This window comes from Micromonospora okii (genome assembly GCF_020884795.1).
GTDB lineage: Bacteria > Actinomycetota > Actinomycetes > Mycobacteriales > Micromonosporaceae > Micromonospora > Micromonospora okii.
On sequence record NZ_BBZF01000026.1, the window covers coordinates 1 to 57,509 of the forward strand.

The 57,509-nt window shown below is 73.6% G+C and carries 49 protein-coding genes and 1 tRNA gene; 16 read left to right on the forward strand and 34 right to left on the reverse strand.

Translation table 11 applies throughout. From position 1 onward, the window contains the following. Window positions 1–22: 22 nt before the first annotated feature. Window positions 23–979 (reverse strand): ArsR/SmtB family transcription factor, encoded by a 957-nt coding sequence (locus LPU43_RS24885; RefSeq protein ID WP_229402950.1) that lies wholly within the window; start codon window positions 977–979, stop codon window positions 23–25. Between the two features lie 58 nt (window positions 980–1,037). Here LPU43_RS24885 and LPU43_RS24890 point away from each other — a divergent pair, with 58 nt between their 5' ends. Continuing rightward, window positions 1,038–2,222 (forward strand): MFS transporter, encoded by a 1,185-nt coding sequence (locus tag LPU43_RS24890; protein ID WP_229402951.1) that lies wholly within the window; start codon window positions 1,038–1,040, stop codon window positions 2,220–2,222. Between the two features lie 15 nt (window positions 2,223–2,237). On the opposite strand, the gene LPU43_RS24895 is transcribed toward LPU43_RS24890, so the two are convergent. Next, window positions 2,238–3,086, reverse strand: a complete 849-nt coding sequence (locus LPU43_RS24895) for a 3-hydroxyacyl-CoA dehydrogenase family protein (protein WP_229402952.1) — start codon at window positions 3,084–3,086, stop codon at window positions 2,238–2,240. A gap of 75 nt (window positions 3,087–3,161) precedes the next feature. Next, window positions 3,162–4,574: a UDP-N-acetylglucosamine 1-carboxyvinyltransferase gene (gene murA, locus LPU43_RS24900; RefSeq protein ID WP_229402953.1), complete on the reverse strand. Its 1,413-nt coding sequence runs from the start codon at window positions 4,572–4,574 to the stop codon at window positions 3,162–3,164. Here murA and LPU43_RS24905 point away from each other — a divergent pair. Then, the gene (locus LPU43_RS24905; protein ID WP_229402954.1) at window positions 4,573–5,145 is read left to right on the forward strand and encodes a cob(I)yrinic acid a,c-diamide adenosyltransferase; all 573 of its coding nucleotides are present in this window, start codon (window positions 4,573–4,575) and stop codon (window positions 5,143–5,145) included. The two genes, murA and LPU43_RS24905, sit on opposite strands and share 2 nt — an antisense overlap. Further along, window positions 5,121–5,549: a VOC family protein gene (locus tag LPU43_RS24910; protein WP_229402955.1), complete on the forward strand. Its 429-nt coding sequence runs from the start codon at window positions 5,121–5,123 to the stop codon at window positions 5,547–5,549. Before LPU43_RS24905 ends, LPU43_RS24910 begins: the two co-directional genes overlap by 25 nt. 3 nt (window positions 5,550–5,552) lie before the next feature. Here the strand turns inward: LPU43_RS24910 and LPU43_RS24915 are convergent, their stop codons facing one another. The 12 genes from LPU43_RS24915 to LPU43_RS24970 all read right to left on the reverse strand — a co-directional run bounded on the left by LPU43_RS24915 (window position 5,553) and on the right by LPU43_RS24970 (window position 15,472). Beyond that, window positions 5,553–6,008 (reverse strand): DUF2550 domain-containing protein, encoded by a 456-nt coding sequence (locus LPU43_RS24915; protein WP_229402956.1) that lies wholly within the window; start codon window positions 6,006–6,008, stop codon window positions 5,553–5,555. Window positions 6,009–6,020: 12 nt separating this feature from the next. After that, window positions 6,021–6,305 (reverse strand): F0F1 ATP synthase subunit epsilon, encoded by a 285-nt coding sequence (locus LPU43_RS24920; protein WP_229402957.1) that lies wholly within the window; start codon window positions 6,303–6,305, stop codon window positions 6,021–6,023. Window positions 6,306–6,419: 114 nt separating this feature from the next. Continuing rightward, window positions 6,420–7,799 (reverse strand): LCP family protein, encoded by a 1,380-nt coding sequence (locus LPU43_RS24925; RefSeq protein WP_229402958.1) that lies wholly within the window; start codon window positions 7,797–7,799, stop codon window positions 6,420–6,422. A 212-nt stretch (window positions 7,800–8,011) separates the two neighbouring features. Beyond that, window positions 8,012–9,466, reverse strand: coding sequence for a F0F1 ATP synthase subunit beta (atpD, locus tag LPU43_RS24930; protein ID WP_229402959.1), 1,455 nt, complete (start codon window positions 9,464–9,466; stop codon window positions 8,012–8,014). Then, a complete protein-coding gene (locus LPU43_RS24935; protein ID WP_229402960.1) occupies window positions 9,466–10,386 on the reverse strand; it encodes a F0F1 ATP synthase subunit gamma in 921 nt (306 codons plus the stop codon). The genes atpD and LPU43_RS24935 overlap by 1 nt, the downstream gene beginning before the upstream one ends. Window positions 10,387–10,395: 9 nt before the next feature. Further along, on the reverse strand, window positions 10,396–12,036 hold the full coding sequence (gene atpA / locus LPU43_RS24940) for a F0F1 ATP synthase subunit alpha (RefSeq protein WP_229402961.1): 1,641 nt from the start codon (window positions 12,034–12,036) through the stop codon (window positions 10,396–10,398). Window positions 12,037–12,129: 93 nt separating this feature from the next. Then, window positions 12,130–12,951: a F0F1 ATP synthase subunit delta gene (locus LPU43_RS24945; protein ID WP_229402962.1), complete on the reverse strand. Its 822-nt coding sequence runs from the start codon at window positions 12,949–12,951 to the stop codon at window positions 12,130–12,132. After that, window positions 12,951–13,481 (reverse strand): F0F1 ATP synthase subunit B, encoded by a 531-nt coding sequence (locus LPU43_RS24950; RefSeq protein WP_229402963.1) that lies wholly within the window; start codon window positions 13,479–13,481, stop codon window positions 12,951–12,953. The genes LPU43_RS24945 and LPU43_RS24950 overlap by 1 nt, the downstream gene beginning before the upstream one ends. Window positions 13,482–13,513: 32 nt before the next feature. Next, window positions 13,514–13,741, reverse strand: coding sequence for an ATP synthase F0 subunit C (atpE, locus tag LPU43_RS24955; protein ID WP_229402964.1), 228 nt, complete (start codon window positions 13,739–13,741; stop codon window positions 13,514–13,516). A 93-nt stretch (window positions 13,742–13,834) separates the two neighbouring features. Continuing rightward, entirely contained in the window at window positions 13,835–14,656 is an 822-nt protein-coding gene (atpB, locus tag LPU43_RS24960; RefSeq protein WP_229402965.1) for a F0F1 ATP synthase subunit A, read from the reverse strand. After that, window positions 14,657–14,905, reverse strand: a complete 249-nt coding sequence (locus LPU43_RS24965) for a hypothetical protein (protein WP_229402966.1) — start codon at window positions 14,903–14,905, stop codon at window positions 14,657–14,659. It lies immediately after the preceding gene. Window positions 14,906–15,040: 135 nt separating this feature from the next. Beyond that, the gene (locus LPU43_RS24970) at window positions 15,041–15,472 is read right to left on the reverse strand and encodes a hypothetical protein (protein ID WP_229402967.1); all 432 of its coding nucleotides are present in this window, start codon (window positions 15,470–15,472) and stop codon (window positions 15,041–15,043) included. Between the two features lie 133 nt (window positions 15,473–15,605). Here LPU43_RS24970 and LPU43_RS24975 point away from each other — a divergent pair, with 133 nt between their 5' ends. Next, complete coding sequence (locus tag LPU43_RS24975; RefSeq protein WP_229402968.1) at window positions 15,606–17,069, forward strand: SDR family oxidoreductase; 1,464 nt, start codon at window positions 15,606–15,608, stop codon at window positions 17,067–17,069. Between the two features lie 24 nt (window positions 17,070–17,093). On the opposite strand, the gene LPU43_RS24980 is transcribed toward LPU43_RS24975, so the two are convergent. The 4 genes from LPU43_RS24980 to prmC all read right to left on the reverse strand — a co-directional run bounded on the left by LPU43_RS24980 (window position 17,094) and on the right by prmC (window position 21,832). Further along, window positions 17,094–19,214, reverse strand: coding sequence for a transglycosylase domain-containing protein (locus tag LPU43_RS24980; RefSeq protein WP_229402969.1), 2,121 nt, complete (start codon window positions 19,212–19,214; stop codon window positions 17,094–17,096). Between the two features lie 302 nt (window positions 19,215–19,516). Further along, window positions 19,517–20,128, reverse strand: coding sequence for an arsenate reductase/protein-tyrosine-phosphatase family protein (locus tag LPU43_RS24985; protein ID WP_229402970.1), 612 nt, complete (start codon window positions 20,126–20,128; stop codon window positions 19,517–19,519). A 1-nt stretch (window position 20,129) separates the two neighbouring features. Next, on the reverse strand, window positions 20,130–20,795 hold the full coding sequence (locus LPU43_RS24990) for an L-threonylcarbamoyladenylate synthase (RefSeq protein ID WP_373321814.1): 666 nt from the start codon (window positions 20,793–20,795) through the stop codon (window positions 20,130–20,132). Then, complete coding sequence (gene prmC / locus LPU43_RS24995) at window positions 20,774–21,832, reverse strand: peptide chain release factor N(5)-glutamine methyltransferase (RefSeq protein ID WP_229402971.1); 1,059 nt, start codon at window positions 21,830–21,832, stop codon at window positions 20,774–20,776. Before prmC ends, LPU43_RS24990 begins: the two co-directional genes overlap by 22 nt. Before the next feature lie 73 nt (window positions 21,833–21,905). On the opposite strand from prmC, the gene LPU43_RS25000 reads away from it, so the two are divergent. Further along, on the forward strand, window positions 21,906–23,462 hold the full coding sequence (locus tag LPU43_RS25000; protein WP_229402972.1) for a GGDEF domain-containing protein: 1,557 nt from the start codon (window positions 21,906–21,908) through the stop codon (window positions 23,460–23,462). A gap of 112 nt (window positions 23,463–23,574) precedes the next feature. On the opposite strand, the gene prfA is transcribed toward LPU43_RS25000, so the two are convergent. Then, entirely contained in the window at window positions 23,575–24,663 is a 1,089-nt protein-coding gene (gene prfA / locus LPU43_RS25005) for a peptide chain release factor 1 (RefSeq protein ID WP_229402973.1), read from the reverse strand. Window positions 24,664–24,784: 121 nt separating this feature from the next. Next, window positions 24,785–25,009, reverse strand: coding sequence for a 50S ribosomal protein L31 (gene rpmE / locus LPU43_RS25010; protein WP_229403080.1), 225 nt, complete (start codon window positions 25,007–25,009; stop codon window positions 24,785–24,787). A 395-nt stretch (window positions 25,010–25,404) separates the two neighbouring features. Here rpmE and LPU43_RS25015 point away from each other — a divergent pair, with 395 nt between their 5' ends. Both LPU43_RS25015 and LPU43_RS25020 read left to right on the forward strand, forming a co-directional pair. Continuing rightward, window positions 25,405–25,614, forward strand: coding sequence for a hypothetical protein (locus LPU43_RS25015; RefSeq protein WP_229402974.1), 210 nt, complete (start codon window positions 25,405–25,407; stop codon window positions 25,612–25,614). A gap of 258 nt (window positions 25,615–25,872) precedes the next feature. Then, window positions 25,873–26,658 (forward strand): AfsR/SARP family transcriptional regulator, encoded by a 786-nt coding sequence (locus LPU43_RS25020; protein WP_229402975.1) that lies wholly within the window; start codon window positions 25,873–25,875, stop codon window positions 26,656–26,658. On the opposite strand, the gene LPU43_RS25025 is transcribed toward LPU43_RS25020, so the two are convergent. From LPU43_RS25025 to LPU43_RS25040, 4 genes are all read right to left on the reverse strand, one after another. Then, window positions 26,604–28,421 carry an ABC transporter ATP-binding protein gene (locus LPU43_RS25025; RefSeq protein WP_229402976.1) on the reverse strand — a complete coding sequence of 606 codons (1,818 nt, stop codon included), beginning with the start codon at window positions 28,419–28,421 and terminating at the stop codon, window positions 26,604–26,606. The genes LPU43_RS25020 and LPU43_RS25025 overlap by 55 nt on opposite strands. 44 nt (window positions 28,422–28,465) lie before the next feature. Beyond that, on the reverse strand, window positions 28,466–29,011 hold the full coding sequence (locus LPU43_RS25030) for a TlpA family protein disulfide reductase (protein ID WP_229402977.1): 546 nt from the start codon (window positions 29,009–29,011) through the stop codon (window positions 28,466–28,468). 8 nt (window positions 29,012–29,019) lie between these two features. Further along, window positions 29,020–29,619 (reverse strand): MauE/DoxX family redox-associated membrane protein, encoded by a 600-nt coding sequence (locus LPU43_RS25035; protein WP_229402978.1) that lies wholly within the window; start codon window positions 29,617–29,619, stop codon window positions 29,020–29,022. Between the two features lie 61 nt (window positions 29,620–29,680). Continuing rightward, a complete protein-coding gene (locus LPU43_RS25040) occupies window positions 29,681–30,229 on the reverse strand; it encodes a S26 family signal peptidase (RefSeq protein ID WP_229402979.1) in 549 nt (182 codons plus the stop codon). A gap of 107 nt (window positions 30,230–30,336) precedes the next feature. On the opposite strand from LPU43_RS25040, the gene LPU43_RS25045 reads away from it, so the two are divergent. Beyond that, complete coding sequence (locus LPU43_RS25045) at window positions 30,337–30,927, forward strand: AAA family ATPase (RefSeq protein ID WP_229402980.1); 591 nt, start codon at window positions 30,337–30,339, stop codon at window positions 30,925–30,927. Between the two features lie 179 nt (window positions 30,928–31,106). On the opposite strand, the gene LPU43_RS25050 is transcribed toward LPU43_RS25045, so the two are convergent. The 3 genes from LPU43_RS25050 to thrB all read right to left on the reverse strand — a co-directional run bounded on the left by LPU43_RS25050 (window position 31,107) and on the right by thrB (window position 38,093). Further along, entirely contained in the window at window positions 31,107–34,598 is a 3,492-nt protein-coding gene (locus LPU43_RS25050; protein WP_229402981.1) for a phosphodiester glycosidase family protein, read from the reverse strand. A gap of 142 nt (window positions 34,599–34,740) precedes the next feature. Continuing rightward, window positions 34,741–36,852, reverse strand: coding sequence for a transcription termination factor Rho (gene rho, locus LPU43_RS25055; protein WP_229402982.1), 2,112 nt, complete (start codon window positions 36,850–36,852; stop codon window positions 34,741–34,743). Between the two features lie 296 nt (window positions 36,853–37,148). Beyond that, on the reverse strand, window positions 37,149–38,093 hold the full coding sequence (gene thrB, locus LPU43_RS25060; RefSeq protein WP_229402983.1) for a homoserine kinase: 945 nt from the start codon (window positions 38,091–38,093) through the stop codon (window positions 37,149–37,151). A 111-nt stretch (window positions 38,094–38,204) separates the two neighbouring features. On the opposite strand from thrB, the gene LPU43_RS25065 reads away from it, so the two are divergent. Next, the gene (locus LPU43_RS25065) at window positions 38,205–38,555 is read left to right on the forward strand and encodes a hypothetical protein (protein ID WP_229402984.1); all 351 of its coding nucleotides are present in this window, start codon (window positions 38,205–38,207) and stop codon (window positions 38,553–38,555) included. A 72-nt stretch (window positions 38,556–38,627) separates the two neighbouring features. Here the strand turns inward: LPU43_RS25065 and LPU43_RS25070 are convergent, their stop codons facing one another. The 6 genes from LPU43_RS25070 to argS form a co-directional block, all read right to left on the reverse strand. Beyond that, a complete protein-coding gene (locus tag LPU43_RS25070) occupies window positions 38,628–39,878 on the reverse strand; it encodes an MFS transporter (RefSeq protein ID WP_229402985.1) in 1,251 nt (416 codons plus the stop codon). A gap of 116 nt (window positions 39,879–39,994) precedes the next feature. Continuing rightward, complete coding sequence (locus LPU43_RS25075; RefSeq protein WP_229402986.1) at window positions 39,995–43,243, reverse strand: efflux RND transporter permease subunit; 3,249 nt, start codon at window positions 43,241–43,243, stop codon at window positions 39,995–39,997. A gap of 123 nt (window positions 43,244–43,366) precedes the next feature. Further along, window positions 43,367–44,416 carry a threonine synthase gene (thrC, locus tag LPU43_RS25080; protein WP_229402987.1) on the reverse strand — a complete coding sequence of 350 codons (1,050 nt, stop codon included), beginning with the start codon at window positions 44,414–44,416 and terminating at the stop codon, window positions 43,367–43,369. Window positions 44,417–44,531: 115 nt separating this feature from the next. After that, the gene (locus tag LPU43_RS25085) at window positions 44,532–45,845 is read right to left on the reverse strand and encodes a homoserine dehydrogenase (RefSeq protein ID WP_229403081.1); all 1,314 of its coding nucleotides are present in this window, start codon (window positions 45,843–45,845) and stop codon (window positions 44,532–44,534) included. Window positions 45,846–45,856: 11 nt separating this feature from the next. Beyond that, window positions 45,857–47,242, reverse strand: coding sequence for a diaminopimelate decarboxylase (gene lysA / locus LPU43_RS25090; protein ID WP_229402988.1), 1,386 nt, complete (start codon window positions 47,240–47,242; stop codon window positions 45,857–45,859). Between the two features lie 43 nt (window positions 47,243–47,285). Further along, entirely contained in the window at window positions 47,286–48,950 is a 1,665-nt protein-coding gene (gene argS / locus LPU43_RS25095) for an arginine--tRNA ligase (protein ID WP_229402989.1), read from the reverse strand. Window positions 48,951–49,050: 100 nt separating this feature from the next. Here argS and LPU43_RS25100 point away from each other — a divergent pair, with 100 nt between their 5' ends. The 7 genes from LPU43_RS25100 (at window position 49,051) to LPU43_RS25130 (ending at window position 57,507) form a co-directional block, all read left to right on the forward strand. Continuing rightward, a complete protein-coding gene (locus LPU43_RS25100) occupies window positions 49,051–49,866 on the forward strand; it encodes a thioredoxin-like domain-containing protein (protein WP_229402990.1) in 816 nt (271 codons plus the stop codon). A 36-nt stretch (window positions 49,867–49,902) separates the two neighbouring features. Beyond that, complete coding sequence (locus LPU43_RS25105) at window positions 49,903–50,571, forward strand: DUF305 domain-containing protein (RefSeq protein ID WP_229402991.1); 669 nt, start codon at window positions 49,903–49,905, stop codon at window positions 50,569–50,571. 317 nt (window positions 50,572–50,888) lie between these two features. After that, window positions 50,889–51,581 carry a winged helix-turn-helix domain-containing protein gene (locus tag LPU43_RS25110; protein ID WP_229402992.1) on the forward strand — a complete coding sequence of 231 codons (693 nt, stop codon included), beginning with the start codon at window positions 50,889–50,891 and terminating at the stop codon, window positions 51,579–51,581. Window positions 51,582–51,651: 70 nt separating this feature from the next. Next, a tRNA-Arg gene (locus LPU43_RS25115) sits at window positions 51,652–51,723 on the forward strand. Window positions 51,724–52,058: 335 nt separating this feature from the next. Beyond that, the gene (locus LPU43_RS25120) at window positions 52,059–54,107 is read left to right on the forward strand and encodes a RiPP maturation radical SAM C-methyltransferase (protein WP_229402993.1); all 2,049 of its coding nucleotides are present in this window, start codon (window positions 52,059–52,061) and stop codon (window positions 54,105–54,107) included. Then, complete coding sequence (locus tag LPU43_RS25125) at window positions 54,098–55,267, forward strand: hypothetical protein (protein WP_229402994.1); 1,170 nt, start codon at window positions 54,098–54,100, stop codon at window positions 55,265–55,267. The genes LPU43_RS25120 and LPU43_RS25125 overlap by 10 nt, the downstream gene beginning before the upstream one ends. Beyond that, window positions 55,264–57,507: a peptidylprolyl isomerase gene (locus LPU43_RS25130; RefSeq protein ID WP_229402995.1), complete on the forward strand. Its 2,244-nt coding sequence runs from the start codon at window positions 55,264–55,266 to the stop codon at window positions 57,505–57,507. Before LPU43_RS25125 ends, LPU43_RS25130 begins: the two co-directional genes overlap by 4 nt. The last annotated feature ends 2 nt before the right edge of the window (window positions 57,508–57,509 follow it).

Sequence of the window (57,509 nt, forward strand, 5' to 3'; positions counted from 1 at the left end):
GCGGTAGAGGAAGGGCCCCCGGCTAACGCGTGGACGTCGTGAGCGCGACGCCGAGCGGCGTACGCCAGTAGAGCACCTCGCGCCCGGACCGCCGCTTGCCGACGGCGCCCGCGTCCAGCAGCACCCGCAGGTGGTCGCTCACCGTCCCGAGGGAGAGCCCGGTCACCACCACGAGCTGCGAGGTGCTCATCGGTGTGTCCAGCCTGGCCAGGATGTTGGCCCGGTTCGCGCCGATCAGCCGGGCGAGCCCGTCGGGTGCCGGTGAGATCGGGTCGACCAGGATTCCGCGCGCCGGGTACACCATCCCGAACAGGGTCGGCCTGTCCCAGACCACCCAGCCGCGCCGGCAGTGCGCCGGGATGAAGAACAGCTGCTCGGCCTCGTCCAGCGACAGCGGCGGCTCCGGATAGTCGTTGACCTGGAGCCGGCCGTCGCCCAGCCAGCGCACGTTGCGGTTGAGGTCGGCGAACACCCCGGCCCAGCCGCCCGTGCTCAACGCGGCGGTGCGGGCCACGATGTCCGCCCTGAGCCGGCGTTCCCGCTCCGGCCACTCCGACTCGACAGTGTGCGTCCAGACCCAGTCGAGGAGCTCCACCACCTGCCCCGAGAGACCGTCCGCCAGCAGCTCGGCGGCGAGCGGTTCGGGGCGGGTGGCGCGCAGGTCGGCCCGGATCCGCTCGTCGGACAGCCGCCCGACGGCCGCCAGCTCCGCCGCGAAGGTCGGCCCCGGCGAGGCAGGCGCGACGGTGAGGAAGTCCGCGGTCCACCGGGGGTGGAACGACGCGGGCAGCAGCGCCCGGACCACCGGCCTACCGGCCAGCATCCGCCGGAACGCCTCGACGTGTGGCTCCCGCCAGGCCCGCTGCCACGGGGTATGCGGGTCGTTCAACGCGCGCAGCGCGGCGACCGTGTCGACCATCGGCGAGACCGTGAAGCGGCTGCGCGCGAGGAGATCCGACGGCACCTGCCAGACGGCCATGTTTCGCCTCCAGACGTAACTCTACGAGACCCATCCCGCGCCCCACACGATGATGCCCGTGAGAACGTACGCAGATCTGTTCGCGGTCGGGGAGTTCCGCAACCTGTTCCTGGCGAACTGCGCGGGGATCGCGGCGCACACGACGTCGGCGCTGGCGCTGGGCTCGCTGACCTACGCGTCGACCGGCTCGGCGCTGCTCACCGCGCTGAGCATGTTCGGCGCGCCGCTCGCCGGCGTGCTCGGCAGCCTGACGTTGCTGTCGGCTGCGGACAGCCTTCCGCCCCGACGGGCGCTGACCCTCGCCGCCGTGCTGGTCGCCGCCGGAACAGCACTCCAGGCCGTGCCCGGCCTGCCGCTGTGGGCCCGGTTCGCGATCATCTTCACCGGCGCGTACGTCGGCTCGATCACCGCCGGGGCCCGGTGGGCGCTGCTCACCGACATCCTGCCAGCCGACGCCTACGTGCTGGGCCGGTCCACCATGAACACGAGCGTCGGCGCGATGCAGATCGCCGGGTTCGGGCTGGGCGGCGTCCTGTTGGTCTGGTTGGACCCATACGAGGTGTTCCTTCTCGCGGCGGTGCTGCGGGTGGTGGCGGCGGCGGTCGGGTGGTTCGGGATCTCGGAGCGCCCGGCCCGGACCACCGGCCGGACGACGGTCGGGCGCACACTCCGGGTGAACCGGGAACTCTGGACGGATCCCGGCCGCCGCTCGCTCCTGCTCAACCTGTGGCTGCCGGGCGGCCTGGTCGTCGGTTGCGAGGCGCTCTTCGTGCCGTACGCCGATGACCGGGCCGGCTTCCTCTACGCCGCAGCGGCCCTCGGCATGCTGGCGGGCGACGTCGTGGTGGGGCGGCTCCTGCCCCCGGCCCGGCGGGACCGACTGGTCCCCGCCCTACGGCTGCTGCTCGTCCTGCCCTACCTGGCCCTCGCGCTGTCGCCGACGCTGCCGCTGGCCATGTTGGTCGCGGGCGTCGCCTCGGTGGGCTTCGCCTCCGGGCTGCCGTTGCAGGAGCGGCTGATCGTCCACTCGCCCGCGGAGGTCCGGGGTCAGGTGCTCGGCCTGCACCACAACGGGATGATGGCCTCGCAGGCGCTGTGTGCCGTGCTCGCCGGCACGGTCGCGGACCTGATCCCGGCGAACTGGGCCGCCGCGCTGCTCGCTGCGGCGGCGCTGGCGGCCACGCTCGTGCTCACCGCCGGGTTGCGGCGGACCGCCCCCGCGCCCGTGGAGGCGGTCCGCTGAGCGGCCGGCTGCCCGTCAGTACGTGTAGAAGCCCTGGCCGGTCTTGCGGCCCAGGTCGCCGGCGGTGGCCATGCGCTGGAGCAGCTCCGGCGGGAAGAACTTCTCGTCGGCGGTGTCGGTGTAGATGTTCTTCGCGGCGTTGAGCAGCACGTCCACGCCGGTCAGGTCGGTGGTCGCCAGCGGGCCCATCGCGTGACCGAAGCCGAGCTTGCACGCGGTGTCCAGGTCCTCCGCCGACACCACGCCGGACTCGACCAGCTTGACCGCCTCGACCACGAGGGCGGCGATCAGGCGGGTGGTGACGAAGCCGGCGATGTCCCGGTTCACCACGACGACGGTCTTGCCGATCTCCTCGGCGAACGCCTTGACGGTGGCCAGGGTCGCGTCGCTGGTCTTGTAGCCCCGCACCAGCTCGCAGAGCTTCATCATGGGCACCGGCGAGAAGAAGTGCGTGCCGACGACCGACTCGGGGCGCTCGGTGACGGCCGCGATCTGGGTGACCGGGATGGCCGAGGTGTTCGTGGCCAGCACCGCGTCGGACTTGCAGATCTTGTCCAGCGCGCGGAACACCTCGTGCTTGATCTCGATCTTCTCGAAGACCGCCTCGACGACGATGTCCGCGTCGGCCGCCGCCTCCAGCTCGGTGGTCGGGGTGATCCGAGCCAGGGTCGCCTCGACGTCCGACGCCTCGATCTTCCCCTTCTCGGCGAACTTCCGAAGCGACTTCCGGATGCCGTCGACGCCCCGCCCGGTGGCCGCGTCGTCCAGGTCGCGCAGCGTCACCTGCCAGCCCGCCTGCGCCGCCACCTGGGCGATGCCCGAGCCCATCAGCCCGGCACCGACGACCGCGAGTCGACCCGCCATCTGCTTCTCCCTCGCTGGAATGAGTGTCTGCGAGCACCCTAGTCCGCGAGGCTGAACGACCGCTAAGGGCGGCCCTCAGATGGTGAGGTCGGGCTCGTCGGGCGCGGTGCCGCGTTCGACCTCGACGCCCAGCGCCCGCAGGTCGGCGACGAGGTCCGGGTAGCCGCGGTCGACGTGGTGCACGTGGGAGACCTCGGTGACCCCGTCGGCGCAGAGGCCGGCGATGATCAGCCCCGCGCCGGCCCGGATGTCGGTGGCCCGCACGGGGGCGCCGGAGAGGCGGTCGCGCCCGCAGACCAGGGCGTGGTGGCCGTCGGTCCTGATGTCCGCGCCGAGCCGCATCATCTCGTTGGCGAACATGAACCGACCGTCGAAGATGTTCTCCGTGATCAGCGACGCGCCGTCGCTGACCGACGCCAGCCCGATCGCCATCGGCAGCAGGTCGGTGGCGAAGCCCGGGTACGGCAGGGTGACCACGTCGACGGAGCGGGGGCGGTCGTCCATCCGTACCCGGAAGGCGTCCGCCCGGGTCTCCACCAGGCCGCCCGCGCAGACCAGCTTGTCCAGCGCGACCTCCAGGAACCCCGGATCCATCCCGGTCACGGTGACGTCCCCCCGGGTCATCGCCGCACCGAACGCCCAGGTGCCGGCGACGATGCGGTCCCCCACCGTGGCGTGCCGCACCGGCCGCAGCTCGGGCACCCCCTCGATGCGCAGGGTCGAGGTGCCCTCCCCCTCGATGCGCGCGCCCATCCGGATCAGCATCGAGCAGAGGTCGACGATCTCCGGCTCCCGGGCCGCGTTGTCGATCACCGTGCCGCCCCGGGCCAGCACGGCGGCCATCACCAGGTTCTCGGTGGCGCCGACGCTCGGGAAGTCCAGCACGATGTCCGCGCCGTGCAGGCCGTCCGGGGCGGCGGCGACGACGAAGCCGTGCTCGCCGGAGATGTCCGCGCCCATCCGGGTCAGCCCGGCGACGTGCATGTCCAGCCCCCGGGAGCCGATGGCGTCCCCGCCGGGGTGGGCCACCCGCACGTGCCTGCGGCGGGCCAGCAGCGGGCCCAGCACGCAGATCGACGCGCGCAGCCGGCGGACCAGGTCGTAGTCGGCCTCCGCGCCGGGCCGCTCCGGCACGTCGATGGTGACCGACCGGGACCGGGCGATCCCGCCCCGGGCCACCATCGGGTCGACGGGGTCGTCCGCGTCGAACCGCACGCCGCACCCCAGCCGGCGCAGCACCTCCCCCATGATGGCGATGTCGGTGATCCGGGGGACGTTCGTGATCGTGGTGCGCCCGGGGGCGAGCAGCGCGGCGGCCATCAGCTTGAGGGCCGAGTTCTTCGCACCGACCACGTGCACCGTGCCGTCGAGGCGGGCGCCCCCGGCGACCCGGATGACGTCGACGTCGTCGACGGCCGGGTCCCCGGGGCCGAGCGCGGCCGGCCGAGCCGGGATGGTCAGGTCCGGTATCCGTAGGCTGTGCGTCATGGCCGTCCACCTCACGCGCATCTACACCAAGGCCGGCGACGCCGGCATGACCAGGCTGAGCAACAACGAGCAGGTGCCGAAGACCGACCCCCGGATCGCCGCGTACGCCGACACGGACGAGTGCAACGCCGCGATCGGCGTCGCCCTCGCCCTCGGGCAGCCCGACGACGAGCTGCGGGCGGTGCTGGCGTCGATCCAGAACGACCTGTTCGACGTGGGGGCCGACCTGTCGACCCCGGTCGAGCCGGACCCCAAGTACCCGCCGCTGCGGGTGACCGAGGAGTACGTGGAGCGCCTCGAGGGGTGGTGCGACGAGTACAACGCACGCCTGAGCAAGCTCGACTCCTTCATCCTCCCCGGCGGCACCGCTTCAGCGGCGCTGCTGCACGTGGCACGGACGATCGCCCGGCGGGCCGAGCGCGCGGCGTGGGCGCTGGTGGCCCACGACCCGGACCGGACCAGCACCCTCCCGGCAAAGTATCTCAACCGGCTCTCCGATCTGCTCTTTATCCTGTCAAGAACGGCGAATCCGGCAGGTGACGTGCTGTGGGTGCCGGGCGGCAGTCGCTGAGCGTCCCCGTCGGGGCCCTGCACCACGTCGAGGTCTGGGTGCCGGACCTGGCCGGGGCGGTCCGCGCCTGGGGCTGGCTGCTGGGCGAGCTGGGCTGGGAGCCGTTCCAGGACTGGCCCGCCGGCCGGTCCTGGCGGCTCGGCCCGACCTACCTGGTGCTGGAGGAGTCCCCGGCCCTGTCCGGGCGAAACCACGACCGGCTCGCCCCGGGTCTGAACCACCTGGCGTTCCACGCCGGCCCGCCGGCCGCCGTGGAGCGGCTGGTCGCGGCGGCCCCGGCCCACGGCTGGGCGCTGCTCTTCCCCGACCGTCACCCGCACGCCGGCGGCCCGGCCTGCTACGCGGCCTACCTCACCGACAACCAGGGGTACGAGGTCGAGCTGGTCGCCTCGCCGGCCCCGTAGACCTCAGGCGGCGGGCCAGTCCTGGGCGGCCAAACGCGGCGAGGCCGCCCCGGGCGGGGCGGCCTCGAGCCAGGAGCTGAACCCGGTGACGGTGGACTGCGCCATCGCGATCTCCACCGGGGCGTGCGGACTGGTACAGCGGAGGATCACCCAGTCGGCGGGCATGGAGAGCCGCTCCTGCCCCTCGGGCAGCCGGCGACGCTCGACGACGAGGGTCTTGCGGGAGAGGACCCGCTTGGGGCGCAGGGCGAGGCTGAACATCCGGTACCAGCGCAGCTCGTCGCCGCAGAATCGGCCGAAGCCGGGCGACCAGCCCCGGCCGTCGAGCATCGTGGAGACCCGGACGCTGAGCCGGATGATCCCGCCGGTGCGGGTGACCAGCGCCCGCCGGGCGAAAAGGATGAAGAGCGCCACGAGCACCGCGGCTACGCCGATTCCGATCCCCTCCACGATCTCCATCGGCGGGTCGGCTCAGCGGCTCTGCGCGGCGGAGACCGGGGTGGCGCTCTCGGCGAGCACGGTGACGCCCTCGCTGCTCACCGACAGGAAGCCGCCGGCGACCTCGTACGAGACCTGCTCGCCGCCGGGCAGCTTGATGCGGACCTGGCCGGGCTCGGCGAGCTGGCCGAGCAGGGGCGCGTGCCCCGGCAGCACACCGAGCTCACCCTCGGTCGTCCGGGCGACGACCATCTCGGCCTCGCCGGACCAGACCCTCTCCTCGACGGCTACGAGCTCGACGTGAAGCTGCTGTGCCACGCTGTCTCCTTGCTGCGGCGGCGGATTTCGGAAAGTCTAGTCGGGCCCCCCGCGCACTCCCAAGGCGGGTGGCGTAAGCTGCGCCACCCCGCGCGGAACCGCCCGATGCCGACGTTACTTCGTCGTGTTGCGGAAATCGGGATGCTCCAGGAGGAACCCGTCGATCTGTTCCTTCTTCAGGGCGGTGAAGAAGCCCTCGGCCTCGGGCGTCAGCCGCTCGCCCCGGTATCCCGCCCCGACGCCGATGCTCTCCCCCGGCAGCTTGATCATTTCCACGCTGTCGGCGCGGATGCCCTTGAGGGCGAGCGCGAAGTCGACCACGCTGCTGCCCCGGCCGTTGAAGACCAGCGACTGGCCGGCGGCCCGGACCACCCGGTCCAGCTTGATCGGGTTGGTCACCACGTCGGCGCTGGAGGCCTGGTCGACCATCGCCTTGATGAACTGCTGCTGGTGGCGCTGCCGGCCGTAGTCGCCGTCGGGAACGCCGTTCTTGGGGTACCGCTGCCGCACGTAGTCGAGCGCCTGCCAGCCGCTGAGGTGCTGGGTGCCCTTCTTGTAGACCGCCTGCGGGCCGATGTAACCGTCGCCGTACGGGTTGCCCTTGCGGTGCACGCCGCTCGGCTCGCGGTGCTCGGAACGCACCTCGCGCTCGATGTACATCTCGACGCCGCCCATCGCGTCGACGATCTTCTGGAAGCCGGTGAAGTTGATGATCGCGCCCGCGTCGAAGCGCTCGATCCCCGTCACCTGCTGCACGGTCATGGCCAGCAGCTCGAACCCCCGGGCGGCGTCCGGGTTCTGCCCCGACACCCGGCTGCCGTACGACATGGCGGCGTTGAGCTTGTCGGTGCCGCCGCCGAACTCGGCCTTGGTGAACTTCGGGATCTCGACCCGCAGGTCCCGGGGCAGCGAGAAGAGGTACGCCCGGTCCAGCTCGGTCGGCACGTGCAGCACCATGATCGAGTCGGCCAGCGGCGGGGTCGTCGGGTCGCGCGGGTCGATCCCCACCAGCAGGATGTTCAGGGGGCCCTTGATGTCGCTCTTGCGCTCCTGGGCCCCGGCGGCCTGGTCGCCGAACAGGTCGCCCTTGCCCACCGCGCCCTCGTACCGCGACAGCAGCGCCTCGTAGCCCACCAGGACGCCCCCGCTGAGCAGCATGAGCACGGCGCCCAAGACGGTGCAGACCCGCGCCCAGCGCGGCACCCGCGACCAGGTGGACGACTTCTTCCCGCCGCCCGCACCGGCCGCACCGCCGCCCCCGCCGGTCTTGCCGGCCCCGGCGGTCTTGCCGGCCCCGGCGGCGCCGACCCTGGCCGCCTCGCCGGCCCTGACGGGCCTGCCGCCGCCACCGGCCCTGCTGCCGCCACCGGGCTTGCCACCCCTGCCGGCCTCGCCGGGCCTGGCGGCCCTGCCACCCCTGCCGGCCCTGGCCGCCTCGCCACTCCTGCCGGCCCTACCGGCCTCGCCGTCCCTGCCGGCCTTACCCACGAGCATCTCCGTTCGTCACGCCCACGGACACGAGACGGGCGCACGCAGCCGAAAAGTTGCCGCCACCACCACGCGTACGGGCTGCGGCGTGGATCGACGGTACCTCGCGTCCGACCCGATCGCCGCCCGCCAACCGGACAGCGGAGATCATAGGGCCACCCGGAGACGAACGAGGACCGCCCCGTAACCGGGACGGTCCTCGTTGGCGGAACGGATGTCTAGCCCTTCATCAGCTCCGCGGCCTTGCGCTCCAGGTCCTCCAGGCCGCCGCACATGAAGAAGGCCTGCTCGGGGAAGTGGTCGTACTCACCCTCGCTGATCTTCTTGAACGCCTCGATGGTCTCGGCGATCGGCACCGTCGAGCCCGGCACGCCGGTGAACTGCTCGGCGGCGTAGGTGTTCTGCGACAGGAAGCGCTCGATCCGGCGGGCCCGGCCCACCGTGATCTTGTCTTCCTCGGAGAGCTCCTCGATGCCGAGGATGGCGATGATGTCCTGCAGGTCCTTGTACTTCTGCAGGATCCGCTTCACCTCGGTGGCGACCGCGAAGTGCTCGGCGCCGACGAACTCCGGGGCGAGGATGCGGGACGAGGACGCCAGCGGGTCCACGGCCGGGTAGATGCCCTTGTCGGAGATCGACCGCTCCAGGTTGGTGGTCGCGTCGAGGTGGGCGAACGTGGTGGCCGGGGCGGGGTCGGTGTAGTCGTCCGCCGGCACGTAGATCGCCTGCATCGAGGTGATGGCCTGGCCCCGGACGGAGGTGATCCGCTCCTGGAGCTCGCCCATCTCGTCGGCCAGGGTCGGCTGGTAGCCCACGGCGCTCGGCATACGACCGAGCAGGGTGGACACCTCGGAACCGGCCTGGGTGAAGCGGAAGATGTTGTCGATGAAGAGCAGCACCTCCTGCTTCTTCACGTCGCGGAAGTACTCCGCCATCGTCAGCGCGGAGAGGGCGACCCGCAGCCGGGTGCCCGGCGGCTCGTCCATCTGGCCGTAGACCAGCGCGGTCTTGTCGATGACGCCGGACTCGGTCATCTCGGCGATGAGGTCGTTGCCCTCACGGGTGCGCTCACCCACGCCGGCGAAGACCGACGTACCACCGAAGTTCCGGGCCACGCGGGTGATCATCTCCTGGATGAGCACCGTCTTGCCCACGCCCGCGCCGCCGAACAGGCCGATCTTGCCACCCTTGACGTACGGGGCGAGCAGGTCGATGACCTTGATGCCGGTCTCCAGCATCTCGGTCTTCGGCTCCAGGTCCGCGAAGGCCGGGGCCTTGCGGTGGATGCCCCACCGGTCGTCCGCCTGCAGCGTCTCGCCCTCGGTGAGGTTGAGGCACTCGCCGATCGCGTTGAACACGTGGCCCTTGACCGCGTCGCCCACCGGCACGGTGATCGGCGAGCCGGTGTCGCGCACCTCGGCGCCGCGGACCAGGCCGTCGGTCGGCTGCATCGAGATCGCGCGGACCAGGTTGTCACCCAGGTGCTGGGCGACCTCCAGGGTCAGCGTCTTCTCGCCGCCTGACAGGTTGACGTTGACGTGCAGGGCGTTGAACAGGGCCGGCATGACGTCGCGCGGGAACTCGGCGTCGACGACCGGGCCGATGACCCGGACCACGCGACCGGTGGCCGTCTTGGTCTCTGCTGGTCCGCCAGCAACTGCGGATACAGTCATCACACTTCACTTCCCGACGCGGCCAGCGCGTTCGCGCCGCCGACGATCTCGCTGATCTCCTGGGTGATCCCGGCCTGGCGGGCCGAGTTCATCTCACGCGTGTACTTCTCGATCATCTCTTCGGCGTTGTCGGTGGCGCTCTTCATCGCCCGCCGACGGGCCGCCGACTCGCTCGCCGCCGACTCCAGCAACGCCGCGTAGATCCGCGTGTTGATGTACTTCGGCAGCAGCGCGTCGAGCAGCGCCTCCGCCTCCGGCTCGAACTCGTACGCCGGGAGCACGCCCTCCGACCGCGGCCGGTCCTCGACCTGCATCGGGCCGATGATCCTCGCGACCGGCGTCTGGGTCATCAGGGAGTGGAACTCGGTGTAGACGATGTGCAGCTCGTCGACCCCGGCCACCCCCGCGGCCTCGGTGTCGCCCTCCGTGCCGGCGGAGAACGCCTTGATGAGGGTGTCTCCCACCTCGCGGGCGTCGGCGAACGTCGGCTGCTCCGAGAAGCCCGTCCAGTTCGCCTCGATCGGCCGGTCACGGAACCGGAAGAACCCGACGCCCTTGCGGCCGATGACGTAGAGCACGGGCTCCTTGCCGTCGGCGCGCAGCCGGGCGATCAGCGACTCCGCGGTCTTGATCGCGTTGGAGCTGTAACCGCCGGCCAGGCCCCGGTCGGCGGTTACCAGCAGGACGCCCGCCCGCCGCACCCGCTCGCGCGGGGTGAGCAGCGGGTGGTCGATCCGGGCGTTGGACGCCAGCGCGGTGAGCACGCCGGTGATCGCCCGGGCGTACGGCAGGGACGCCTCCACCCGGGCCTGGGCCTTGGCGATCCGGCTCGTCGCCACGAGCTCCATCGCCTTGGTGATCTTCTTCATCCCCTTCGCCGAGCGGATCCGTTGACGAAGAACGCGTACCTGGGCCGCCATGAGTCAGCCCTACTGCTTCTCTGCGCCGTCGCGGTAGCGGGTGACCGTCTCGCGGTTCTCCTCGCCCTCCAGCGGCGCCGCCGGGGCCTCGTTGACCCGCCGCTCGTCCTCCTTGCCCAGGAACATCTGCTTGAAGCTCGTGATGGCCTGGTCGAGGGAGGAGATCACCTCGTCGTCCCACTTGTTGTCGGCGATCGCCGCGAGGACGCCCTCGTGCTTGTGCCGCAGGTACTGGAGGAACTCCGACTCGAAGCGGCGCACCTCGCCGACGGGGACGTCGTCGAGCTTGCCCTCGACGCCGGCCCAGACCGAGACGACCTGCTCCTGCACCGGGTACGGCGAGTAGTTCGGCTGCTTGAGCAGCTCGACCAGGCGCGACCCGCGCTCAAGCTGGGCGCGGGAGGCCTTGTCCAGGTCGGAGGCGAAGGCGGCGAACGCCTCCAGCTCGCGGAACTGGGCCAGGTTGAGCCGCAGCGAGCCGGAGACCTTCTTCATCGGCTTCACCTGGGCGGCGCCACCGACCCGGGAGACCGAGGTGCCGACGTTGATGGCCGGCCGGACGCCCTGGTTGAACAGGTCGGTCTCCAGGAAGATCTGGCCGTCGGTGATCGAGATGACGTTGGTCGGGATGAAGGCCGAGATGTCGTTGGCCTTCGTCTCGATGATCGGCAGGCCGGTCATCGAGCCGCCGCCCAGCTCGTCGGAGAGCTTCGCGCAGCGCTCCAGCAGGCGGGAGTGCAGGTAGAAGACGTCACCCGGGTACGCCTCGCGGCCCGGCGGGCGGCGCAGCAGCAGCGACACGGCGCGGTACGCCTCGGCCTGCTTGCTCAGGTCGTCGAAGACGATCAGGACGTGCTTGCCGCCGTACATCCAGTGCTGCCCGATGGACGAGCCGGTGTACGGGGCCAGGTACTTGAAGCCGGCCGGGTCGGACGCCGGGGAGGCGACGATGGTGGTGTACTCCATCGCGCCCGCCTCCTCCAGGATGCCCTTGATCGAGGCGATCGTGGAGGCCTTCTGGCCGATGGCGACGTAGATGCAGCGGACCTGCTTCTTCGGGTCGCCGGAGCGCCAGTTGTCCCGCTGGTTGAGGATGGTGTCCAGCGCGACCGTGGTCTTGCCGGTCTTCCGGTCGCCGATGATGAGCTGACGCTGACCCCGACCGATCGGGGTCATGGCGTCGACCGCCTTGATGCCGGTCTGGAGGGGCTCGTCGACGGACTGCCGGGACATCACGTTCGGGGCCTGGAGCTCCAGCTCGCGGTAGCCCTCGTTGGCGATGTCGCCGAGGCCGTCGATCGGCTGGCCGAGCGCGTCGACCACGCGGCCGAGGAAGGCGTCGCCGACCGGCACGGAGAGCACCCGGCCGGTGCGCTTGACCCGCTGGCCCTCTTCGAGCTTGGCGGCGTCACCGAGAACGACGACACCGATCTCCCGGACGTCGAGGTTCAGCGCCACACCCAGGGTGCCGTCCTCGAACTCCAGGAGCTCGTTGGTCATGGTCGAGGGGAGGCCCTCGACGTGGGCGATGCCGTCGCCGGTGTCGGCGACGGTGCCGACCTCCTCGCGGGAGAGTTCGGACGAGTAGGAGGAGACGTAGCGCTCCAGGGCGCCGCGAATCTCCTCCGTCGAGATGGTCAGCTCGGCCATCCTCTGCTTCCTTAAGTATCAGGGGCCCGGGATACCTAGTACCGACCGGTCCGAATGGCGTCTATGTCACAGGCGCGGGGCGGCGGCGCCGCCTCAGCGCTTCGCGAGCGCGTTGCGGCTCTCGTTGAGGCGGCGCAGGACGGTGCCGTCGTACAGGTCGGAGCCGACCCGCACGCTGACGCCACCGAGAACCGAGGGGTCCACCGACTGCTTGACGGAGACCTCCCGACCGTATATCGCGGAGAGGCTCGCGCCCAGCCGGCGCTCTTCCTCCTCACTCAACGGGGCCGCCGCGGTCACGTACGCCACCTGCCGGTCCCGCCGGTCGGCGGCGAGTTCGACCAGCCGGGAGAGCGCGCCGGTGAAGGAGCGACCCCCGAACCCGCTCAGCGCCACCTCGACGAGGCTGACGGTGACCGGGCGGGCCTTGCCGGCGAGCAACTCGCGGGCCAGCCCGGCCCGCTGCCCGACCGGGGCGTTCGCGTCGGTCAGCACGTTGGACAGCGCGGACTGACCGGCGACCACCTGACCGAAGCGGAACAGCTCGTCCTCGACCTCGCCGAGGTCACCGGCGGTGTCGGCGCTGGCCAGCAGCGCCTCGACGCCGAGCCGCTCGGTGCCGTCGAGCAGCTCCGACGGCGCCGACCAGCGGCCGGCGACCAGCACGGCGAGGATGTCCAGCGCCTCGGCGCCCACCTTGCCGCGCAGCAGCTCGCCGAGGAGTGCGGCGCGGTCGGTGCCCGAGCGGGCCGGGTCGGAGAGCGCCCGGCGCAGCCGCGGCTCGCGCCGCAGCAGGTCGGCGACGGAGAGGAGGTCGGCGGCAGTGGTCGCCACCGCCGACGCCTCCGCGCCGCGGACGTACGTGTCGAGACGCTCGGCCCCGATCCTGTACGACTCCCGGCTGGCGGCCTGCATCAGCGGGCCCCCGCGCTCTCGAGGCTGCTCAGGAACCGGTCGACGGTGCCCTTGCGACGCGCCTCGTCGGCGAGCGACTCACCGACGATCTTGCTGGCCAGCTCGACCGCGATGGTGCCGACCTCCGTGCGCAGTTCGCGCGCGATGGTGGCCCGCTCGGCGGCGAGCTGCTCCTTGCCGGCCGCGATGATCCGGTCGGACTCCTCGCGCGCCTTGGCGAGGATGTCCTGACGGATGCCCTCGGCGTCGGCCCGCGCGTCGTCGCGGATCCGGGCCGCCTCGTTGCGCACCTCGGCGAGCTGGGTCCGGTACTGCTCCAGCAGCTGGTTCGCCTCGGCCTGGGCGGCCTCGGCCCGCTTGAGGCCACCCTCGATCGCGTCGACCCGCGCCTGGTACATCGCCTCCATGCGGGGCAGGACGAACTTCAGCAGGACGAAGCAGAGCAGGGCGAAGGAGATCGTCCCGACGACGAGCTCCTGCCAGAGCGGCAGGATCGGGTTGTGCTCCACGCCTTCTGCGGCGATGAACATGTCAGACCTCCGGGTCGTGGAGAGGGCTCTCGTCAGCCGCCGACGGCGAAGGCGAGCACCAGGCCGAAGAGGGCGAGCGCCTCGACCAGGGCGAAGCCCAGGACCAGCCAGGTGCGGTTGTAGCCGGCGGACTCCGGCTGGCGGGCGCTCGACTGGATGTAGGCCGCGAAGACCAGCGCGACACCGATACCGGGGCCGATGGCGGCGAGGCCGTAGCCGATGGTGTTGACGCTGCCCTCGATGGCGGCAAGAACAGTCATTGCGGGTATTCCTCCTGTTCGACGCGTGAGGTCTCACGCGTACGCGGGTCGGTACCAGAAGCTTGGTCGGGCCGGGCGGCCCGCCGAGCCCGATCAGTGCTCGTCGGCGAGCGAACTTCCGATGTAGTTCGCGCTCAGCGTGACGAAGACGTATGCCTGCAGGACGGCGACCAGCACCTCGAAGAAGGTCATCACGATCGCCATCAGGAAGGAGAAGACCGAGGTCACCTGGACGAACAGGCTGTTCGAGTTGAGCATCACGAAGCCGCCGATCGTGAAGACCAGCAGGAGCAGGTGACCGGCGAACAGGTTGGCGAAGAGCCGCAGCGCCAGGGTGACCGGCCGGACGACGAACGTCTGGAGGAACTCGATCGGGATCAGCAGGATGTGCATCGGCCACGGCACGCCCGGGATGATCAGGCTCTGCTTGAGGTAGCGGCCGAGGCCGTGCTTGCGGGCGCCGATGTAGAGGTACATCACGTAGGAGATCGCGGCGAGCACGATCGGGAAGGCGATGTGCGAGTTCGGCGAGATCTGCAACCCGGGCACGATGGCGAAGAGGTTGGTCAGCACGATGAAGCTGAACAGCACCGTGAAGTAGGGCGCGAAGCGGATGCCCGCCGCGCCCATCTGCTCCTTGGCGATGTTGTCCCGCACCAGCCCGTAGAGGGACTCCGCGTAGAACTGGGTCTTGCCGGGTACCAGTGTGGGCTTCCGGTAGGCGACCAGGAAGAAGATGATCAGCAGCGCGACCGCGAGCCAGACCATGATGCCGAACTTCGTCACCCAGGGGCCGGCGACGTTCGGCGGGTAGAAGTCCCCGACGCTGGGGGGCCAGGGCAGCTCCTGGGCGACGACCAGCTGTCCGCTCACCGTGTCATCCTCCGCACTCGACAGACCCGCGCGTGCTGGCACTCAAGCACTGAGCCTCTTCATGATCAGGTAAATCGCTCCGGCCGCGCCGAAGATCATGCCAACGGCGACCCCGATGCCGGTTCGCAGATCGAAGAGCTGCTCCACCAACCAGCCGAGGAAGCCCCACACCACGATGCCGGCGAGTAGGTAGCCCAGAACGGCCCCCGCCACGCCGTCCGACGAATGCTCATCGGACTTTCGTGAGTGTGAGTCTTCTGCCATGACGAGGCGAACAATATCAGCAGGCACGCGCGGGAGTGTGCGGCACCCCCCACACTGCGGACAGCGTGCGGGCCGTGGTGCGGGCGCGTAAGTCGTTGGTCAGGTTACTCCCGTACGGCCCCGCACGGCAGCCTGAAATGCCGGAGCGCAACGGGCGCGTCGTCACTCCTCGCGACGCTGGAAGGTGGGCAGCGGCGAGCGCAGGGCCCAGGCCAGATGGGCGCCCGTCCAGACCACCACGGCTGTGATGATCGCCACTCCCATGTCCGGCAGGCCGGGCCAGCCGGTGGCCGCGACGGCGGCCATCGCCACCCCGAGCACCACGATCTTCGTGGCGTAGGTGACCAGCCCCACCGACATGATCAGCCGGGGGTTGACGGCGTCGGCCCAGGCCACCGAGACGCCGGAGACCAGGTAGCTGGCGACGACCAGTGCGATGCCGGCGGCCACGCCGGCCGCGCCGGTTCCCCCGCGCAGCACCGCCGCGGTCGGAACCGCGACCAGCGCGAGCACCGCGCAGGCCAGCAGCGGCGGGCGCAGGTGCGGCAGCCGGGACCGGATGGCGCCGGGCTCGCCCGCGCGCGGCTCGCTCATCGGGGGTACGCCGCTCGCGCCGCCCCGCCCGGCACCGGACCGGCGGCGCGGAGCTGCTCGAAGGCCGGCCCCGGGAAGGTGCTCGTCGCGTTCTCCACAACGAGGGAGTCTATGAGGCCGCACACTGGAGGCTGTGCGATGCCTCGTCACCGGCGCGACCGGGTACATCGGCGGCCGGCTGGCGCCCCGCCTGCTCGCCGAGGGACACACCGTGCGCTGCCTGGCCCGCGCCGCCGGCCGGCTGCGCGACGTGCCGTGGGCGGCGCGGGTCGAGATCGCCGAGGGCGACCTGCGAAGACCGGAGACCCTGCCGGCCGCGTTCGCCGGCGTGGACGTCGCGTACTACCTGGTGCACTCGCTCGGCCAGACCGGCTTCGAGGCCGCCGACCGGGAGGCGGCGGCCAACTTCGCCGAGGCGGCCATGGTCGCCGGCGTACACCGGATCGTCTACCTGGGCGGGCCGCAGCCGGCCGGCGGCGGGGCGACCTCGCCGCACCTGCGGTCCCGGGCCGAGGTGGGGCGGATCCTGCTGGACAGCGGGGTGCCCACGGCGGTGCTGCGGGCCGCGGTGATCATCGGGTCGGGCTCGGCGTCGTTCGAGATGCTGCGCCACCTCACCGAGCGGCTGCCCGCCATGGTCACCCCGCGCTGGGTGCGCAACCGGGTCCAGCCGATCGCCGTGCGGGACGTGCTGCGCTACCTCACCGGCTGCGCGACGCTGCCGGCCGAGGTCAACCGGGGCTTCGACATCGGCGGCCCGGACGTGCTCACCTTCGAGGACATGATGCGCCGGTACGCCCGGGTGGCCGGGCTGCGCCGGCGGGTCGTCGTGCCGGTCCGGGCGCTGACCCCGTCGCTCTCCTCGCACTGGGTCGGGCTGGTCACCCCCGTGCCGAACGCCATCGCCCGGCCCCTGGTGGAGAGCCTCGTCCACGAGGCGGTCGCCCGCGAGCACGACATCGCCGCCCACGTCCCCGACCCGCCGGGCGGGCTCACCGGCTTCGACCGGGCGGTCGAGCTGGCGTTGGCGAAGATCCGCGACGCCGAGGTGGAGACCCGCTGGTCCACCGCGAGCGGCCCGGACGCCCCGGCCGAGCCGCTGCCCAGCGACCCGAGGTGGTCCGGCGGCACGGTCTACACCGACGTACGGGAGCGGGCCGTCGACGCCCCGCCGGACGCGCTGTGGCGGGTCGTCGAGGGCATCGGCGGCGAACACGGCTGGTACTCGTTCCCGCTGGCCTGGGCGGTGCGCGGCTGGCTGGACCGGCTGATCGGCGGGGTGGGGCTGCGCCGGGGCCGGCGTGACCCGCACCACCTCCGCGTCGGCGAGGCGCTGGACTTCTGGCGGGTCGAGGAGGTCGTCCCGGGCAAGCTGCTGCGGCTGCGCGCCGAGATGCGGCTGCCCGGCCGGGCCTGGCTGGAGATGCGCGCCGAGCCGGCGGACGGCGGCGGAAGCCGGTACGTCCAGCGGGCGGTCTTCCTCCCCCGGGGCCTGGCCGGGCACGCCTACTGGGGTGCCGTCCTGCCCTTCCACGGGGTCGTCTTCGCCGGGATGGCCCGCAACATCGCCCGCCACGCCGAGCGCGCCCGCCCCTGACCGGCACGCAGCCGGCGAGCCGGCTCAGTTGCCGGTGCGCGGGCCCGTGACGAGGCGCGCGACGGACTCGCTGGGCGGGACGAAGTCGCGCACCGGCTGGTCCCGCAGGGCCTCGTAGAGGGTTCGGCCGACCACGTCCACCAGCCGGGCCTGGACCGTCTTGCCGACCGGCTCCCGGGGGTCGTCCGGGTTCGCCGCGATCGAGGCGACGGCGAGCTGCGGGGTGAAGGCGACCACCGTCTCCGCCCCGTTCCCCTCCGAGCTGCCGGTTTTGCCCGCCACCGGCCGGCCCAGCCGGGCGCGCAGCTCGGGGGCGGTGCCGCCGTCGCAGCGGCCGTACATCGACTGGTCGCCGACCGGGCAGCGGGCCACGTCGGCCGCGCCCCGGGCCACGTCCACGTCGAGCACCTGCCGGCAGTCGGGACGCCCGGCGGCGACCTCCCGCCCGTGCGCGTCGAGGATGCGCAGGACCGGCGTGGGCGCGCACCACATCCCCTCGGCCGCCACCGACGCGTACGCCCCGGCCAGGTCGAGCGGGGTGGTGGCGGCGACCCCCAGGGTGAACGGGCCCCACTCCCGCGCGCCGTGGCGGGCCATCCGGGCGTCGGAGTCGGCGCGCAGCCGGATGCCGAGCCGCTGCGCCATCTCCACCACCCGGTCCGCGCCGACGCGCTCGGTCAGCCAGGCGAAGTAGGTGTTCACCGACCGGCCGAACCCGTCCCACATCGTCCGGTAGCCGTCCATCCAGGCCGGGTCGGCGTTGGCCGGGCACCACCGGCCGCCGCAGTCGGCGGAGCCGCCGGTGACCGGGTAGCGGGTGAGGACGCGGGCGGGGGCGGCGAAGCCGGTGTCCAGCGGCAGCCCGGCCTCCAGCGCGGCGAGCACGGCGAAGATCTTGAACGTGGAGCCGGCCTGGTAGCCGTCGATCGTCCCGCCCCCGGCGACGAGCTGGTTGACGGTGTTCGGGCGGTTCCCCGCGCCCGGCGGGTTGGCGGCCACGCTGTAGTTGCGGTTCACGGCCAGGGCCAGGACCCGCCCGGTGCCGGGCTGGACGACCGCGGTCGGCGCCGCGCCGGCGTCGTCGACGCGGTAGACCTGGGCGACCTGCTCGGTGACGGTCCGCTGCACGGCCGGGTCCAACGTGGAGACGATCCGGAAGCCGCCCCGGCGCAGCGTGCGCTGTCGCTCTTCGGCGGAGGCGCCGAAGGCCGGCTGCTCGGACCACCAGCGGGTGAACCAGTCGCAGAAGAAGCCCCAGTCGTTGTGCTCCTCCGACACCGCCGTGCAGTCGTTGGGCGTGGCGTCGGGCCGCAGCGTGAGCGGCTCGGCCTTCGCCGCGGCGGCCGCGTCGGGCGCCACCCGGCCGGTCTCGACCAGCCGGTCCAGCACGTACGCCCGGCGGGTCAGCGCCGCGTCGGCGTCGCCGTTGATCGGGTCGTCGGTGTGCGGCGAGCGGACCAGCCCGGCGAGCAGGGCCGCCTCGGCGAGGGTGAGCTGCGCGGGCGACTTGGAGAAGTACCGCTTGCTGGCGGCCCCCACCCCGTACGCCCCGGCGCCGAAGTAGGCGATGTTGAGGTAGCCGGCGAGGATGTCGTCCTTGCTCATCTCCTGTTCCAGCGCCAGGGCGTACCGCATCTCCTTGATCTTGCGGGCGGCGGTGATCTCGGTGGCCTTGGCCCGCTGCTCCTCGGTCAGCGCCGGGTCGCTGGCGAGCACGTTGCGGACGTACTGCATGGTCAGCGTGGAGGCGCCCTGCCGGGGCCCATCGCCGCCGCTGTTGGCGGTGAACGCCCGGACCACGGCCCGCGCGTCGACGCCCCGGTGCTGGTAGAAGCGGTCGTCCTCGGCGGCGACGACGGCCTCGCGCATCATCGGCGCCACCCCGGACAGCGGCACGTCCACCCGGTCCTCGGTGTAGAACGAGGTGATCGGGGTGGTGCCGTCGTTGGCGTAGAGGGTGGAGCGCTGCGCCGTGGGTGGCCTGCGCAGCGACTCGGGCAGCCCCGACCAGGGCTCGGTGAGCCCCCGGACGCCGATCCCGAAGACCAGGGCGGCCGGCAGGGCGGCAACCGCGAGCGCCAGCCCGGCGAGCACGCCGGCTATCGCGACGGTCATCAGCTTGTGGAGACGACGGGCCCGGATCATCAGCTCTCCTCGCAGGAGCCGGTCAGTGCGGACCCGTTCAGAATGGCCCGGGGGCCGGTGGGCCCCGCCGGGTTTCCCCGAAGGGGGACGAATTTCGCGAGAAAGACACGCGACGCGCCGCCGGACACGCGGTGGCCGGAGCGCCCGAACCGGGCCCCGCCGTCGGAGCCGCCGGCTCACGGCGACCGGCGGCATCCGCCCGGAGCGGCCGGGTCACGGCGCCCGGCGGTATCCACCCCTCGGAGCCGCCGGGTCACGGCGGCCGGCGATCCTCGCCCGGCGCGACGTCGGCGGCGCTGGCGTCAGGGCAGCAGGGCGGCGGACAGCGGCTCGACGGTCTCCTCGATCTCGTCGGCGACCCGGCTGAAGCACTGGTCGCCGCGCCCCCACGGGTCGTCGAGGTCGTCGCCGGGCAGCGCGGACGCCCCCTGCCGGGCAGCGTGCGCGGCGGCCACCAGGGCCACCCCCCGCGCGTACACCGCGTCCGGGGCGGCCTCGGCCGGCGGCAGGCCGGCGGCGTCCACGGCGGCGAGGAGCCGGCCGAACTCGCCGAGCACGAACGTGCGGGCGGCGGCGTCGGGGCGCAGCGCCACCACGTACTCCTGCTGGTCGGCGGTGGCCGTGAGCACCAGGTCGGCGGCGTCGATGAGGTCGGAGCGCAGCTTCCGGGCGGCGAAGCCGTCGACGTCGCCGCCCCGGGACACCACCTGGCGGGCGGCCGGCGGGTTCATCTCCTCGCCCGCGTGCCAGCCGCCGGTGCCGGCGCTGTGGCTGTGCAGCAGCGCGTCCGCGCCGGCCGCGTCGACGCCGCGCCGCGCCAGCCGCTCGCGGACGGCCAGCGCCAGCAGCCGCTCCGCCATCGGCGAGCGGCAGATGTTGCCCATGCAGACGTGCAGGACGGTGAACGGCGGCACCTCAGCCCACCCGGCTCTCGACGATCTCCGGCACCACGTCCCGGAGCTTCTCCAACGGGATCGCGCCGCCGCGCAGCAGCTTCGGCACGTCACCGGTGAGGTCGACGATGGTGCTCGGCACCGGGTCGGGGCAGGGGCCCGCCTCCAGGTACGTCCGGACGGCGTACCCGAGCTGGTCCCGCGCCACCTCGGCGGTGACCGCCGCCGGCTGGCCGGCCTTCGCGGCCGACGCCACCGCCATCGGGCCGGTCTCCCGCAGCACCTCCAGGGCCACCGGGTGCAGCGGCATCCGCACGGCCACGGTGCCGCTGTCGTCGCCGAGATCCCACGACAGGCTCGGCGAGTGCTCCACGATGATGGTGAGCGCGCCCGGCCAGAACGCCTCGACCAGGTCGCGGGCCGCCTGGGGCAGCGTGAAGACGAGGCCGTCGAGGGTGTGCCGGGAGCCGATCAGCACCGGCGGGGCCTGCCGCGTGCCGCCCTTGGCGTCCGAGAGGGCCTTCACCGCGTACGGGGTGAAGGCGTCCGCGCCCACCCCGTAGACCGTGTCGGTCGGCAGGACGACCAGTTCGCCGTTCTTGATCGCCTCGATGGCAGCGGCGATGCCGCGGTCCCGGTCGGCGGGCGACCGGCAGTCGTAGAGCATCACGAGAAGCCAGTCTGCCACGCCCCGGCCCCGGCGTCGTGCCCGGCGTGACGCAGGCCGGCCGGCCCGGACGCGGTACGGCGTCGGGCGGTGGCGAACCGGGGCCGCCCGGCGAGGTCCCGGTTCTCCTCGACCGCCTCGTACCGACCGTCGGCGCGCAGCAGCGCGGGCACCGCCGCGCCGTGCGTGTCGTCGTGCTCGACGCCCAGCACGCCGCCGGGGCGCAGCAGCTCCGCGGCCCGCGCGAGCACCGGCCGGATCACGTCCAGCCCGTCCGCACCGCCGAAGACCGCCTCGTCCGGGTCGTGCGCCGCCACCTCCGGGGGGACGGCCACGGCGCGCGGCACGTACGGCGGGTTGCACAGCAGCACGTCCACCCGCCCGACCAGCTCGGGCAGCAGGCCCGGATCGGTGACGTCGGCGACCACCACCTCGACCGGCCGGTCCCCGGCGACGGCCCGGTCGGCGGCGTTGCGCCGCAGCCACGCCAACGCGGTCGGGGACCGCTCCACGGCCACCACCCGGGCACCGGGCACCTCCTGCGCGACCGCGAGCGCGATCGCCCCCGACCCGCTGCACAGGTCGACGACCAGCGGCCCGTCGACCCCGCCGCGCTCCCCCGCGTCCCCGTCGCGCTCCCCGCCAGCCCTGTCCCGTTCCCCGCCGGTCCCGCCCCGTTCCGCCGACCGGCGGGACCGGGCCCGGTCGACGCCCCAGCCGGCGAGCAGCTCGGTCTCCGGCCGGGGCACGAAGACCCCCGGGCCGACCGCCAGCTCCAGGTACCGGAAGCCGGCGCTGCCGGTGAGGTGCTGCAACGGTTCCCGGGCCGCGCGGCGGGCGACCAGGGCGTCGTACCGGTCGAGCTCTCCGGGGGCGAGGCCGTCGGCCAGCGCCAGCCGCCCCCGGGGTACGCCCAGCACGTGGGCGGCGAGCAGCTCCGCCTCGGCGCGGGGCGCCTCGATCCCCGCCTCGGCGAGCACCCGGACGGCCCGCGCGATCGCGACGGCGGGCCGAAGCCGTTCCGACCCTTCGGACGGGTGTTGCGAAAGGAAGGTCACGTCATAATCATGAAGCGTCGCGGGCCGCGCCACGAGCTGGTGCGTCGGTGCGCACACCGACAGGAGGTCTCGGGTGGGGTGGCTCGACCGGGTCAACGACCAGGTTGACGCCCTCACGCGGGCCCGCGTCTTGCAGGAGGTGAGTCGCTCCGCCGAGGCGACCGTGCTCCTCGACGGGGTGATCCGCACCACCACCGACCCGTACGCGAGGGTCGACGCGCTGGTCCAGCGCCTCTCCGCGTTGATCAATCTCGGTCGCACGGCCGAGTTCACCCGGGCGATCGAGGAGGCGTCGGCCGCCGTCCGTGACCTCGCGGAGCCGTACCCGCACGGGCACCTCAACGCGCTGGCCGCGCTCGCCGCCCACCACCAGGGCGCGCTCGACCGGTGCGTCACCCACCTGGTCAAGGCCGCCCGCGCGCTCGGCGCGGTGCACGACCCCGACCGGGACACCGCGTGGGGCTGGTACGACCTGGCGATGGCCTACTCCTACCTCAGCTTCCACGGCTACGCCCTCGGCGCGATCGAGCGCGCCCGCCAGCTCGGGGTGGCCGCCGGCATCCCCGAGGAGACCTTCGCCGCCCCCGGCATCCGGCTGCGCAACGCCGTGGCCCTCGACCACAACGGCGACAGCGACGGCTGCCTGCGGGTGCTGCGCGACGTCGCCACCGACCTGGACCGGTTCCTGCGCGGCGGGCAGACCACGGGGCTGCGGCCGAGCTGCCTGGTCGCGTACGGCTACGCCGCCGCCCGCCGCGCCATCCTCGGCGACCGGGTGGAGACCGGCACCGGCGCCGACGCGGACCCGGTCCGGCTGCTCGGCCACCCGGGGGACAGCGCGCGGGCCCGCGACATGCAGCAGCTCGGCCAGGTCTGCCTGGCCATCGCGGCCGGCAACCCGATCGAGGCCGTCACCCGGCTCGACGCCGCCCGGGTCTCCCACGAGACCCTCGGCGCGGCCGAGCCGGCCCGGCTGCGCAGCATCGCCTACGGCCAGGCCGGTGACCACGCGTCGGCGCACCGGGCCGACCGGCACGCGTTCCGGCTCGCCGCGCAGCGCAACGACCGGCTGCGCGACGTCTACATCGACGGCATCGCCGCCCGGATCGACCACGAGGAGGTGCGCCGCGAGGCGGCCCGGTTCGAGGGCGAGGCGCTCACCGACCCGCTGACCGGCCTGCCCAACCGCCGCCGGCTGGAACGCTACATCGCCGCCCTGGTGGCCGGCGGCGAGAAGGCGGTGATCGGCGTGTGCGACCTGGACGGCTTCAAGGCCGTGAACACCCGCCACGGCCACCACTCGGGCGACCTGGTCCTCCAGCGCATCGCCGGGGTGATCAACCGGGTGATGCGCCGGGGCGACTTCGTGGCCCGCTACGGCGGCGACGAGTTCGTGGTGGTGCTCCCCGATGCCGGGATGGACGAGGCCGCCGAGGTGTCCCGCCGGATCGAGGCGGCGATCCGCACCGAGGACTGGGAGGCCCTGGTGCCCGGCACCCCGGTCGGCGTGAGCATCGGCTTCGCCGAGGTCAACGGCGCTGGCCCGGGCCGGCGCGACGCGCTCGGCGCGGCGTTCGAGATCGCCGACCGGGAGATGCTCGCCAACAAGGCCCGCGCCCGCGCCTCCTGACGGGCCGGACCGGGGCTGTTCGGCCGGCGGGCTCCCCGCTCGGCGGACCTCCCCCGGCCCGGCGGGCGCGCCTGCCCGGCCCGACGGCCTTCCGGGCCGCGCCCTTCTCGGCTCAGCGGCGGGTCAGCTCGGTGTCGCCGGCCAGCCGGGCGGCGCGGTCGGCCTCGGCGAGGGCGTCCAGCACGCCGTCCAGCTCCCCGGCGAGGGCCAGGTCCAGGTTGTACGCGGTGTAGCCGATCCGGTGGTCGGTGATCCGGTTCTGCGGGAAGTTGTACGTGCGGATGCGCTCCGAGCGGTCCACCGTGCGCACCTGCGCCTTGCGGGCGTCCGAGGCGGCGGCGTCGGCCTGCTCCTGGGCGGCGGCCAGCAGCCGCGCCCGCAGGATGCGCATCGCCTGCTCCCGGTTCTGGAGCTGGGACTTCTCGTTCTGGCAGGAGACGACGATCCCCGTCGGCACGTGGGTGATCCGGACCGCCGAGTCGGTGGTGTTAACCGACTGCCCGCCCGGCCCCGACGAGCGGAACACGTCGATCCGCAGCTCGTTCGGGTCGATGGTGACGTCCACGTCCTCGGCCTCGGGCAGCACCAGCACCCCGGCGGCGCTGGTGTGGATGCGCCCCTGCGACTCGGTGACCGGGACGCGCTGCACCCGGTGCACCCCGCCCTCCCACTTCAGCCGCGACCACACGCCGTTGCCGCCCTCGGGGACGCCCTTGGTCTTGATCGCCAGCGAGACGTCCTTGACCCCGCCCAGGTCCGAGTCCTGCGCGTCGATGACCTCGGTGAGCCAGCCGCGCCGCTCGGCGTACCGGGTGTACATCCGCAGCAGGTCGCCGGCGAACAGGGCGGACTCCTCGCCGCCCTCGCCGGCCTTGATCTCGACGATCACGTCCTTGGCGTCGTGCGGGTCGCGCGGGATCAGCAGCTCCGCGAGGCGCTCCTCCAGCGCGGGCAGCCCCGCCGCGATCGACTCCGCCTCGGCGGCGAAGGACGCGTCCTCGGCGGCCAGCTCCCGCGCGGCGACCAGGTCGGCGCGGGCCTGCTCCAGCTCGCCGGCCGCCTTGTGCAGCGGCACCAGCTCGGCGTAGCGGCGACCGACCCGCCGGGCGGTGTTCTGGTCGGCGTGGATGGCCGGGTCGGCGAGGCGCTTCTCCAGCCCGGCGTACTCGTCGAGGAGGGCGGCCAGCCGTTCGCTGCTCATGCTCGGGTGCTCCTTCGACGACGGCGAGGACCGGCCGGGACGGGCGGCCGGGGGGTAAAGAGGGCGATACGGACAGCGCCCGCGCCCGGCACGAAGCCGGGCGCGGGCGCCGAACGTGGAACTACTTGGCCTTCTTGGCCTGAACCTTGGCGTACTTCTGCTGGAACTTGGCGACCCGGCCGGCCGTGTCGAGCACGCGCTGCTTGCCGGTGTAGAACGGGTGGCAGGCGCTGCAGGTCTCGACGCTGATGGAACCGCCCTTGGCGGTGCTGCGGGTCGTGAAGGTGTTGCCGCAGGAGCAGCGGACCTCGGTGGTCGTGTACTCCGGGTGGATGTTGGACTTCATGTCGCCTTCGGTCCTCTCGTGGGTGGTCGCCGGGTCGCCGTGCGGCACCGGCGCGGGATGCGCGCCGGGCTCGGGCGTGAACCGGAACCGGTGGCCGATTGACCAGTGTGCCATGGGCTTCCAGCGGCCCGTGAGGCAGGCCGCACGGCTGGTCCGGCTACGTCAACACACCGGCCCCCACCCGCATTCCCGCCCCGGCGGGCCGGACACCCACCCGGGCTCGCGGGACGGGTGTCCGGTCCGCCCTCACCGGGAACAGGGCGTACCGCAATGTCGCCGCGCGCTGCCGGCTCAACCGCACTGTGAATTTGTATTCGTCATGTACGCCTCCGTATATCGACCGTCGATAGTTTCTTCCTATCCGGATTCACCACCAACACGAAAGGCAGCGTCGAATGCGACTGTTCACCGAGCTCAGCGACCGGGCCATGCGCCTGCTCAGCCCCCGGATCACCGCGGACGCGGCGACGGCCTACGCCTGCCGCTACCTGGGGACGACCTGCGACCCGTGCGGGACCCTCTGGCTCGACGAGGTCGTCGAGCACTACAACTGCGAGGGCAGGTCCCAGACCATCAGGAAGGGCTGCAGCACCTGCGCCGGCTGATCCGACAGGCACGGCGGGGCCTCACCCCACGGGGGTGAGGCCCCGCCTCACGTCCGCCACCACTGTCCCGAACAGCCCCGGACTGTCCCGAACAGTCCGGGCCACCGCAGCTTCTTGCCCGGCCCGGCAGGTCCCACCCAGACTGGGGCCAGCGGCCACTGCGGCCTGACGGCCGATGGTCACCGGCACCGGAACGGGGGTTCTGCCGTGGCTTTCCATCTTCGATTACTCGGCCCTGTGCAACTGACGGGAAATGGTGTGGACGCCGTCGTGGGCGGGCCGAAGTCCCGCGCGTTCCTGGCGATGTTGGCGCTCAACGCCAATGAGGCCGTCTCGCTGCGGCGACTCACCGAGGCGTTGTGGGAGGGTTCGCCACCCCCATCCGCCACGGCGAATCTGCGCAATTATGCCGCGCGTCTCCGTACGGCGCTTCGGCTGATCGGCGCGGAGCACGCCGACCGCCTCGTCGCCGGGAACGGGCGCTACCAGCTCGCGGTGGGCGACCACGAGCTGGACGTACACCGCTTCGACACCCTGGCCGCCGAGGGGCGGGGCGCGGTACGCCGGCTGGACTGGGTGACGGGCGAGCGGCTCCTCCGCCGGGCCCGCACTCTGTGGCGGGGCGATGCCGCCGAGGACGTTCCCCGCTCGACCATGCTCGACTCGTACCTCGTGGCGTTGGACGAGCGCCGGTTGACGGTGGAGGAGGACCACCTGGAAGCGTTGGTCGCCCTCGGGGACCACGGCACCGCCATCGAGCGGCTACGCCGATTCCTGGGCGGTCAGCCCTACCGGGAGCGGGCCTGGCGACTGCTCATGCTGGCCCGCTACCGGGCCGGCGACGTCATCGGCGCGCTGGCGGCCTACGACGAGGTCCGCCGGGTCTTCGCGGACGGCTTCGGGATCGATCCGGACGTCAGCCTCGCCCGGCTCCGCCAGGTGATGCTCCGCCGCGATCCGTGGCTGGCGGGAAACGACGTGCTGCGCGCTCAACCCGGCCGGGACGACCCGTTCGGCGAAGAGGCGCTCGACGTCTCCCGATAGCCGCTCGCCTGGAGGGTGAACAGCCGCGCGTAGACGCCGCCGACCGCAAGCAGCGCGGTGTGGTCCCCCTCCTCGGTGATCCTCCCGTCGGCGAGCACGGCGATCCGGTCGGCGTCCCTCAGCGCACCCATCCGGTGCGAGATCAACAGGCTGGTACGACCGGCCCGGTGTTCCCGGAGTCGGACGTGGATCTCGTGTTCGGCCATCGCGTCGAGCCCCGAACTGGGTTCGTCGAGGATGAGCAGGTCACTGCGGTCCCGCAGCAGGGCCCGCGCCAGGGCGACCCGCTGCCACTGCCCACCGGACAGCAGCGCACCGTCCCGGTCGTCGCCGTCGAAGAACACCCGGCTGAGCACGGTGTCGTAGCCTCGGGGGAGCCCACGCAGGGCGTCGTGCGCGCCGGCCCGTTCGGCGGCTGCCTCCAGCCGCGGGCGATCGTCGACGGCGGACAGGTCGCCGACGGCGACGTTGTCGGCGGCACTCATGTCGTAACACATGAAGTCCTGGAAGACCGCGCCCAACCGCAGCCGCAGCTCGACCGGATCGAACTGCCGGATGTCGACGCCGTCCCAGAGCACCGTCCCGCGCTGGGGGTCGTAGAACCGGCAGAGCAACTTCACCAGGGTCGACTTGCCGGCACCGTTGACCCCCACGAGCGCGGTGGCGTGTCCGTACGGAATGGTCAGGTTCAGGCCGTGGAGGATCCACGGCTGCTCCTCGCTGTACCGGAACCACACGTCCCGGAACTCGATGCCGTGCCGCAACGCGGGCACGGTCCTCGCCTGATTCGGCAGGGACAGGTCGGGGGCCAGCCCCTCCACGAACTGGTAGTGACCGAACAGCAGGGCCGACTGGTGGATGCCGACCAGGCTGGCCACCAGGCCCCGCAGGGTGCCCTGGGTGCCCGCCACGGCCGCGACGAGCAGCGCGACGTCGCCGACGCTGAGCCGGCCCGATCCGGCCATCCCGGCCGCCCAGACCATCCCGACGCCGGCCACCGCTGCGGACAGCAGCGAGAGGCTGCCCTGGGTGCGCAGCACCCGCAGGTCGAGCCGCCGGCGGGCGCGGTTGCTGCCGCGCAACTCACCGAGCATCCTCTCCCGCAGGTACGCGCCGATGCCGAACAGCCGGATCTCCTTGGCGGCCTGGAGGTCGGTGAGCAGGTTCGCGTAGAAGAACTCCCGGCGTTCCGTCGGCCCGATCCGCCAGAGCACCGAGGCGCGTCGACGGCTCAGGGACAACTCGGCGGCGAGCACCGGGACTGCGGAGAGCACCACGACCGCGGCCATGACCGGGCTGAGGGCCAGCAGCGTGACGACGAACCCGGCCAGGGTGAGGCCGCTCTGCACCAGCCCGAACAGCCCGCGAAGGATCTGTCCCGGGCTGTCGCGGCCCGCCTGCTCGGCAAGCCTCAGCCGGTCGTGGAACTGCGGATCCTCGAACCGCCGCAATCCCGGTTGGCGCTCGACGGCCTCGTAGAGCCGCTGCTGGACGACGAATCGCACCCGGCGGTTCAGCTCCTCGCCGAGGTACGTACCCAGTTGGGGGAGCACGGCGGCGACCACCCCGACCACGAGCAGCACACCGGCGAACCGGACGGCGGAGCGCACCGCGCCCGGCCCTCCCGCCGCCAGGGCGTCGACCATGACCTTGGTGCACCACGCCACCGCGATCGGTGCGGCACCGGCCAGCCCGGCGACGAGGACCTGCACGGCGACGTGTCCGGGTGCCGCCCGCAGGCCGATCAGCACTGCGGCGGCCACGGATCCCGTACGGCCCGTACCGGCTTCGGGGGTGTCGCCGCGCATCATGCCGGTACCGGGGCTGGCAGACCGTCGACGGTGATGGCGCTGGCCGCGACGGCGCCCCCGGGCCCCAGGTACGCGAAGGCGGGAGTGCCCTTGACCTCGAAGGCCGTCGTGACCGGTCCCCGGGGCTCCTCCACCACGACCCGGGCCACCGCAACGAGCTGGTCCCGGTACTCGTCGGCTCCGGGAAGGTCACCGATCACCGCCAGTACGTGGTCCCGGCCGCCGGGCGTGACGGCCGCCCGCGCCACGAAGTGCGGCAGCTCCGACCTGCACGGCTTGCAGCCGGGGGTGAAGAAGCCGACCAGCGTCGGCTCCGGCAGCGTCCGGTTGGATATCGGCCCGTCCGCCTCGGTGACCGTGTGGAACTCCCCCGGCGGCGTACCGACGGCAACCATCCGGTCGAGCTGGACCGGTGCGGCCACAGCCAGGTCGGCGACCCGGGCCGACAGCTCGGCCACCCGGCGCATCAGCCCGGTGACCAGCACGAGTTGGAAGACGGAAAACACGGCCAGCACGATGACGGCGGCGACCAGGGTGGACATCTCGCTCCTCAGTTCCGGTTCTGGACGATCGACTCGGTGGTCTCCGGTGCGAACAACTCGACGATGTCGTCGACGTACACGAACGGGCAGGCGCAGACCGCCCCGGCCAGCACGGCGGTCAGGGCCTCCGGGGCCGGCAGCGCGGCAGGTGGGGCCAGCAGCGCGCACGCCGCAGCACCGCCGAGCGCCGCGCACAGCAACAGGAGGTTGCGGACGACGTGCCGGACCCCGAGCGGACGTGCGGCGCGCCCGAAGCACGGGCACGGTTTCCGGATCCCGCGCCGCAGCGCGATGACGATCGTCCCGGTGAAGCCGCCCAGCAGCGCCGCCCCGGTCAGGAGCCCGAGGGCTGCGGGAATCCGGGCGTCGAACCGCATCGGCAGGCCGAACGCGGCGAGACACGCCACCAGCAGGCCGGCGGCCACGGCCGCCTCGCCGACCGCAACGAGCGTGGCCACCGGACGCACCGCCCGGCGGGGCAGGATGCGTAGATCGGACAGCGCCCTGACGAACACGGCGAGCGCCTCCCGGCTGCGCAGCTTCGCCACCGCCGCGCACCCGAACACCACGCAGAGCAACGCCTCGACGGCGATCACCACGTCCCACATGCCACTTCTCCCGTCCGTTCCGGTTCGGGACGGACGTTAGGCGGCAGAGCTACACGGACCCCTAACGGCGAGATATACGCGGCGGTGGAACACTTGCAGAACCGGAACGTCGCACCACGATCCCGAGCAGGAACTCCTCGTTGTAGTAGCCGTGCTGGCGGGAGTCGATGCTGACCGCGGCGTTGTCACCGAGCAGCACGAGCCGGCCCGGCGGGACCGCCGTCCCGGCCACGTCCCGCAAACTCGTCACCTCGTCGCGGGGCACGGCATCTCCCGGTACGGCCCGGACCCGCTTGATCACCCAGGGCACGATCTCGTGTAGCTGCACGGGTTCCGTGGTCGGCTGCTCGGGCGTCGTCAGCGTCCGCAGGGATGCCGCGGCAGGCTGCCCGGCTCGGGGGTTGCGCAGCACCACGACGTCACCGGCCCGGATCTGCGCCAACGCGACCCGCCGCACGACGACCCGGTCCCCGGACCGGAACGCCGGCTCCATGCTGGCTCCCCGGACGCTGACCACGACGTAGCGACGGCGGATCAGGAATGCGGCCGCGCCAAGGACACCCAGGGCGAGCGCGAACGTCAGGCCCAGGCCCCAGCCGAGCGAATCCATGGCCCACGATATCAAGCGGGCTTCCCGGCACAGGTGCTCGGTGGAGGGGACGTTTCGGGCGGCAGCCGCCATGTGGCGGGCGGGGACGGCGGGCGTACCGTGGGCTGATGTCCGGTTCGCCCCAGGAACAGCGCGGGACGGGGACCCCGCCTCGACTGGTCGCCACCCGGGGGCTGCCCGCCTCGGGCAAGACCACCTTCGCCCGTACCCTCCAGCCCTCGGTCGTCCGGGTGAACCGGGACGACCTGCGCCGGATGCTGCACGGCGAGCGGTTGTTCACCCAGTGGGCGGAGGCCCAGGTCACCCGGGCGCAGCGGGCCCAGGTGGAGGCGCTGCTGCGGGGCCGGGTCAGCGTGTGCGTCGACGACACCAACCTGCGCGCCCGCACGCTGCGGGACTGGGCGCGGCTCGCCGCCGACTGCGGGGCGGAGTTCGAGGTGCACGACTTCACCGACGTACCCCTCGCCGAGTGCCTGCGCCGCGACGCCGCGCGACCGGCGGCGGACCGGGTGGGCGAGGAGGCGATCCGTCGGCTGCACGACCGGTTCCTGGCCAACCGCCCCCTCCCCCTGCCGGTCCCGGAGGTGGCGACCGGCGACCCGGCGCGGCGGCGGCCGGACCCGGCGGGGCCGCCCGAGATCGTCCTGGTCGACATCGACGGTACGGTGGCGCTGAACGTGGCGGAGGGCGACTTCTGAGGTGTGCACGTGCAAGGAAGGGCCCCTTGTTAACGCCTCCGGTAGAGAAGGGAACCCTTCTCACCGGCTGCCGCCCGCGAGCGGCGCCGGCCGCCGCCGCGAGGTCTCGCGGGCAGCGGGGCGTTAACAAGGGGCCCCTGCTATGCAAAAAGCGTTAACAAGGTGCCCTTCCTTACACCTCAGGCGGCGGGGGCGGCTGCCGCGCCGGTGAGGGCGATCGTCGCCTCGGCGCGGACGCCGTTCACCGTCACCGCGAGCACGATCGTCGCGCCCGCGCGGCGCGCCGTCAGCTCACCCGTGGCCGGGTCGAACCGGGCCACGTGCCAGGGCCGCAGCCCGGACGCCGGGCCGATGTGGACGCTCGGCGAGGCGGACCAGTCCGCGCTCACCGGGGCGGCCACCGGCACCGTACGGCCGCCCGGCTGGGTCAGCGTCGCGGTGACCCGGGCCGGGGCGCCCACCGTGACCTTCCCGGGCGCGGTCAGGTCGACGCGGTCGGTGTGGGCGTGGAACTCGGCGGTGACCCAGCGGGGGCCCTCGGCGAGCGGGTTGAGGCGGGCGAGCGCCGCCTCGGCCGGGGTGACCGGGTCGACGCCGAACTCCGTCCAGCCGGTGAAGCCGCCCTGCGCCGCCGGGGTGGACGGGTTCTTGCCCGAGTTGCCGTTGATCACGTACGGCACGCCGTCGACCCGGTCGGCGTGGAAGGTGCCGACGTGGCCGTTGACGACGAGCGCGCCCTTGCCGGTGCGGTGCTGGAAGTCGGCGAGCCACTGCTCGACCAGCGCCGCCTCCTTCCGGTCGCCGAGCTGGCTGGCCTTGGCCGGGCTCGGGTCGCGGGGCGGGTGGTGGAACAGCACGGCCACCGAGCCGACGCCCCGGTCGGCGGCGGCCCGGTCGAGGGCGTCGCGCAGCAGCTCGACCTGGTCGAAGCCGCCGCCGCGCAGCGAACCCGTGGCCGTGCTCAGCGTGACGAAGCGGGTGCCCGCGTGGTCGAAGACCCGCGAGGTGGGCCCGAACGCGGCGGTGAAGTTGGCGATCGGGGCACCCATGATCTCGTGGTTGCCGGGGACGTAGTAGTACGGCAGCTCGCCGCCCAGCTCCTCGTCGAGGAGCCGCTTGGCCAGCGCGAAGTCCGCCGGGTACGCGGTGTCCACGAAGTCGCCGTTGATCACCAGGAAGTCGGGCTTCGCGGCCCGGATCTCCCGCAGGGTGCGGCGGGCCTGGGCGACCAGGTCGCTGTCCGGTGCGGCGGCGACGAACTGCGCGTCGGACATCACGGCGAAGCGCCAGGGCGCGCCGTCGACGGTGCCGTCGCGCAGCACCACCCGGTCGGTGCGCGGCTCCTCGGCCGGCGCCTCGACCGGCGGCGGCACCTTCGCCACCAGGTCGTCGATGACGACCTCGCTGGTGTACTTGGCGGCGGCGTTGGTCTCCGCGACGTAGAACCGGCGTACCCGCACGGGGTACTGCACGCCGGCGGGGACGGCGAACTCGACGTACTTCCAGCCGGTCCAGGTGATCAGCGGGCCGCGCAGCACGTGCTGGGTGTCCTGGGCGTCGTGCAGGTGCAGGCTGGGCCACTCCCCGGTGCCGTTGCCCTTGATCCACATGCCGAACGCCTGCGGCTGACCGGGCACCTCGATCCAGGCGGGCGGGTCGGCGTACGCGGCGCGGGTGCCGGTGGACTGGCCGAAGTCGTACGACATCTTCAGGCCCGTGCCGGTGCGGCCCGGCGCGGGGGCGACGGAGCCGCTCGCCCGGGCCTGGCTGAACTTCCACGACGCGGCGTCGTCGAAGGTGGCCACCGGCACGTCGGTGAGCCCGACGGTGACGGGGAGCACGGTCGTGCGGTCGCCGACGCGGGCGGTGACGAGGGCGGAGCCGGTGCCGGCGACCGCCTTCACCGAGAGGTTGCCGTCGTCGGTGGGGGTGACGTCGAGCACGCTCCGGTCGTAGTCGAGCCGCAGGTCGGCGGGCTCGATCGGGGCGGTGTTGCCCTCGGCGTCGTAGCCGACCACGCCCACCACCGCGGCGTCGCCGGCCTGGTTGAGGCCGACCCGGTCCGTCGTGGCGTCGATGCGGGCCAGCGGGCCGAGCACGGTGAGGGCGAGCTTCCCGGCGGCCCGCCCGCGCGAGGCGGTGACGGTGGCGCTGCCGGGCAGCCCGGCGCGGAACACGCCGTCGGCGGTCACCCGGCCGTGCAGGGCCGGGTTCACCCGCCAGGTCGGGGCGCCGGCCGCCGGGCCGTACGTCTCGTCGTGGCCGGTGGCGGTGAGCCGGCGGGTCAGCCCGGGGAAGACCCGGTCGGGTCGCCCGCCCCGGACGGGGGCGACGCCGGGCGCGGCCGTGGGGTCGCTGGTGGTGCGCAGCCAGTAGCCGGTGAGCCGGCCGCTGCCCTTCGGCGCGTAGATGGCCAGCCCGTTGGGGACGGCGCGCTCGGTGCCGTCGGAGGGGCTGTTCTCCACCCGCACGCTCGCCTCGCCGGGGCGGCGGGCCAGCAGGGTCGAGGAGCCGCCGCCGTCGAGGTTGAGCGCGGTCCACGCGCCCAGCTCGGCCATCATGCGGCCCATCTCGGTCTGGGTGACGCCCCGGCTGTCGACCTGCCGGCCGTCCACGGTCAGCATGATCATGCGCTTGCCGTCGGCGGTGAAGCCGACCGCCGTGCGCGGCGCGAGGCTGGCGTCGGCGATGCTCTGCACCGCGCCGTCGCGGACCAGCACGTTGCCGCCGCCGACGGCCGCGCGCAGGGTGCCGCCGTCGGACGCCTTCGGCCGGTACGCCACGCTCACCGCGTCGCCCGGCCGCAGCCCGGCGAGGGCGTCCGCCCCGGCGTCGCGGCCGAGCAGAACGGTGGTGCCGGCGGGGATCGGGCCGGTGCCGGCCGCCGGGGCCACCGCCGCGACGCGGCCGTCGACCACGGTGACCTCGGCGACGCGGCGCGCCCCTGCCACCGCCCGTTCCCGGGGGTACGCCCCCCAGAGCGGGGTGAACAGGCCGACGCCGTCGGTCTGGACCATGTTGTTGAACTGGGTCAGCGCCACCGGGCCGGTGGGCAGGGTGGCGGTGCCGTCGAAGTTCACCTGGATCACCCGGCCGAGGCCGTCGGCGCTGATCGCGGCGGCGTTGGTGTGCCCGGCGACCGGGGACTGGACCAGCTCCCCGCTCCGCACGCCGACCCCCTGGGCCGCGCCGGAGTTGTTGATGTCGAAGAAGTCGCCGTTGACGGCGGCGACGGCGCGGGACCGGTCCGCCGCGGCGCGCAGCGGCTCGGCCTTCGCCACCTCCCCGGAGTTGACGTAGTCGACGGTGACCCCGCCGGTGAGGTCGGCGGTCAGCGCGTCGGCGCGCAGCCAGCCGTCGGCGTCGTACCGGTCGAAGGAGGTCAGGTCGAGGCCGGGGGCGACCGGCCGGACGGTCTTCGCGGTCTCCAGGCCGCCGGCCGGCTCGACGCCGGAGGCGGCGCGGGTGGCGGCGGCGGCCCCGGCCGGGTCGCGGGCGAGGGTGACCGCGCCGGCCGGGGCGGACGAGGCGCGCGGGGCGTCCTCGGCTGCGGTTCCGGCCGGCGGGGCGGTGGGTGGGACGGCTGTGGCCGGCGGCGCGCCGGCCACGGCGAGCAGCGGCGTCAGCAGCAGGACGCCGGCGGCGTGGGCGGATCGACTGCGGGTGCGCATGGGCGACAGTCAACCCGACGACGAACAGAAGTTTCAATACCCTGCGGCTGAACCGTAGGAAAACTTCATGCCTCGTGGCTGCCCGGACGCGGGAAGGGGCACGGCCGCGAACGGCCGTGCCCCTTCCCGTACGCCCTGCGGGTCACTCCCCCGGCGTGGACTTCGCGATCTGCATCAGGAACTCGATGTTGGTGCGGGACTGCTTGAGCCGGTCCAGCAGCAGGTCCAGCGCCGCCTGCGAGTCCAGCGAGTGCAGGACCTTGCGGAGCTTGTGCAGGATGGCCAGCTCCTCCGGCGCGAGCAGGACCTCTTCCTTACGGGTGCCGGACGGGTTGATGTCGATGGCCGGGAAGGTGCGCCGGTCGGCGATCTTCCGGTCCAGCTTCAGCTCCGCGTTGCCGGTGCCCTTGAACTCCTCGAAGATGACCGTGTCCGCCATGGAACCGGTCTCCACCAGGGCGGTGGCGAGGATGGTCAGCGAGCCGCCGTTCTCGATGTTGCGGGCCGCACCCAGGAACCGCTTCGGCGGGTAGAGCGCGGTGGAGTCGATACCGCCCGACATGATCCGGCCGGAGGCCGGCGCCGCCAGGTTGTACGACCGGCCGAGCCGCGTCACGGAGTCGAGCAGCACGACCACGTCGTGCCCCAGCTCGACCAGCCGCTTCGCCCGCTCGATCGCCAGCTCCGCCACCGTCGTGTGGTCCTGCGGCGGACGGTCGAACGTGGCCGCGACGACCTCGCCCTTCACCGACCGCTGCATGTCCGTGACCTCTTCGGGCCGCTCGTCCACCAGCACCACCATCAGGTGGCACTCGGGGTTGTTGTGCGTGATCGCGTTGGCGATGGCCTGGAGCACCATCGTCTTGCCCGCCTTCGGCGGGGACACGATCAGCGCCCGCTGCCCCTTGCCGATCGGCATGACCAGGTCGATCACCCGGGTGGTCAGGATGTGCGGCTCGGTCTCCAGCCGCAGCCGCTCCTGCGGGTACAGCGGGGTGAGCTTGTAGAACTCCGGTCGGCGGCGCGCCTCCTCGGGCTCCATCCCGTTGATGGTGTCCAGCCGCACCAGCGGGTTGTACTTGTCCCGCCGCTGCTCGCCGTCACGGGAGGCCCGCACGGCGCCGGTGATCGCGTCACCGCGACGCAGGCCGTACTTCTTGATCTGGGACATCGAGACGTACACGTCGTTCGGGCCGGCCAGGTAGCCGGTGGTCCGGACGAAGGCGTAGTTGTCGAGCACGTCGATGATGCCGGCGACCGGCACGAGGACGTCGTCCTCGCTCACCTGCGGCTCGCGGCCACCACCACCGCCGCCGCCACCACCGCCGCCGTCCTCGCCGCGCTCGCCCCGGCCCCGGCGACGGTCGCGGAAGCGGCTGCGCCGGCCCCGCCGGCCGCCGCCCTCGTCGTCGTCGCCGTCGTCGGCGCGGTCCCGCTCGGCGCGGTCCCGCTCGGCGCGCTGACCCCGGTCGTTGCGGTCGCCCCGGTCGTTGCGGTCACCCCGCTCGGCCCGGTCGCCCCGGTCGTTGCGCTCACCGCGCTCGGTACGGTCGGCCCGCTCGCCCCGGTCGTTGCGCTCACCGCGCTCCGTGCGGTCGGCCCGCTCGTTGCGCTCGGCCCGGTCGGTGCGGTCGGCCCGCTCCGCCCGGTCCGCGCGCTCGGTGCGGTCCGTACGGTCGGCCCGCTCCGTGCGGTCGGTCCGCTCGGTCTGGTCCCGGCCGCCCCGGCCCTCGCCACGCTCCCGGCGGCCCTCGGCCCGCTCGGCGGGCTCGACGACGGGGGCGCTCGGGGCCTCCTCGGCCCGGGTCTCGGCCGGCCGGGTCTCGGCCTCCGGTGCCCGGGTCTCGGTTGCCGCGGCGGCGGCCCGGGTGCGCCGGGTCCGGGGCCGGCCCTCGGTCGGCGCGGCAGCGGCCGGCTCCGCCGGGGCCCGCTTCTGGTCGGCACCCGTCGGGGCCGACGCGACCTCGGCGCGCACCTCCTCGCGGGTGGCCGCGGCGGCGACCTCGGCCCGCGGTCGAGGGGTCCCGGCGGCGGCCCCGCCCTGCCGCTCGGAGATGGCGCTGATCAGCTCGCCCTTGCGCATGCGAGCCGTGCCGGAGATGCCGAGCGACGCAGCCAGGCTCTGCAGCTCCGGCAGCAGCATCGCCGACAGGCCGGTGCCGCTACGCCGACGGCGGGTGGGGGCAGCGGCGGTGGTGGTGGCATCGCCAGCGACGTTGGAAACATCCGACGTCACGTCGGTGGTGTCGCTCAATGGATTCCTTCCCTCGATAGGCCGGGACTGCCCGGAGTCGACAAGCAGGTGGCCGGGCGGCCTCGGTGCACCCGCCTCGCATGACGCGTCGCGGGAGACTGTGACACAGCAGCCGGTCGGTATCCCGACTCACCAACATCGGTGAGCAGGTCTCGCCGTCTGCGGCGACCTGCGGAAACTGCGGTGCGGCGTGGGCCTTTGGCAGGGGTGACCGGCTGACCGCCGAGAGCTTCGGGGGTGCGCCGACCCGCAGGAGGATCGCATGCTTCGCGGCTGTGCTGAGGACTAGAGCGTAATCAACTCTTCCGACCTGCGGCAACAGGGTCCCGCTCGGCGTGTCCAAGTCTACCCCGGGCAACCCGCGCCCCGTGCACGTCTATACCCAACCGCCAGACGCCCCAACCTGTTCCCCCCGGGAAATCTCCCGGGGGCTCGGTCAGCGCCAGCACGGTCGGGCCCGCGCCGCTGACCACGGCCGCCACGCCGGCCGCCCGCAGCTCATCGACCAGGGCCGACGTCTCCGGCATCCCGGCGGCCCGGTAGCCCTGGTGTAGCCGGTCGACCGTGGCGGGCAGCAGCAGAGCGGGCTCGGCGGTGAGGGCGTGCACCAGCAGCGCGGCCCGCCCGGCGTTGAGCGCGGCGTCGGCGTGCGGGACCGTGGCGGGCAGCGCGGCCCGAGCGGTCGCGGTCAGGCCGCGCTCCTGCGGCACGAAGACGACCGGACTCACCCCGTCGGCGACGGCCAGCGACACCGCCCGCGCGCCGCCCGGCTCCGTCCAGGCGAGCGTGAACCCCCCCAGCAGGCACGGCGCGACGTTGTCGGGATGCCCCTCGATCTCGGCCGCCAGGCGCAGCGCGCCCGCGTCGTCGAGCCGGGCCTCGCCGTCGGTCACCAGCGCCCTGGCGAGCTGCACGCCGGCCACGATCGCGGCCGACGAGGAGCCCAGCCCCCGGGCCTGCGGGATGCGGTTGACGCACTCCACCGCGAGGCCCGGCGGCTGCCCGCCCAGCACGTCGAACGTCGCCCGCATGGCCCGGACGAGGAGGTGCCGGTCGTCGGTGGGCAGCTCGCCCGCGCCCTGCCCGGTCACCGTCACCCGGACGCCGTCGGGCACCACCTCGGCGGCCACGTCGTCGTACAGGCCGAGCGCCAGCCCGAGCGCGTCGAACCCAGGCCCGAGGTTGGCGCTGGTGGCGGGGACCCGGACCTTGACCGGCCCGGCCACGAAAGTCGTCGGCACGCCGCTCATGCTAGGCCGCGGGTCGGGTCGCGCGGGGTCCGCCCGCCCCCTGTGACGCGGCCGCCTCCGCTAGCGTGGCTCGCGACGGGGGCCGGGGGACGAGGAGGCGGCATGGAATTCCTGAACTACGCGGTGCTGCAGGCGGCGATGCAGATGCCCACCCTGCTGGTCCTGGTGACCGGCCTGGTGCTGGCCGCGGTCGCCCGCGACCGACTGCCCCGCCGCTCCCGGACCCTGCTGCTGGCCGGCGCGGTGGTCCTGCTGCTCGGCACCCTGCTCAGCCTGGCCTGGATGATCTCCCTGCCCCAGGTCTACTCCTCCGTGCACGGCTCCGCGCAGTCCATCGGTTACCTCAGCTCGGCGATCGGCCTGGTGCTCACCCTGCTCCACGCGACCGGGCTGGGCCTGGTGATCGCCGCAGCGCTGACCGGCCGCCGCCACTCCGCCACCCCGCCCGCCTGAGCCCACCGGCCGAATCGCGGCGGGGCGGGGCGGGACGGACCGAAGCGGGGCCGAGGCCGGGCCCGGGTGCGGTCAGCGGACCGGGGCCGGGTCCGGGTCGGGTCGGGCCGCCGGGTCGGCCAGCGACAGCCCCCGGGTGGCGATCCGCCAGCCGAGCGCGTAGACCAGGGTGACCAGGCCGCAGCCGGCCAGCACCACCCGCTCGTCGACCACGTCGACCACCGACGCCACCACGAGTTGGCTCACCGACACGGCGAGCGTCGCCAGCATCATGTCGGTGGCGAAGACCCGGCCGCGCAGCCGGTCGGGCACCTCCCCCTGGAGGGCGAAGTTCGATATCACCCAGTTGCTGCCGCCCGCGAAGTGCGCCACGAAGACCAGCGCCAGCACCAGCGGGAACCAGCCGGTCACCGAGATGCCCACGTAGCCCAGCCCGTACAGCGACATCGACAGGGCCAGGCCGGGCAGCAGCCAGGCCCGGTTGGTCAGCACCCGGCGCATCAGGATCGGGCCGACCAGCGCGCCCGCGCCGCGTACCGCGAAGAGCAGGCCGGTGCCCACCGCGCCCACCCCGTACACCCCGGCGAGCAGCGGGAAGACGGTGAGCACCCCGTTGCCGAGGCCGACCGCCGACTTCACCGTGACCAGGCCGAGCACCCGGGGGCGGTGCCCGATGTAGCCGAGCGCCTCCCGGACCGCCGCCCAGGTCCGCTGCGGCGGCGCGGTCGCGTCCCGGGGGGCCTGCAACGGGCGGCGGATCAGCGCGGCCAGGCCCGCCGCCAGGCTCAAAGCGACCACGGCGACCCAGAAGCAGACGTACGGCCCGAAGGCGGCGCTGAGCACGCCGCCGAGCGACGCCCCGACCACCGTCATGGTGCCCCAGGCCGAGCCGGCGACGGCGTTGCCGGCGGCCAGCTCCCCCGGTTCGAGCACGTTGGGCAGGGCGGCCTGGGCGGCCGGCGAGTAGAACGCCTTCGCCACCGCGACCACCGTGATCGCCACCATCGCCAGCCACGCCGTCCCGGGGCCCCGGACGCCGAGCAGCAGCAGCACGCCGAGCAGGGCGGCGACGTTCGCCGCCATCATGATCTTCCTGCGGTCGAGCCGGTCCGCGAGCGCCCCGGTGTACGGCAGCATCAGCGCCACCACGCCGGTGTCCAGGGCGAGCACCAGAGCCCCCCAGACCCCGCTGCCGGTCAGCTCCGGCAGCAGCACCAGCAGCGGCACCATGACGAACCAGTCGGCGCCGAAGACCACCAGTTCGGCCAGGAAGAGGTTGCGGAAGCTGGAGTTGCGGACCAGGACCGTCAGGGCGGGCGACACGTACCGGAACCCTACCCGCCGGCCCGGCGGGTGCGGGTCGGGTGGCCGACGGTACGGAATACGCCAACGCCCCCGCAGGAGGTGTCCCGGCGGGGGCGTTGGCGCGGTCGTGCCGACTACTCCGTCGGCGGCAGCGGCGACTGCCGGCTCTTCGGCAGCCGGAGCACCTCGAACTGGTCGGTGCCGTCCACCAGCGCCGGGGACGGCGCGGGCCGGTCGGTGGCCTCCGCGGCCGGCGCGCCCACCGGGACCAGTGCCTCGTCCGGCGTCGCGTCGCCGTCGGTCGGCTCCGCCGCCGGCGCGCCCCTGCGCCGCTCGCGGCGGGCCCGCAGCGACTCCTTGGTCTGCTCCACCATCGTGTAGAGGGTGGGCACCAGGACCAGGGTGAGCAGGGTCGAGCTGAGCAGGCCACCGATCACCACGATCGCCAGCGGCTTGGAGATGAAGCCGCCCTCCCCGGTCAGCCCGAACGCCATCGGCAGCAACGCGAAGATCGTCGCGACGGCGGTCATCAGGATCGGGCGCAGCCGACGCCGGCCGCCCTCGACCACCGCCTCGTTGACCCCCATGCCCTGTTCCCGGTACTGGTTGATCAGGTCCAGCAGCACGATCGCGTTCGTCACCACGATGCCGACCAGCATCAGCACGCCGATCAGCGCCGGCACGCCCAGCGCGGTGTCGGTGGCCAGCAGCAGGCCGATCGCCCCGGTCGCCGCGAACGGGACCGAGATCAGCAGGATCAGCGCCTGGGTGAGGCTGCGGAACGTCGCCACCATGATCAGGAAGACGATCGCGATGGCGGCCAGCACCGCCAGCCCCAGGTCGGCGAACGCCTCCTTCTGGTCGACGCTCACGCCGCCGATGCTGACCTTCGCGCCCGGCACGTCGATCGCGTCCAGCTTCTTCTGGAGCTGCTTGGTGGTCTCGCCGAGGTTGGCGCCGGTCGCCGTGCCGCTGACCGAGACGCTGCGCTCGCCGTCGATGCGGGTCACCTGCTGCGGCCCCTCGGCCGGGGTGATGTCGGCGATGTCGGCGAGCTTCACCCGGCCGAGCCGCAGCTCCCGCAGCTCCTCCACCGTCGTCGGCGGGGTCGCGCCGGAGCGCAGCACCACGTCCTGCTGGCCGCCGTCGACGGAGACCTGCCCCAGCGGGGTGCCCCGGTAGACCTGGGCCACGAACTGCCCGACGGCCGCCTCGCTGAACCCGGCCTTGGCCGCGGCCAGCCGGTCCACGACGACGTCCACCCGCGGCACCCGCTCGGCGAGGCTGGTCGAGACGTCCTCGACGTCGGCCGTCTCGGCCATCGCCGCCCGCGCCTGCTCGGCGGCCCGGGCCAACGCCTCGGTGTCGGCCGCCTGGACAACGACCTCGAGCTGGCTGGTCGACCCGCCGCCCTGGGCCGCGCCGAAGCTCAGCTCCCCGGCGGCCGGGCCGAGGCCGTCGAACTCGCGGCGCAGCGTCCGCTGCACCTCGGCCGCGTCCGCGTCGCCGTCGAGCGCGACGGAGAAGGTGGCGGCTTCGTTGCCCCCGCCGCCGCCGAAGAGCTGGCCGCCGCCGGCGCTGACCTGGTACGTCTCGACGCCCTCGGTGCGCTCCAGCACCGCCTCGACCTGGCGGGCCGCCGCGTCGGTGGCGACGAGGCCGCTGCCCGCCGGGAGCTGCTGGTTGATGGTCAGGGTGTCCTGGCCGGAGTCGTCCAGGAAGTTGGTCTTCAGCGCGCTGGACAGCCCGAACGTGCCCAGCAGCACCAGCAGGCCCACCCCCAGGGTGATCCAGCGGGTCCGCCGGGTGCGGGTGGCGAACCCGATCGCCGGCAGGTACGCCCGCTGCAACGGGCTGCGCAGCTCCTTCTCCTCGGCCGCCCGGCGGGCGGCGTCGTCCGCCCCGCCCCGGCTCGGCCGCAGGAACCAGTACGCCAGCACCGGGATCACCGTCAGCGACACCAGCAGCGAGGCGAGCAGGGCCACCGTCACCGTGATCGCGAACGGCGCGAAGAGCTGCCCGACGAAGCCGCCGACCAGCGCGATCGGGGCGAAGACGGCGACCGTGGTCAGCGTGGAGGCGGTCACCGCGCCGGCCACCTCCCGCACGGCGGTGAGGATCGCCTGGCGCTTCGGCTCGCCGTACTCCAGGTGGCGTTTGATGTTCTCCAGCACCACGATCGAGTCGTCCACCACCCGGCCCACCGCGATGGTCAGCGCGCCGAGGGTGAGCAGGTTGAGCGAGTAGTCGCTGATCCAGAGCACGATGAGCGCCACGAGCACCGACAGCGGGATGGAGACCGCGGTGACGATGGTGGAGCGCACCGACAGCAGGAAGACCAGGATGACCACGACCGCCATGACCAGGCCCAGCAGGCCCTCGGTGGTGAGGCTCTCGATGGACTTCTCCACGAACGGCGCCTGGTCGAACACGACGGTCAGCTCCGCGCCGGAGGCCGCCCGCAGGTCGTCGAGCCGGTCCCGGATCTCGTGGGAGATCTGCACGGCGTTGCCGTCCGGGGCCGCGGTGACCGCGATGCCGAGGCTGTCCCGGCCGTTCGTGCGGCTGAACGAGGTGGGCGGGGCGAGTTGCTGCTCCACGCGCGCCACGTCGCCGAGACGGACGGGGGCCGCCTTCGGCGCGGTCGGGGTCAGCACGATGCCCTTGAGGTCCTCGACGGAGGCGATCGGCGTGCCCACCTGGACGGTGAGCGCCCGCGAGCCGTCGCTGACCGCGCCGGCCGGCACGGCGACGCCGTTGGTCTTCAGCGCGCCGCCGATCGCGGTCGGCGCGAGCTTGGCCTTGGCCAGCTTCGCCGGGTCCGGGGTGACCGTGACGACCTGCTCGCGGGTGCCGGTCACCTCGACCGTGCGGATGCCGTCGATGCCCTCCAGCTCCGGCACGACGGTGTCGCGCAGCCGGGCGGCCAGGGCGCGCTCGTCGCCGCCGCCGGACGCGGCGAGCACCACGGCGGGGAGGTCGTCGGTGCTGCCGGTGAGGACCTGCGGGTCGACGCTCTCGGGGAGCTGGGCGTCGATCCGGCTCAGCGCGGTCTGCATCTTGTTGACCACGCCGTCCAGGTCCGTGCCGAAGGCGAACTGCACCTGGACGGTGGCGAAGCCCTCACGGGAGGTGGAGGTGACCTTCTCCAGCCCCTGGATGCCCTGGAGGCTCTCCTCGATCGGCTCGGTGACCTGCGACTCGACGATCTCGGGCGCGGCGCCGGGATAGGCCGCCATGATGAACGCGCCCGGGAACTCCAGCGACGGCAGGAGTTGCTGCTTCAACGACGGCACGGCGAACAGACCGAACATCGTCGTGACCACGGCGATGAGGGCGACCAGCCCCCGGTTGGCGAGGCTGAATCTGGCGAGCAGCGACATCGGCGTGGCTCACTCCTGAAGAAGGAAGGCGGGACAGCTCGAAACACTCAGAGTGTGCCGCACCGGATCTTCCCACCGGCACGCGGGCGTCACCCCAGGTCACCGGGGCCCCACCGGGGGCGGTCAGGCCAGGTCGAGGGCGCGGGCGGCGGCGAGCGGGTCGTTGCCGATGGTGACCGGCGAGGGGGCGGTGGAAATGGCCCACTCCGGGTCCTTGAGGCCGTGGCCGGTCACCGTGCAGACGACCGTGGAGCCGGCCGGGACGTTGCCGGCGGCGGCCTGCTGGAGCAGCCCGGCGACGCTGGCCGCGCTGCCCAGCTCGACGAAGACGCCCACCTCGCGGGCGAGCAGCCGGTACGCGGACAGGATCTCCCGGTCGCCGACGGCGTCGATCAGCCCGCCCGAGGCGTCCCGGGCGTCGAGGGCCTTCGTCCAGCTCGCCGGGTTGCCGATGCGGATGGCCGTGGCGATGGTGGACGGCTCGTGCACCACCTGGCCGGTGACGATGGGCGCGGCCCCGGCGGCCTGGAAGCCGTACATCTTCGGGGTCTTCGTGGCGTTGCCGGCGCGCAGGTCCTCCGAGTACCCCATCCAGTAGGCGGAGATGTTGCCCGCGTTGCCGACCGGCAGGCAGTGGATGTCGGGGGCGTCGCCGAGCGCCTCGACGATCTCGAAGGCGGCGGTCTTCTGCCCGTGCAGCCGGTCGGGGTTGACCGAGTTGACCAGCGCGACCGGGTAGTCCTGGGCGAGCTTGGCCGCCAGCGCGAGGCAGTCGTCGAAGTTGCCGCTGACCTGGAGCAGCCGCGCGCCGTGCACCAGCGCCTGGGCCAGCTTGCCCAGGGCGATCTTGCCCTGCGGCACCAGCACCGCGCAGGTGATCCCGGCGCGGGCCGCGTACGCCGCGGCGGAGGCGCTGGTGTTGCCGGTCGAGGCGCAGATGATCGCCTTGTCGCCGTGCTCGACGGCCTTGGAGACCGCGACCGTCATGCCCCGGTCCTTGAACGAGCCGGTCGGGTTGGCCCCCTCCACCTTCAGGTACACGTCGCAGCCGAGCCGGGCGGAGAGCACCGGCGCGGGCAGCAGCGGGGTGTTCCCCTCGTGGAGGGTGACGACGGGGGTGGCGTCGGTGACCGGCAGCCGGTCCCGGTACGTCTCGATCAGGCCCCGCCACATGTCGCTCTCCTCAGCCTCTACCGCCCCGCAGGCCCGGGGCACCTCCAGGGTGACCCAGCCCGCGGGAAGGGCCTGCGCCGCGCCCCACCGTAACCACCAGGCGGGACGCGAACGCTCACAGCCCGCCCTCGACCCGCAGCACGCTCGCCACCGACCGGACGATGTCCAGCCCGCGCAGCGCCTCGACGGTGGCGGCGAGCGCGGCGTCGGGCGCGACGTGGGTGACGACGACCAGCTCGGCGTCGTCGTCGGAGCCGGCCCGGCCGTCGGCCGCCGAGCCCTGCCGGACCGTGGCGATGGAGACGCCGTGCCGGGCGAACACCCCGGCCACCGACTCCAGCACGCCCGGCCGGTCGGCCACGTCGAGGCTGATGTGGTAGCGGGTGGGCGCCTCCCCCATCGGCCGCACCGCCAGGTCCGCGTACGCCGACTCGCTCGGCGCGCGCACCCCGGCGAGCCGGTTGCGGGCCACCGCCACCACGTCGCCGAGCACGGCGCTGGCGGTCGGCGCGCCGCCCGCGCCCCGACCGTAGAACATGAGCTGCCCGGCCGCCTCGGCCTCGACGAAGACCGCGTTGAACGCGTCGCCGACGCCGGCCAGCGGGTGGGTCAGCGGGATCATCGCGGGGTGCACCCGGACGCTGACGGTCTCGGCCCCGGCCGCGTCGCGGCCCCGGGCGGCGATGCAGAGCAGCTTGATGGTGCAGCCCATCGCCTTGGCGCTGGCCATGTCGGCGGCGGTGACCTCGGTGATGCCCTCGCGGTACACGTCGGCGGCGGTGACCCGGGTGTGGAACGCCAGCGAGGCGAGGATGGCCGCCTTGGCCGCCGCGTCGAAGCCCTCCACGTCGGCCGTCGGGTCGGCCTCCGCGTACCCCAGCTCGGTGGCCTCCTCCAGCGCCTCGGCGAAGCCGGCCCCGGTGGCGTCCATCGCGGAGAGGATGAAGTTGGTGGTGCCGTTGACGATGCCGGTGACCCGGTTGACCCGGTCGCCGTGCAGGGACTCGCGCAGCGGGCGCAGCAGCGGGATGGCCCCGGCCACGGCCGCCTCGTAGTAGAGGTCGGCCCTGCCCTCGGCGGCGGCGTCGTGCAGCGCCGCGCCGTCCTCGGCGAGCAGCGCCTTGTTGGCGGTGACCACGCTCTTGCCCGCGCGCAGCGCCTCGACCAGCCAGCCCCGGGCCGGCTCGATCCCGCCGACCACCTCGACGACCACGTCGACGTCGTCGCGCTTGACCAGGCCGAGCGCGTCGGTGGTGAACAGCGCCTCGTCGACCGGCAGGTCGCCCCGGTCCCGGCCAAGCCGGCGCACGGCGATCCCGACGATCTCCAGGGGGGCGCCGATGCGGGCCGCGAGGTCGGCGGACTGCTCGTGCAGCAGCCGCACCACCTCGCCGCCCACGGTTCCGCAGCCGAGCAGCGCCAAGCGCACAGGTGAGGTGGTCATCCGACATCCAATGCGAGCAGGTCCTCTTCCGTTTCCCGCCGGACGATCAGCCTGGCCCGGCCGTCCTCCACGGCGACCACCGGGGGGCGGGGCACGTGGTTGTAGTTGCTGGCCATGCTCCGGCAGTAGGCACCCGTGCCGGGCACCGCGACAAGATCTCCGGGCTGCACGTCCGCGGGCAGGAATTCATCCTTCACCACGATGTCCCCGGACTCACAATGCTTTCCCACCACGCGGGCGAGCACCGGCCCCTCGGCCGAGGCCCGGGAGGCCAGCGTCGCCGAGTACGACGCGTCGTAGAGGGCGGTGCGGACGTTGTCGCTCATCCCCCCGTCGACGCTGACGTACGTGCGGATGCCGTCGACGTCCTTGACGGTGCCGACCTCGTAGAGGGTGAAGACGGCGGGGCCGATGATCGCCCGGCCCGGCTCGACGGAGAGGTGCGGCACGGCCAGCCGCTCGCTGGCGCACTCGGCCTCGACGATCTTGCGGAGGCGCCCGGCCAGCTCCCTCGGGGTGGCCGGGTCGTCCTGGCTGGTGTACGCGATGCCGAAGCCGCCGCCCAGGTCCAGCTCGGGCAGCTCCACACCCCGGGCGTCGCGGATGCGCGCCTGGAGGCCGAGCACCCGCCGGGCGGACAGCTCGAAGCCGCCCGCGTCGAAGATCTGCGAACCGATGTGCGAGTGCAGGCCGCGCAGGTCCAGCACGCCCTCGTCGATGATCTTGAGCGTGGCCTCGGCGGCGGCCCCGCCGGCCAGCGAGAAGCCGAACTTCTGGTCCTCGTGGGCGGTGGCGATGAACTCGTGGGTGTGCGCCTCCACGCCCACGGTGACCCGCACCAGCACCCCGGGGCGCACCCCCCGCTCGCGGGCCAGCGCGGTGAGCCGGTCGATCTCGGCGAACGAGTCGACGATGATCCGGCCGACGCCCGCGTCCAACGCCCGGGTCAGCTCGGCCACGGACTTGTTGTTGCCGTGGAAGCCGATCCGCTCCGGGGGCATCCCGGCCGACAGGGCGGTGGCCAGCTCGCCCCCGGTGCAGACGTCGAGGAACAGGCCCTCCTCGGCGATCGTCCGCACCACGGCCCGGCAGAGGAACGCCTTGCCGGCGTAGTAGACGTCGGCGTCGGCGAAGGCGGCCCGGAAGTCCCGGCAGCGCGAACGCAGGTCGGCGACGTCCAGGACGTACGCGGGGGTGCCGAACTCGGCCGCGATCTCGCGGACGCCGAGCCCGCCGACGGCCAGCGCGCCGTCGGCGGCCCGGGTCACGCCGCGCGGCCAGAGCCCCGGCAGCAGGGCGTTGACGTCGGCCGGGGCGCGCAGCCAGGCCGGCCCCCGACTGCCGATGTCGCCGTGCAGGGCACCCGCCTCGTGGGCACGCATCACCGCTCTCCGTTCCGCGACAGGGACGCTCGCGCCCGCATGACTACATCCTCTCCGGGGCGGAGACGCCGAGCAGGCGCAGGCCGTTGGCGATCACCGTGCGGGTGGCGTCGTTGAGCCAGAGCCGGGCCCGGTGCAGGTCGGTGACCTCCTCGTCGCCGCGCGGCAGGACCCGGCAGTTGTCGTAGAAGCGGTGGTACGCCCCGGCCAGCTCCTCCAGGTACCGGGCCACCCGGTGCGGCTCGCGCAGCTCGGCGGCGGTGGCGACCACGGCCGGGAACTCGGCGAGCGCCTTGAGCAGCTCGTTCTCCTTGTCGTGGTCGAGCAGCTCGGGGCGGAACGCGTCCGCCTCACCCCGGGTCAGCCCCACCTCGGCGGCGTTGCGGCCCACGCTGGCCGTGCGGGCGGCCACGTACTGCACGTAGTAGACCGGGTTGTCCCGGGTCGCCCGGGTCCACAGCTCCACGTCGATGTCGATGGGCGAGTCGCTGGAGTAGCGCGCCAGGGCGTACCGGGCCGCGTCCACGCCGATCGCGTCGACCAGGTCCTCCAGGGTGACCACCGTGCCGGCCCGCTTGCTCATCCGCACCGGCGCCCCGTCGCGGAGCAGATTGACCATCTGGCCGATCAGGATCTCCAGGTTGACGGCCGGGTCGTCGCCGAAGCAGGCCGCCATCGCCCGCATCCGGCCGATGTAACCGTGGTGGTCGGCCCCCAACATGATCACCACGCGGTCGAAGCCGCGCTCGCGCTTGTCGAGGTAGTACGCGCAGTCGGCGGCGAAGTACGTCCACTCGCCGTTGGACTTGCGCAGCACCCGGTCCTTGTCGTCGCCGAAGTCCGTGGTGCGCAGCCAGGTGGCCCCGTCGGCCTCGAAGAGGTGGCCCTGCTCGCGCAGCCGGGTCAGGGCATGGTCCAGCTCGCCCCGGTCGTGCAGGTCCTTCTCGTTGAAGTAGGTGTCGAACTCCACCCCGAAGTCGCGCAACGACGACTTGATCTCGTCGAACATGAGCTGCACGCCCTCGACCCGGAAGACCTCCTCGGCGGCGGCGTCGTCCAGCGTCGCCACGTCGGGCCGGCGGGTGCGCACCTCGGCGGCGATCTCCGCGATGTACGCGCCGCCGTAGCCGTCCTCCGGCGCGGGCTCGCCCTTGGCGGCGGCGAGCAGGGACCGGGCGAACCGGTCGATCTGCGAGCCGGCGTCGTTGAAGTAGTACTCCGTGCCGACGTCGGCGCCGGTGGCCCGCAGCAGCCGGCTCAGGGCGTCGCCGACGGCCGCCCAGCGGACCCCGCCGATGTGCACCGGGCCGGTCGGGTTCGCCGAGACGAACTCCAGGTTGATCCGCTGGCCGGCGAGGGAGTCGCCCCCGCCGTACGCCGGGCCGGCCTCGACGATCGACCGCGCGAGCTGGCCGGCGGCGGCGGCGTCGAGCCGGATGTTGAGGAAGCCGGGCCCGGCGATCTCCACCGACTTGACCCCCGGGGCCCGGCCGAGCTGCTCGGCCAGGGCGGCGGCCAGCTCCCGCGGAGGCACGCCCACCTTCTTGCTGAGCTGGAGGGCGAGCGTCGAGGCGTAGTCGCCGTGGTCCGGGTTGCGCGGTCGCTCCACCGCGGTCCGCTCCGGGAGCGCGGAGCTGTCCAGGCCGCGGTCGGCCAGGACGGTGTGGGCTGCGGAGAGGACGACCTCGGCGAGTTCTGCGGGAGTCACTGATCCATGTTATCGGGGGTAGACTCGGCTACCCGGCGGCGACCCTGCGCGTGACCCCCGACCCGCCACCCGTCCTGACCGACCGACCTGACGAGGCACGATGAGCATCAGCACCCCGGGCGGCCCGGAGCGCCGTCCGACCGTGGTCAGCACCGGCAAGAAGCCGGCAGCGGGCCGGCCGGCGTCCGGCGCCAAGGCCGGGGCCGACAAGTCCACGGGCGCAACCCCCCGCCCCTCGGCAGGCGGCAAGGGCAAGGGCCCGCGCAAGCCGATCGCGCCCGTGAAGGTCAGCCAGGGTCGCTCCTGGGGGCCGATCGCCCTCTTCGTCGCGGTCGGCGTGCTCGCCGTCGCGATCATCGGCTACGGCGCGTGGGCCGCGTTCCAGGGCTCGAAGCCGTGGGAGGACCGGGCGAGCGGCATCGACGGCGTGGTCAACTTCCGCAAGAAGGACCCGGAGCTGGTCAAGGGCAGCAACCACAAGCAGGGCTCGATCACGTACGCGCAGGCCCCGCCGGTGGCCGGCCCGCACAACGCGACCTGGCAGAACTGCATGGGCGACGTCTACGACGCCCCGATCGCCAACGAGCACGCGGTGCACAGCCTGGAGCACGGCGCCGTCTGGATCACCTACCGCCCCGACCTGGCCGCCGACCAGGTGACCAAGCTCCGGGACAGGGTCCAGGGCCAGGAGAAGATGATGCTCAGCCCGTACGAGGGCCAGGACAAGCCGATCTCCCTCCAGGCCTGGGGCTTCCAGCTCAAGGTCGACAACGCCGACGACAGCCGGATCGACGAGTTCATCAAGACCCTGCGGGTGAACGCCTCGATCGAGGGCCCCACGGCCAACTGCGGCCCGCCCGGCATCACCGCCACCGGCACCACGCCGCGCGACGGCACCCCGATGCCCACCCAGTAACACCCTGCACCGCCGAGGAAGAGAACGAGGACCCCGATGACCGCACCCACGACGACGGGCCCCGACCTGGGCGAGGTCACCGTCACCGACGAGGGCCGCCCGTCGGCCGCGCGCCGCTTCGGCCCGCTCGCGGTCGTCGCCGCCGTCGTGGTCGGCCTCCTCCTCGGGTACGCGGGCGGCCTGCTCACGCCGAAGCTCACCCGCCCGGGTGACACCTCGGCGGAGGCGGGCTTCGTCCGGGACATGACCACCCACCACACCCAGGCCGTGGAGATGGGGCTGCTCGCTTTCAAGGGGGGCAGCGACCCCGAGGTGGTCAGCATGGGCGGCGACATCGCCGCCGGCCAGCAGGGCGAGATCGGCGTCATGCAGACCTGGCTGCGCTCCTGGGGGCTCGACCCGACCGGGTCTCAGCCCCGGATGGCGTGGATGCCCGACGGGGAGAGCATGATCCGTGACGGGCTGATGCCGGGCATGGCCACCCCGGAGGAGATGGCGAAGCTGCGCACCGCCCAGGGCCGGGAGAAGGACCTCCTCTTCCTGGACCTGATGATCGACCACCACAACGGCGGCATCCACATGATCGACGGCATCCTCGACGTCAGCGACGAGGCGGAGGTCGTCCGGGTGGCCCAGACCATGAAGAACGTCCAGCAGAAGGACCTCGAGAACCTGGTGGCCGCGCGCGACCGACTCAAGGGCTGAGGCCGCTCCCCGCACCGACGACGAAGGCCCGCGTCCCGCCAACACGGCGGACCACGCGGGCCTTCGTCGTTCCGGGCCGCGCCGTCCGCCGCGGGCGCCGCGCGGGCGGGGCGCCGCGCGGGCGGGTGCCGCCATGTCGGCGACATGGCGGGATCCCCAGCGGCTGGACCACCCCATGTCGCCGACATCGCGGGCCGGGGCTGGGCGCTGGCGCGGGGCCGACGGCGAAGCGTGTCCGTTTAGCCTGTTTGGCGCGGTCGGCCACTTTTCTACCCACATATCGTGACCAGGCGTGATTCGCGCTCGTTGCGCAAGACGTGGGGGTTGCACTCAGAGACGCGCGGCGCTCGGTCACCAGTTGGTGCCGACGCCACACCATCGGCGGTGACGGAACGGTGGCAGCCATCCGTCGCGGACAGCGGCAGGGCGAGCCGGGAACGCTCAGCCGCGAACAGGAGTTGGAACTGATCGACGTCCTGCGGGGCGTCCACCCGGACGAGTTCGGCCTGGACGAGGAGCTGTGGACGCGGCAGAGCCTGACCACGCTCGTCCAGCGCCGGTTCGACCCGACGATGGACGTCGGGGCCGTCGGGACGTACCTGCGGGCCTGGGGCCTGGGGCCGCGCGAGCCGCGCGAGCGCGCCTGCGGCCTCTGCGTCAGCGCGGTCGAGCGCTGGGTACGCCTGGAGTACCCGGCGATCACCCGCTCCGCCCAGGAGCACCTCGCCGAGGTCTACTGGATCGGCCGGGTGCGCCTGCGCGGCACGATGCCGGCGGCCGACGTGATCTCGGCCGTCTCCTCGCGGGGGCGGGTCCGCTTCATGGTCACCACGCCCTCGGTCGACCCGCCGCTGCCCCGCGACTTCGTGCTGCGGCTCAGCGGGGCCGAGGAGCGCACCGTGCACCTCATCGTGGACGGCTCCTGGCCGCGCAACGAGTGGCCGCGCCGGCTGCCCCGACGGATCGTGCTGCACCCGCTGCCGAGCTGCGGCCGGGCGGTCGCGGCCTGACGGCCGGGCGATCGGCGGGTGCCGATTCGGCGATCGGTGGGGGCGTTTGCTAGTCTTCTGAGGTCGCTGAGCCCCCGTAGCTCAGGGGATAGAGCACCGCCCTCCGGAGGCGGGGGCGCAGGTTCGAATCCTGCCGGGGGCACACCACGATGCGAAAAGGCCGTAGACCAGGACACTGGTTTACGGCCTTCGTCGTTTCCCGACCCCGACGGTCAGCCGTACACGGTGGCGAACCGCCCCGGTCGCTGGCGGATGCCCTCGCCGAGGTAGCGGAAGTACAGCCGCACCTCGCCGCCACGGGCCCGCCGCACCATCGCCAGGACGCGCGGCAAAGCGGAGTAGATCTTGGTAGATTTCGGCCCCCGGAGGGGCCGTTTGCCACCAAGAATCACTCCGCAGGGCGCCGCCCCGGAGCAGGCCCTCCGGCGACGGGGTAGGCCGCAGCGACATTCGTCGATAGGATCGCCTTTCGCGTTCATGCCTGATCTTCGGGGGCTGGTGTGCATGGCGATCGAACTTCCGCTGCTCACGGCGGCTCCCGGCGCGCCCGAGGTCGAGCCGCCGCCCGCCCGCCCCCTGCGGGTGGCGATGGTCAACATGCCGTGGGCGCGCCTCGATGCGCCGTCCATCCAGTGCGGGCTGTTGCAGTCCGTGGTGCGCGCTGCCGGGCACCGCTGCGACGCGCACTATCTCAACCTCGACTTCGCCGCCCTGATCGGCGCGCGTACCTACGACGGCCTGGCGGGCATCCCGAGCGAGCGGCTACACCTGATCGGCGAGTGGCTGTTCACGTACGCGGCCTTCGGCGACGTGCTGCCCGAGTCCGCGTACTACGTTGACTTTCCCGAGGTCGAGCGGCTGTGGGGAAAGCTGACCGGCGGCGGCCTGGACGAGCTGACCGAGCTGCGCCGCCGCACCATCCCCGACTGGCTGCGCGGGTGCGTGCGGGGAATCGACTGGTCCGGCTACGACGTCGTCGGCTTCACCTCCACGTTCCTCCAGAACACCGCGTCGCTGGCGCTCGGCCGGCGGCTGCGCGAGGCGCACCCCGACCTGGTGCAGGTGTACGGCGGGGCGAACTTCGACGGCGACATGGGTGCCGAGTACGCCCGCGCGCTGCCCTGGCTCGACTACGTGGTGACCGGGGAGGGCGACGTGGCGTTCCCCCGCCTGCTGGCGCAGCTCGCCGCCGCCGAGTGCCCGGCCGAGGCCAGGTGCCGGGTGCCGGGCGTGCTCACCGGGCGAGGCGGCCCCGCCGGGCAGGCCAACGACACGCAGGGCGGCGCCCCGAAGGCTGGCGACGCGCAGGGCGGCGACACGCAGGGCAGGGCCCCGCAGGCCGGCACCGCGCAGGCCACCGACGCGCCCCGCACGCAGGAGATGGACCGGCTGCCGGTCCCCGACTACGCCGACTACTTCGGGGCGCTGGAGCGCCACGGGTGGGCGACGATCCTCGGCGACGAGCCGCCCAAGCTGCCCGTCGAGTTCGCCCGGGGCTGCTGGTGGGGGCAGAAGCACCACTGCACCTTCTGCGGGCTGAACGCGCTCGGGATGGCGTACCGGTCGAAGAGCCCGGACCGGGCGGTGGCCGAGCTGTCGGCCTTGCTCGCCGCCTACCCCAGCGTGCACGTCGAGGCCGTCGACAACATCCTCGACATGTCGTACCTGTCGTCGTTCTGCGCGGACCTGGCCGACCGGCGCTGGGACATCCACGTCTTCTTCGAGGTCAAGGCCAACCTGACCCGGGAGCAACTGGCGGTGCTGCGCCGCGCCGGCGTCCTCACCATCCAGCCCGGCATCGAGAGCCTCAGCACCAACGTGCTGCGGCTGATGCGCAAGGGGTCCACGAAGCTGCTCAACATCCGGCTGCTGAAGTGGGCCCGCTACCACGGCATCCGGGTGGCGTGGAACCTGCTGACCGGCTTCCCGGGCGAGACCGACGCCGACTACCGCGAGCAGGTGGAGCTGCTGCCCCTGCTGCACCACCTGCACCCGCCGGACGGGTGCAGCCGGCTGTGGCTGGAGCGCTTCAGCCCGTACTTCACCGACCCGGGGTTCCCCATCTCGGACGTGCGGCCCCGGCCCAGCTACCGGCACATCTACCCCGCCTCGCTCGACCACTCCCGCATCGCCTACTTCTTCGACTACACGGCGGAGGGGACGGGGAGCGAGGAGTCCTTCGCCGCCCTGTCCGAGGCCGCCCGGCGGTGGCGGCGGCGCTGGGCGGCGCGCCCACCCTCCCTGGTCTACCAGCGGCTGCCGGGGCGACTGGTGCTGGTAGACACCCGGGGCGAGCAGCCGCGCCGGGCGGTGCTGACCGGCTGGCAGGCCGAGGCGTACGAGCTGTGCGGCGACCAGCCGCACTCGGCCGAGCGGGTGCGGGCGGCGCTGGAGCCGGCCGGGCACCGGGTGCGCGCCGAGGCGGTGACGGCCCTGCTGGAGCGCTGCTGCCGCTCGGGGGTGATGGTCTCCGAGGACGGGCACTACCTGTCGCTGGCGATTCCGGAGAACCCCGGATGGTGGTGAGCGCCCCGGAGCGGCTCGCGCTCGCCCGGGAGGTGGCCGCGCGGCTGGCGACCGGTCCGGGTGTGACCAGCGCCTTCGTCGCCGGCAGCCTCGCCGTGGGGCTGGGCAACCACACGTCCGACGTGGACGTCCACCTCGCCGGCCCGAGCCTCGAACCCGGCCGGGAGCAGGTCTTCGCCGGCCCGGTCCGCGTCGACGTGCACCGGATCCCCACGGCGGCCCTCGCCGAGACCGTGCGGCGGGTGGTGGCCGCGACGCTGCGCAGCGACGACGGCGCGGACGTGGTCGCCGACCGCGACGTCACCACGGCGGTACGCCTGCACGGCGGGGAGATCGTCGTCGACGGCGGGGCGGCCGGGCTGCGCCGGACCCTGCGGGAGCACGACCTGACGCTGCGCCGCCTGGTGATCACCCGCTGGCTCAACCTCGCCCACTACGGCCAGGAGGACCTGGCCGGGCTGATCGACGAGCCCCGCGACGCCGACAGCGCCACGATGGTGGCGCGGCTGCTGCTGCGTACCGCCGGGAAGGCCCTCGCCGCCGCCTGCGGCGACCTCTTCCCCGGCGAGAAGTGGGTGTGGCGGCAGCTCGACCGCTCCGCGCCGGCCGGCTTCCCGCACGACCGCTTCCGCCGCCTGCTGCGCGCCGACCCGCTGGCAGACGGCCCGCCGGCCGACACCCCGCTGACCGACGACCCGCTGGCTGACGGCCCGCTGGCAGACGACCCGCTGGCAGACGACCCGCTGGCAGACGACCCGCTGGCCGATACCCCCGACGCGGTGCGCCTGGCGGACCTGCGCCGGTTCGCCCAGACCTGCCTCGCCGCGACGGCCGCCCTCGGCTGGCACGGCGTGGCGATGGCGCGCTGGCCGCGCTGGCTGGCCGGGGACGGGCCGCTGCGCCGGGCGGCGGAGCTCTCCGTGCGGGCGTACGCCGACGGGGTGGTGCTCACCCGGCCCGACAGCCGCCGGGTCCGGCTGAGCCACGCCGCCGCGCTGGTCTGGGCGCTCTGCGACGGCGTGGACGCGGCGACGCTGCGCCGGGACGTGGCGGGCCTGGGCGCGGCGCATGCCCCCGCCGGGGAGCTGACCCCGGCCCGGGTGACGGAGCTGGTCGACCGGCTGCTCGCGGCCGGGCTGGTCACCGGGGGGCCGGCGTGAAGGTGACGTACGCCCGCAGCGACACCCTCGACCTCTACCTGGCCCTGCACCGGGAGCTTGTCGGGCGGTGCTCGTGGGAGGTCTGCCTGCTCCCCCGGCCGGTCGAGCCTGCCGTCGACGCCTTCCGCGACGGGCTGCGGGGCTGGCGGGAGAACGGCGTGCCGATCCCGCCGGCCGCCCTCGCCGCCCCGGGCCCCCCGGCGGAAGCCGCTGCGGCGACCGCGAACGGGCTCGCCACCGACGAGGCCACCCCGAGCAGGACGGCCGCCGACGCAGCGACCCGGACGGTGCTCGCCGCGATGGAGGCGGCCCGGCCCCGGCTCGCCCCCGCCATCGCGGCCTACGAGACCAGCCGCGCCGCCGCCGAGGCCGACCTCGACGATCGCCTCTGCCTGCCCCGGGTGGCCGACGCGCTGGCGGCGGCCATGGGCGTGCCGGGAACGTCGGTGGAGCTGCCCCTCTACCTGGTGCCGTTCGCGCCGTACCCGCCGTCGGTGGGGCTGCTCCTCGACGGCTCCCGGGTGGCCGGGGCCTACCTCGACTTCCGGCGGTACGTCGGTTCCACGCTGGCCGACGCGGTGCTGACCCAGCTCGGCTGGGTGCTGCTGCGCACCGAGCACGCCCCCGGCCACCTGCTGACCCGGCTGGGGGCGCTGCTGCCGGGCGGCGGGCCGTACCAGCGGCGGCTGCGGCTGCTGTTGACCAAGACGCTGGTGGAGCTGACCGCCGGGCACCTCGTGCGGAGCACGGACCCGACGCACCGCCCCTGCGTGGAGGTGCTCGGCACGGCGTGGCGCTTCCCCCGCCTCTACGACCTCGCCCGCCGGCACTGGCTGTCGTACCTGCACGGCCACCTGGACCGGGAGCGGGCGCTGGCCGCCATCGCCGGGGAGGCCGCCGCCCACGCCCCCCGCTGGTACGTGGAGAACGTCGACGGCGCGGCCCTGGCCGCCGACTTCTACCTGGTCGAGTGGCTGGCGGCGCAGGGCGACGCGGAGGCCGCCGAGCGCCTCGCCCGGTGGGCCCCGCAGCTCAGCGCCGACTTCGCCGGCCAGCTCGACCTGATCATCGGTACGGAGCTGGGCCACTACGAGTGCGCCCGCCTCGACACGTTCCCGCCGGACCTGGCGGCGTTCCTGCGCCGGGTCAACCTCGGCGACAGCCGGGTGGGCTGGTGGCGGGCCCGCCGGGAGCTGGGCGAGATCCCCGCGCTGGACCTCGCGGTGGACGCCTTCGCCGGGCCGGGCGTCGAGTACGGCGGCGAGGCGTGGGCCCCCATCGCGGCCATGCTGCGCCGGTACGCGGCCGGTGAGCTGCCCGACCGCGTCTTCGTCGACCAGTGCTTCACCCTGCAACACAACAACGGCTGCCTCTTCGACAAGTACTTCGAGGCCGAGCACCTGATGCCGGTGCTGGAGGCGCAGGCCGCCGGGGACCTGGCGACGCTGGCCCGGCACGCCTCGGCCGAGGTGCGCCGCCGCTGGCAGCGGCACCGGCACCGGCTGGAGCGCGGCTACTGCGCGCAGTGGCTGGGCCCCGACCGGGCGGCCGAACCCCCGGCGCCGCAGCGGCCCCGGACCACCCGGCTCGCCCTCGGCGCGCCGCCGCCCGGCACCCTGGGCTGCGGGTCCGCCGAGGAGGCCGAGGAGCTGGCCGCCTCCCCCGCCGACGCGACCGCGCCGATCCGCGCCCGCACCTGGCAGTTCCGCCGCCCGTGGCCGGCGGTGCCCCGCCGGTACGCGGCGGTGGCCGCCACGTTGCACACCGACCTGGGCGACGTGCGGCTGCGGCTGTGGCCGGCGGTGGTGCCGCACACCGTCGACAACTTCGTGGCGCTGGCGACCGGCGCGCGGCCGTGGCGGGACCCGGCCACCGGCGAGCCGCGCGACGACCCGTTCTACGACGGCGTGGAGTTCCACCGGCGGGTGCCGGGCTTCCTGGTGGAGGCCGGCGACCGCTCCGGCACCGGGCTGGGCGGCCCGGGGTACCGCATCCCCGACGAGTTCCAGGCCGACGCGGTCTTCGACCGGCCGTTCCTGGTGGCGATGGCGAACAACGGGCGGGACAGCGCGGGCTCCCGCTTCTTCGTCACCCTGGCCGCCGCCCGGCACCTCGACGGCGCGTTCGTGCAGTTCGGCGAGGTGGACGACGGGGCCTCCCGACGAGTGGTGTCGGCGCTCGCCGAGGCGTCCGGGCCGGTGCGGCTGCGCCGGGTGACGGTGGACGCGGACCCCGCCTGAGC

Excerpts from the sequence above, each read along its gene's own strand:
- LPU43_RS24885 (WP_229402950.1), bottom strand. The coding sequence starts at position 979 with ATGGCCGTCTGGCAGGTGCCGTCGGATCTCCTCGCGCGCAGCCGCTTC.
- LPU43_RS24895 (WP_229402952.1), bottom strand. The coding sequence starts at position 3,086 with ATGGCGGGTCGACTCGCGGTCGTCGGTGCCGGGCTGATGGGCTCGGGC.
- LPU43_RS24905 (WP_229402954.1), top strand. The coding sequence starts at position 4,573 with ATGGCCGTCCACCTCACGCGCATCTACACCAAGGCCGGCGACGCCGGC.
- murA (WP_229402953.1), bottom strand. The coding sequence starts at position 4,574 with ATGACGCACAGCCTACGGATACCGGACCTGACCATCCCGGCTCGGCCG.
- LPU43_RS24915 (WP_229402956.1), bottom strand. The coding sequence starts at position 6,008 with ATGGAGATCGTGGAGGGGATCGGAATCGGCGTAGCCGCGGTGCTCGTG.
- LPU43_RS24925 (WP_229402958.1), bottom strand. The coding sequence starts at position 7,799 with ATGCTCGTGGGTAAGGCCGGCAGGGACGGCGAGGCCGGTAGGGCCGGC.
- atpD (WP_229402959.1), bottom strand. The coding sequence starts at position 9,466 with ATGACTGTATCCGCAGTTGCTGGCGGACCAGCAGAGACCAAGACGGCC.
- LPU43_RS24935 (WP_229402960.1), bottom strand. The coding sequence starts at position 10,386 with ATGGCGGCCCAGGTACGCGTTCTTCGTCAACGGATCCGCTCGGCGAAG.
- atpA (WP_229402961.1), bottom strand. The coding sequence starts at position 12,036 with ATGGCCGAGCTGACCATCTCGACGGAGGAGATTCGCGGCGCCCTGGAG.
- LPU43_RS24945 (WP_229402962.1), bottom strand. The coding sequence starts at position 12,951 with ATGCAGGCCGCCAGCCGGGAGTCGTACAGGATCGGGGCCGAGCGTCTC.
- LPU43_RS24950 (WP_229402963.1), bottom strand. The coding sequence starts at position 13,481 with ATGTTCATCGCCGCAGAAGGCGTGGAGCACAACCCGATCCTGCCGCTC.
- atpE (WP_229402964.1), bottom strand. The coding sequence starts at position 13,741 with ATGACTGTTCTTGCCGCCATCGAGGGCAGCGTCAACACCATCGGCTAC.
- LPU43_RS24970 (WP_229402967.1), bottom strand. The coding sequence starts at position 15,472 with ATGAGCGAGCCGCGCGCGGGCGAGCCCGGCGCCATCCGGTCCCGGCTG.
- LPU43_RS24980 (WP_229402969.1), bottom strand. The coding sequence starts at position 19,214 with ATGATCCGGGCCCGTCGTCTCCACAAGCTGATGACCGTCGCGATAGCC.
- prfA (WP_229402973.1), bottom strand. The coding sequence starts at position 24,663 with ATGAGCAGCGAACGGCTGGCCGCCCTCCTCGACGAGTACGCCGGGCTG.
- rpmE (WP_229403080.1), bottom strand. The coding sequence starts at position 25,009 with ATGAAGTCCAACATCCACCCGGAGTACACGACCACCGAGGTCCGCTGC.
- LPU43_RS25015 (WP_229402974.1), top strand. The coding sequence starts at position 25,405 with ATGCGACTGTTCACCGAGCTCAGCGACCGGGCCATGCGCCTGCTCAGC.
- LPU43_RS25030 (WP_229402977.1), bottom strand. The coding sequence starts at position 29,011 with ATGTCCACCCTGGTCGCCGCCGTCATCGTGCTGGCCGTGTTTTCCGTC.
- LPU43_RS25035 (WP_229402978.1), bottom strand. The coding sequence starts at position 29,619 with ATGTGGGACGTGGTGATCGCCGTCGAGGCGTTGCTCTGCGTGGTGTTC.
- LPU43_RS25040 (WP_229402979.1), bottom strand. The coding sequence starts at position 30,229 with ATGGATTCGCTCGGCTGGGGCCTGGGCCTGACGTTCGCGCTCGCCCTG.
- LPU43_RS25045 (WP_229402980.1), top strand. The coding sequence starts at position 30,337 with ATGTCCGGTTCGCCCCAGGAACAGCGCGGGACGGGGACCCCGCCTCGA.
- LPU43_RS25050 (WP_229402981.1), bottom strand. The coding sequence starts at position 34,598 with ATGCGCACCCGCAGTCGATCCGCCCACGCCGCCGGCGTCCTGCTGCTG.
- LPU43_RS25065 (WP_229402984.1), top strand. The coding sequence starts at position 38,205 with ATGGAATTCCTGAACTACGCGGTGCTGCAGGCGGCGATGCAGATGCCC.
- LPU43_RS25075 (WP_229402986.1), bottom strand. The coding sequence starts at position 43,243 with ATGTCGCTGCTCGCCAGATTCAGCCTCGCCAACCGGGGGCTGGTCGCC.
- thrC (WP_229402987.1), bottom strand. The coding sequence starts at position 44,416 with ATGTGGCGGGGCCTGATCGAGACGTACCGGGACCGGCTGCCGGTCACC.
- lysA (WP_229402988.1), bottom strand. The coding sequence starts at position 47,242 with ATGCGTGCCCACGAGGCGGGTGCCCTGCACGGCGACATCGGCAGTCGG.
- LPU43_RS25100 (WP_229402990.1), top strand. The coding sequence starts at position 49,051 with ATGAGCATCAGCACCCCGGGCGGCCCGGAGCGCCGTCCGACCGTGGTC.
- LPU43_RS25105 (WP_229402991.1), top strand. The coding sequence starts at position 49,903 with ATGACCGCACCCACGACGACGGGCCCCGACCTGGGCGAGGTCACCGTC.
- LPU43_RS25120 (WP_229402993.1), top strand. The coding sequence starts at position 52,059 with ATGCCTGATCTTCGGGGGCTGGTGTGCATGGCGATCGAACTTCCGCTG.
- LPU43_RS25125 (WP_229402994.1), top strand. The coding sequence starts at position 54,098 with ATGGTGGTGAGCGCCCCGGAGCGGCTCGCGCTCGCCCGGGAGGTGGCC.